Genomic DNA, 57,671 nt, shown 5'->3' on the forward strand with positions numbered 1-57,671 from the left:
TTTTGGGCCGCCAGCGGTAACTGCTGTTGTTCCGCCTGCGCCTGGGGAGCAAGCGTGAAAGAGAGGTGACGAATAACGGTGCGGATGGCGTGCTGATGCCAGTAATCCACGCTGAAGCTCGGGCGCCGTGACGCTTCCTGGAGCCGGATTAAATGATCAAAGCGTGTGGCATTGCCAAGAAAGAGGCTGCTGGCTGGCGATTCAGAGGACGCGTTGGGTTCGGCGCTTTGCGCACAGGCTGGCAGGCCAAAGCTGGCCGCTACCATCCCTAACAGGAGATGAGGCCAGAAATAGCGTCTACCTAATTGTCGCCAGCGCTGAAGAATCCCGATCACAACCTTTCCATCGCGCACGCTCTGTTGCGCTCTTGTTTTCGTGTACCCGCCGCGAGCCGCAACGGATTTCGGCCTGTAAAAGCGCCACAGATAGTAACATTAATGTGGGGCATCCACACCTGGGATTAAAGTGGCGGTGTGAGAAAACGCGTGTGATTGTTCAGCAATTCAGCAGAACAGACAATGTGTTGCGAGCGACGTCGCAATCGTCAGGAGTATGACAGAAAGCCATAAAAAAACGGCTGGCGCCGCTGACCGGAGAGGGTGTCAGCATAACCAGCCGTTTCACGTTCTGGGGTAGTTAAGCCAGAACCAGATTCGGTGCTTTGAATGCCACTGGCAGTTCAGCTTCGTCTTCGAAGGTTGCCCATTCCCAGGCTTCCTGCTTAGCCAGAACCGCTTGCAGCAACTTGTTATTCAGCGCGTGACCCGATTTAAACGCAGAGAATGCGCCAATGATGTTGTGACCACACATAAACAAGTCGCCAATCGCGTCCAGCATTTTGTGACGAACAAACTCGTCCTCAAAACGCAGACCTTCTTCATTCAGTACGCGGAAATCATCCAGACCTATCGCACAATCTAAGCTACCGCCCAGGCACAGGCCTTTAGACTGCAGATATTCGATTTCACGCATAAAGCCAAATGTACGCGCCCGGCTGATTTGACGAACAAAGGCGTCAGCAGAGAAGTTCATCGCATAGCGCTGTGAGCTGGAGTCGATAGCCGGGTGTTTGAAGTCGATGGTGAAATCAAGCGAGAAACCGTTGTACGGTTTGATCTCGGCCCATTTGTCACCCTCTTCCACACGCACGGTCTGCTTAACACGCACAAATTTCTTCGCGCTGTTGAGCTGCTCGATACCCGCATCCATCAGCAGATAGATAAACGGTGCTGCGCTGCCATCCATGATCGGGATTTCCGGCGCATCGACTTCAACAATAATGTTGTCGATACCCAGACCCGCCAGGGCGGCATTGAGGTGTTCAACCGTTGAAATACGCACGCCTTCATCATTCACCAGGCAGGTACTCAGCATGGTGTCGCGCACGTATTTTGCATCAGCCGGAAAATCTACCGGTGGATTCAAGTCGGTGCGACGATAGATGACCCCGGTATTAGCCGACGCAGGGCGTAATGTCAGTGTGACTTTTTTGCCGGTATGTAAACCGACACCCGTCGCCTGAACAATACGTTTTAATGTCCTTTGTTTGATCATCGCATTATCTCGCAGTATCACCTTTCCGACCGCCAGTATACTTTACCAGCGGACAGACACTTTAGCACAAAGAGCGGATAATCCCAATTATAGGGTTAATCCTAATCGGCCTGCTTACGCAAAAAGGCCGGAATATCAAGATAGTCAGGCTCTTTGTTCGACTGCGCAGCCTGGTCGTTAACGACTTTGGCAGCTGGTTTTTGCTCCTGCGGCAGCGGTGACATACCGTGCTGCTGATAGCGATGATCCATCACTGGCTGGCTGGCTGGCTTGTTGGTGACCAGCGTGATTTCCGGACGTTTGTCCATGCCGATACCGGTTGCCACGACAGTGACGCGCAGTTCGTCATTCATTTCCGGATCCAGAGAGGTACCGATTACAACGGTTGCGTTGTCAGAGGCGAAGGCGCGGATAGTGTTACCCACGGTCTCAAACTCATCCAGACGCAGGTCGAAGCCCGCCGTAATGTTGACCAGCACGCCACGGGCGCCTGACAGATCAATATCTTCCAGCAGTGGGCTGGAGATCGCCATTTCAGCCGCTTCTTCCGCACGATCTTCACCGCACGCAACGCCTGAACCCATCATGGCATAGCCCATTTCGGACATCACTGTACGCACGTCAGCAAAGTCGACGTTCATCAGGCCCGGACGGGTGATCAGCTCGGCAATACCCTGGACTGCGCCTTTCAGCACGTCGTTAGCAGCGCCAAATGCATCCAGCAGGGAAATACCACGGCCCAGCACTTTCAGCAGCTTGTCGTTGGGAATAGTGATCAGTGAATCGACGTGCTTAGAAAGTTCAGCGATCCCCTGCTCAGCAAACGCCATGCGCTTTTTGCCTTCGAAGTTGAACGGCTTGGTAACAACGGCCACCGTCAGGATACCGAGATCCTTAGCCACTTCAGCAACTACAGGGGCTGCACCGGTACCGGTACCGCCGCCCATGCCTGCTGCGATGAAGACCATGTCTGCCCCTTCCAGCGCAGCCCGCAGTGCTTCGCGATCTTCTTCTGCTGAGTTACGGCCTACTTCCGGATTCGCACCCGCACCCAGACCTTTGGTAATGTTATTACCGATCTGAATGGTCTGGCCGACAGCTGTTTTACGCAGCGCTTGCGCGTCGGTATTCACAGCAAAGAATTCCACACCTTCGATACGTTCGCGTACCATGTGCTCTACGGCGTTACCGCCGCCGCCACCGACGCCGATGACTTTAATCACCGCGTCGTTGGTTAATTCCATAGGTTCAAACATGATTTCTCTCCGTTATGTGCCTGTCGCCTGGAGATCACTAAAGAAAACAGCATGATCCCCTTTCACAAAAATTAAAACTCTTTTTTTAACCAACTGTTAATACGCTTGAACCAGTTACCTACTGAGACCCGTTTTTCGGTCTCTGCATCACCGTTCATGTGCGACTCTTTGCCGTAATGCAACAGTCCCACGGCAGTGGAGTAGTACGATTCCTGCGCATAGTCAGTCAGGCCGGTAATATTCAGCGGCTGTCCGATACGCACCTGCGTATGGAATACGCGTTGCGCACAGGCCGCCAGTCCTTCAATTTGCGCTGCACCACCGGTCAGGACAATGCCTGCGGCTAAGTGATGCTTTACGCCCTGCTGACGCAGTTGTTCCTGTAACTGCAGAATCTCGTCATTAACCAGATTCAAAAGTTCGGTATAACGCGGCTCAATCACTTCCGCCAGCGTCTGACGTTGCAGGCTACGTGGTGGACGTCCGCCCACGCTCGGTACCTCAACGTTCTCATCTTTGCCGACAATCGAGCCCAGCGCGCAACCATGACGCACTTTAATCGCTTCAGCATCCGTTGGCGGTGTGCCAAACGCATAGGCGATATCGCTGGTGACAACGTTGCCTGCATACGGAATAACCTTAGTGTGCCGTAAAGCGCCGCCGGTATATACGGCTATGTCCATTGTACCGCCACCAATATCGACAACACACACGCCCAGCTCACGTTCGTCTTCAGTCAAAACGGCAAAACTGGAGGCGAGACCGGCAAAAATCAGCTGATCTACTTTCAGTCCGCAACGCTCAACGGCTTTAACGATGTTCTTCGCCATGTCGTTGTGGCAGGTGATCAGGTGCACTTTCGCCTGCATACGCACGCCAGAAAGCCCAACCGGATTCTTGATCCCTTCCTGATAGTCGATCGCGTATTCCTGAGGAATAACGTGCAGGATGCGATGCTCGTCGCGCACTCTCACCGATTTAGCGGTATGTACGACATTCTCTACATCATCCTGAGTCACTTCCTCTTCTGAAATCGGAACCATCCCGATTTCGTTCTGACAACTGATATGTTTGCCCGATAAAGCAAGGTAGACGGAGGAGATCTGGCAATCCGCCATCAGCTCAGCCTGATCGATGGCGCGCTGAACGCATTTCACCACCGACTCAAGATCGTTTACGCCACCTTTATCCATACCACGGGAAGGACAGCTGCCCACCCCAATAATGTTGACCATACCATCGGGCAGAATTTCCCCAACCAGGGCGGCAACTTTCGCAGTGCCGATTTCGAGTCCAACTACCAGTTTTCTGTCCGTTGCCTTGATCATTGTTGTTTAGCCTGTGCCTGGTTCTGTTGCTGATTACTGTCCTGTGGCTCCATCACGACCGGTGTCCAGCCAACAGAAGCGCCCGAGTCATATCGCAAATCCACGTAGCTGATACGTTTGCTCTCGTTCTGACCTTGCTGTTGCAGTACCGGGTAGAGCTCAATAAAGCGATTCAGTCGTTTCATGGTGTCGCTGCGTCCCAGTTCGATGCGTACATCATCACTGGTGACCAGCTGCCATGAACGACGGGCCGTCATTGACGCCACCTTCAGAGTAAACTTCCGGGCTTTTAGCACATCATCCATGCTGTGATAGCCTGCCAGGACCTCTTTTTCACTCCCTTCTGGCCCATACAGCATCGGCAGTGTCTCTTTGCCGACATGACTGGCGGGTACGCTGAAGGCGTTACCTTCTGCATCCACCATATGCAAATCGTTCCAGCGCGCCACCGGCGTATACTCCACCAGGTGGATCTTCAGTTCGTCCGGCCACTGCTTACGCACACTGACCTGCTTAATCCACGGCAACCGCTCAATCTGCTGCTGCAGAATGTCCACATTCTGTGACATAAACGTGCCGGGCGGACCCAGCGACAAAATCGCCTGTCGAATATCGTCGTGCGTGGTGTAATGCGTCTGTCCTGTCACCACCAGTTTTGACAACGGCAGCCGGGACGCATCGTTCATCCACTTCAGCACCACCAGCCCGCCGGCAACCATAATCCCGATAACGATCAGCAGGAAAAAAATGCCGAACAGTCGGGCACCGTTACTGCGCCCGGTGCGAATACGCTCCTGCGGTTCACGGTTTCGAACTCTCATCGCCGCCTGTGACATATCAGTCGGCCAGCTCCAGAATATGAGCAACCAGCTGCGGGAAGCTCATGCCCGCCTGTTTCGCTGCCATAGGGACCAGGCTGTGGCTGGTCATGCCCGGCGAGGTATTGGCTTCCAGTAACTGAAAGCGCCCTTCCCCGTCGGTCATCACATCAACCCGTCCCCAGCCACGACAGCCCAGCGCACGCCAGGCCGCCAGCACCAGCTGCTGCAATTCAGCTTCACGTTCAGCACTTAACTCGGCCGGACAGACGTACTGAGTATCGTCAGAAATGTATTTAGCTTCATAGTCATAGAACTCGCTGGCGCTCTTTATTTCTATTGAGGGCAGGATACGATCGCCCACAATCGCGACGGTATACTCCGCGCCGCTGAGAAACGCCTCGACCAGTACGTCATTGTCGTACTTAAACGCCATCTCCAGTGCCGCTGGCAGCGCGTGCAGATCGTTAACACGGCTGATGCCCACGCTGGAGCCTTCACAGGCTGGCTTCACAAACAGTGGCAGGCCAAGCGCTGCAATCGCCGCGTTGCTCTCCTCATCCAGCCCGCCCTCAAACTGCTGACGCGTCAGCCAGACAAATTTTCCTGATGGTAAACCACGACCCTGCCACAGCAGTTTGGTGCGCAACTTATCCATCGTCACCGCCGATGCCATCACGCCGCTGCCGGTGTAAGGCAGTTGCAGGAATTCCAGCACCGCCTGCATCGTGCCATCTTCACCGCCGCGACCATGTAGCGCGATAAAGGCTTTGGTGAACCCCTGCTCTTTCAGCGTCAGCACGGAGACATGGCGGGTATCGATGCCATGTGCATTGATACCCATTTCCCGCAATCCGGCAATCACGGCCTGACCCGAGTTGAGCGAAACCTCGCGCTCTGCCGACGTGCCACCCATTAATACTGCAACTTTATCCGCCATGACGATCCTCCGCTTTGCGTTCCGGCTGGAGCTTCGTGTCCGCCAGCTTGCGGGCAACCTTGCCGACGTTCCCGGCACCCTGTACCAGAATCAGGTCATTGCCTGACAGCAGCGGTGCAAGCATCTCCGGCAGTGCGTCATGTTCCGGCACCAGAATCGGATCGACCTTGCCCCGGTTACGAATGGCACGGCAGAGCGAACGACTGTCAGCGCCTGGAATCGCGGTCTCACCAGCGGAGTACACATCCAGCATCAGCAACACATCGACATGCGACAGTACGTTGGCGAAATCATCAAACAGATCGCGGGTACGGCTATAACGGTGCGGCTGAAACACCATCACCAGCTTTTTATCTGGCCAGCCTGCGCGCGCGGCTTTAATCGTCGCGTCAACTTCGGTTGGGTGATGACCGTAATCATCCACCAGCATCGCGGTGCCCGGTTGTCCATTGACCGGCTCGGTCGGGAATTCACCCAGCAGATCAAAGCGACGACCTGTGCCCTGGAAGCTCTCCAGTGCGGCCAGAATCGCATTGTCTTCGATGCCTTCTTCACTGGCGACGGCGACAGCGGCGGCTGCGTTCAGGGCATTGTGGCGGCCCGGCGCGTTCAGCGTAATCTGCAGCGGCGCTTTATCCTGACGAATCAGAGTGAAATGCCCCTGCGCACCACTCTGCTCGTAGTTTTCAATGCGCAGATCCGCATCGTCACTGAAACCGTACGTGGTGATATGACGGCCCACGCGAGGAAGCAGGTCACGAATAACTGCATCATCCACGCACATCACCGCACGACCGTAAAACGGCAGGTTGTGCAGGAAGTTAATAAAGGTCTGCTTCAGGTTCTCAAAATCGCCCTGATAGGTGTCCATATGGTCAGCTTCAATGTTGGTCACAATCGCCACCATCGGCTGCAGATGCAGAAACGACGCATCGCTCTCATCCGCTTCAGCAATCAGATACCGGCTGTTACCCAGACGGGCATGGGTTCCAGCTGCTTTAACCAGTCCGCCGTTAACGAAGGTCGGATCGAGACCCGCTTCCGCATAAATGCTCGACACCATCGCCGTCGTCGTCGTTTTGCCATGGGTCCCTGCAACGGCAATGCCGTGACGGAAACGCATCAGTTCAGCCAGCATCTCCGCGCGACGGATCACCGGAATGCGCTGTTCACGTGCCGCTACCAGTTCAGGGTTATCCTGCGAAACGGCGCTGGAGACCACGACCACGCTGGCATCGGTCACGTTTTCAGGGCGATGGTTAAAATAAATAGTGGCACCCAGCGCAATCAGATTCTGCGTCACCGGGTTAGGGGCCAGATCTGAACCGCTGATATGGTAGCCTTCATTTGCTAACACTTCGGCAATACCGCCCATGCCAGCACCGCCGATGCCGACAAAGTGGATGTGCCGGACGCGACGCATCTCGGGCACGATAGAACGCAGTTTTGCCAATTGTTGTGTATTCATCGCTCTCTGTTACCTGCTATTTCAGTTTGTACCCAGTCCGGGTACAGGTCAGACGCGCTGACCGGAATGATTACTTTGCGGCGCGAGCCACTTCCTGAGCCACTCGTTCAGTCGCATCGGGGATAGCCACCTGACGGGCCTGTTCAGCCATCGTCAGCAGTGTTGCACGATCCCAGTGGCGTAGCAGATCCGCTACAGCCTCCGCAGTAAATTGCGGCTGCTCAAAAATTCTGGCGGCGCCCGCTTTTTCCAGCGGCAGCGCGTTCCAGTACTGCTGGCGATCTTTGTGCTGAAACGGCACAAAAATGGCCGGTAAACCAGCGGCAGCAACTTCGCTCACGGTTAACGCACCGGAGCGGCATACCACCACATCAGCCCAGGCATAGGCAGCAGCCATATCATCAATAAATTCGGTCACTTTATGCTGCGTCTGACCGACCTGCTGATACGCTTTCTCTGTTTCAGGCAACGCCCCTTTACCGGTCTGATGCCACAGGGTGATCTCATCACCCACCAGCGCCGCAATCTGCGGTAGCGTCTGGTTCAGTATCCGTGCGCCCTGACTTCCACCAATCACCAGCACCCGAATCGGGCCATGACGGTCTGCCAGACGTTGCGCAGGTAAAGGCAGTGCCAGAACGTCAGTGCGAACCGGATTTCCTACCACGTCGGCGGCAGGAAACGCGCCCGGAAACGCCTGCAAAACTTTGGTGGCGATTTTCGCCAGCCATTTATTGGTCAGACCGGCAATACCGTTCTGCTCATGCAGCACAACCGGAATACCGCAGCTCCAGGCCGCTAAGCCGCCCGGACCGGAAACGTAGCCGCCCATGCCCAGCACGACATCCGGCTTCCACGCTTTCATGATGCGACGCGCCTGACGCCATGCATTGAAGATGCGCAGCGGTGCCAGCAGCAACGCTTTCATGCCCTTACCGCGTAGTCCGCTGATGCGGATAAAGTCGATTTCGATGCCGTGCTTCGGCACCAGATCGGCTTCCATACGGTCGGCGGTGCCTAACCAGCGAACCTGCCAGCCCTGTTCCATCAGGTGATGGGCGACAGCCAGACCGGGAAAGACATGTCCGCCGGTTCCGCCTGCCATCACCATCAATCGCTTACCGCTCATCGACCACCTCGGGTAAACGCCTGCGCTTTCGCCAGGCGCGTTTCATAATCTATGCGTAATAAAAAAACGATGGCGGTCGACATAATGATCAGACTCGACCCACCGTAACTGATCAGCGGTAAGGTCAGACCTTTGGTCGGTAACATACCCGCGGCAGCCCCGACGTTAACCAGCGCCTGGAAGCTGAACCAGACACCAATCGAACAGGCTAAAAAGCCGGAAAAACGCTGATCCAGTTCCAGAGCACGACGGCCAATCGACATCGCACGAAAAGCGACGAAGAATACCATTAAAAGTGCCAATACCACACCGACGTAGCCGAGTTCTTCCCCGATGATGGCGAAAATAAAGTCGGTATGGGCTTCCGGCAGATATTCCAGCTTTTGCACAGAGTTACCGAGCCCCTGCCCCCAGAATTCACCGCGACCAAATGCCATCAGCGACTGAGTCAGCTGGTAGCCGCTACCAAAGGGATCTTCCCACGGATTCCAGAACGACGTCACACGGCGCATACGGTAGGGTTCTGCAATGATCAGCAGAATTACCGCAAAAATGCCGGAGCCGATAATTGCCATGAACTGCCACAGCTTGGCACCTGCCAGGAACAGCATCGCCAGCGTAGTCACAAACAACACAACCACCGTACCGAGGTCCGGCTGTGCCAGCAGTAACACGGCCAGCACGACCATCACGCCCATCGGCTTACAGAAGCCCCAAAAGTTGTTACGCACCTCTTCCACTTTGCGCACCAGATAACTGGCGAGATAACAGAACAGAGAGAGCTTCGACAACTCAGCCGGCTGGATACGCAGTGGACCCAGTGCAATCCAGCGCGATGCACCGTTTACCGAGCTACCAACTACCAGAACAATCAGCAGCATCGCCACCGTGACCATCAGCATCACGTTGCTGTAGCGCTGCCAGAAATCCATCGGCACCCGCAACGTGACCAGTGCCATACCTAATGCCAGCACGATGTAGAAAGCATCACGCTTGGCGAAGTAAAAGAGATCGTCATTCAGACGCTGACCCACCGGCATTGATGCCGACGTCACCATCACAAAACCAATCACCGCCAGGCCCAGCGTGAGCCATAGCAGTGTGCGGTCATAGAGCACCAGTGAAGAGTCATCACTTTCACGTGCGCTCATGACCCAATCTTTCAGGCGTCCTGAGAAATATCCCGCCAGCCCGGCACCAGGAATACGCATCAGCTCAACTCCTTCGCCAGTTGCGCGAACTGCTCACCGCGCTGCTCAAAGTTACGGAACTGGTCAAGGCTGGCGCAGGCCGGCGACAGCAGAACCATATCGCCTGCGTTAACCTGCGGCGCGATCTGCTCCATCGCCTGCCGCATGGTTTCTGTGCGCACGGCGATATCAGGACGCAGCGCGGCCAGCGCATCACCGTCGCGGCCAAAGCAGTAAAGACGCACGTTGTCGCCCTGCAGCCAGGGGATCAGCGGCGTAAAATCGGCTGACTTACCATCACCGCCCATCAGCAGCCACAGCGTTCCCTGAACCTGCAGGCCATTGAGCGCCGCTTCGGTGCTGCCGACATTGGTCGCTTTGGAGTCATTGATCCAGCGCACGCCCTGATGTTCATGGACCAGCTGGAAACGATGCGCCAGACCGTTAAAGTGCGTTAAGGCCGCCAGGCTTGAAGCGCGTGGCAGACCGACCGCATCGGCCAGCGCCAGTGCCGCCAGCGCGTTGGTATAGTTGTGCTGTCCCACCATCTTCATTTCAGCGGTGTTCAGGACTTTCTCGCCCTTCACCCGCAGCCAGATGCTGCCTTGCTGCTTATTCAGGTGATAGTCACCAAAATCGACACCAAAGCTGACACAGCGGGTATCTGCGCCGCGGACCGGCATTGTCAGTGCGTCATCGGCGTTAACGATGCAGATCTGTGCATTCTCATAAACCCGCAGCTTGGCGGCGCGATACTGCTGCATACCCAGCGGATAGCGATCCATATGATCTTCACTGACGTTGAGCACGGTTGCCGCAGCCGCTTTCAGACTGTATGTGGTCTCAAGCTGGAAGCTGGAAAGTTCCAGTACATAAAGTTGCGCGGGTGATTGCAGCAGACTCAGCGCGGGCAGACCGATATTGCCGCCAACGCCCACCTGCCAGCCCGCGGCTTTCGCCATCTCACCCACCAGCGTTGTAACAGTGCTTTTGCCGTTGGAACCGGTGATCGCCACGATAGGTGCCTGCGCCTCGCGGCAGAACAGCTCAATATCACCGACGATTTCGATTCCGGCTTCGACGGCTTCGCTAAGAATCGGATGCGCCAGCGCGACGCCAGGGCTGGCAACAATCAGATCGGCCGCCAGCAGCCAGTCACCGTTGATGCCGCCCAGGTGACGTTCAACCTGCCCGGGCAATTTATCCAGCCCCGGCGGCGAGACACGGGTGTCCATCACGCGGGGCGTTACGCCCTGCGCTAAAAAGAAATCAACACAGGAGAGCCCGGTAAGGCCCAGCCCGATAATGACAACTTTTCTACCCCGATAGTCAGCCATGATTAACGCACCTTCAGCGTGGCCAGGCCAATCAGCACCAGCATTAGCGAAATAATCCAGAAGCGCACAATGACGCGCGGTTCCGGCCAGCCCTTGAGTTCATAGTGGTGATGGATCGGCGCCATGCGGAAAATACGCTGGCCGCGCAACTTAAACGATCCCACCTGCAGGATTACCGACAGCGTTTCAACCACAAACACGCCACCCATAATCACCAGTAAAAATTCCTGACGCAGCAACACGGCGATGGTTCCCAGCGCGCCGCCCAGCGCCAGTGAGCCGACATCACCCATAAAGACCTGAGCCGGATAGGTGTTGAACCACAGGAAGCCCAGCCCTGCCCCGACGATGGCGGTACAGACAATCACCAGCTCACCGGCGTGACGCAGATAAGGAATATGAAGATATTCAGCAAACTTCACGTTACCGGTGGCCCAGGCAACCAGCGCAAAGCCTGCGGCGACAAAGACGGTGGGCATGATCGCCAGACCATCGAGACCATCGGTCAGATTGACCGCGTTACCCGTTCCGACAATCACAAAGTAGGCCAGCAGCACATAAAACAGGCCTAACTGCGGCATGATGTCTTTGAAAAAGGGCACCACAAGCTGGGTCGCCGGGGTGTCTTTACCTGCTGCATAAAGCCCGAACGCGACGCCCAGAGAAATCACCGACATCCAGAAATATTTCCAGCGGGCAATCAGACCCTTAGTATCTTTGCGCACCACTTTGCGGTAGTCATCGACAAAGCCGATGATGCCAAAGCCGATTAGCACGAACAGCACGCACCAGACATAGGGATTCGACGGATATGCCCACATCAGCACCGAAATGGTGATGGAGGTCAGAATCATAATCCCGCCCATTGTGGGCGTTCCGCGCTTACTGAAATGCGATTCCGGGCCATCGTTACGGACAACCTGACCAATCTGTAATTTCTGCAGCCACGCAATCAGGCGTGGCCCCATCCAGAGAGAGATAAAGAGTGCTGTCAGCAGGCTGACAATGGCGCGAAACGTCAGATAGGAAAAGACGTTGAAGCCCGAATAAAAAGCGACCAGATGCTCGGCCAGCCAAACTAACATGTTCCTTTCTCCTTTAAGCTCTGTACTACCTGCTCCATGGCGGCACTACGCGAGCCTTTTATCAGGACGGTAATTTCTGAGTGTTCGGACAACAATTGACGCAAACGTTCAGTCAGCGCTGTCTTATCGCTGAAATGTTCGCCAGCTTTGCTGTTTTCACTAATAAAATGGCTGAATTTTCCGCAGCTCAGTACGCGATCAATACCTGCATCACGTGCCGCATCCCCGATTTCGCGGTGGCATTTTTCGGTCTCATCACCCAGTTCCGCCATATCGCCGGCGACCAGCACCCGGTAGCCCGGCATCTCTGACAGGACCTGGACGGCGGCGGTCATCGATCCGACGTTCGCGTTATAACTGTCATCCAGCAGCAGCTGATGCGCAGAGAGGCGCACCGGGAACAGGCGACCTGGCACCGACTGCAGGTTTTTCAGCCCCTGCTGAACGGCGCTAAGCGGGGCATCCACTGACAGGGCCAGAGCTGCCGCAGCCAGTGCGTTGGCAATGTTATGCCGACCCGGCAACGGCAGCACAATCTCTGCCTCACCACGCGGTGTCTTCATCACAAAATGGGTGCCGTCCTGCGCAATGCGGATATCACGGGCAGAGAAATCACACGCTGCCGCCTGCGGCGAGAAGCGCCACACGGTTTTGTCCTGCAGCGTGGTCTGCCAGTTTGGCCAGTCGTTGCTCTCCTCGTTGAGAATCGCAATGCCATTAGCCGGTAAGCCCTGAAAAATCTCGCCCTTGGCTTTAGCGACACCCGCCAGCGAACCAAAGCCTTCCAGATGGGCCGCTGCCAGGTTATTCACCAGCGCGCTTTCCGGTTTAACCAGGTCGGTGGTGTAGGCGATTTCGCCCTGATGATTAGCGCCAAGCTCAATTACCGCATACTGATGCTCTGCGGTCAGACGCAGCAGCGTCATCGGCACGCCATAATCGTTGTTGAGATTGCCTGCGGTGTAGAGCGTCTCACCGCACTCACGCAGAATCGCTGCCGTCATCTCTTTAACCGACGTTTTGCCGGACGAGCCGGTCAGCGCCACGACGCGGGCAGTGGACTGCTGACGAACCCAGGCACTCAGTCGGCCAAAAGCAAGTCGGGTATCTTCCACGACGACCTGAGGCACAGAGACAGGTAAATGCTTACTGACCAGTAACGCCTGTGCGCCACTGTCAATGGCCTCTTCAGCGAAGTCATGGGCATCAAAACGTTCGCCCACCAGCGCGACAAACAGACTGCCTGCTGTCACTTTGCGGGTATCCGTCGTTACGTCATTCAGGGTTAAATCACTGCCGTGCAGCGTTCCGCCGGTGATCTCCGCAAGCGTTTTTAATGAAACCGGAATCATGCTGCGCCTCCCAGCAGTGCCGCAACCGTGGCACGATCGGAGTAGTCGAGACGGCGATTGCCGATGATCTGATAATCTTCGTGGCCTTTACCGGCCACCAGTACGATATCGTCAGGCTGAGCCTGCATGATGGTGTTAGTGACGGCCTGCGCGCGGCCAGACACCAGCCGGGCGCGGCCCGGATCCAGCAAACCGGTCAGAATATCGTTAACAATCGCCTGCGGATCTTCGCTGCGCGGATTGTCGTCGGTAATCACCACCACATCCGCATATTGCTCAGCAATGGCGCCCATTAATGGTCGTTTGCCTTTGTCACGATCGCCACCGCAGCCAAACAGACACCACAGTTTGCCTTTGCAGTGCAGGCGGGCTGCTTCCAGCGCTTTTTCCAGCGCATCCGGCGTATGGGCATAATCCACCACGACCGTCGGTTTTCCTGCGGCGCTGAACACTTCCATACGCCCGTTGACCGGCTGCAACTGCGGTGCAACGTTGATCAGCGTCGCCAGCGGATAATCCAGTGACAGCAGCGTCGCCAGCGCCAGCATCAGATTGCTGACGTTGAACGCGCCCATTAATGGACTGTTGATTTCTCCGTTGCCCCAGCTGGAGCTGAAACGGATGTGTGCGCCGTTATCGTGGTACTCCACCGCATCGGCTTTCAGCCAGCGGCCATGGCAGCCAGGCTGGAGGTTATTCTCCATGGTGACTGCCACCGCATCCGGTAAGCGCGCCAGCCAGCGACGACCGACTTCATCATCGGCGTTAAGAATCGCCTGCCCGACCTGATGCTCAGAAAACAACAGCCATTTGGCTGACTCGTAGCTCTGCATATCACCGTGATAATCGAGGTGATCGCGGCTGAGATTGGTAAAGACCGCTGCGGCAAACGGCAGCGCCGCGACGCGATGCTGAACCAGTCCGTGTGACGAGACTTCCATTGCGGTCAGGGTCGCCCCTTTTTCCGCCAGATCGTTCAGCAGATGCTGAACATCAACTGCTGAGCCGGTGGTATTTTCTGCCGCGGACAAGTGACCCACCAGCCCATTCCCGACGGTGCCCATGACCGCGCTGGTTTCACCCAGCAGCGTTGCCCACTGCGCCAGCAACTGGGTCGTGGTGGTTTTACCATTTGTACCCGTAACGCCAATCAGCGTCTGTTTCTCACCCGGCTGCTGATAAAAACGGCCTGCTAAGGCTGAAAGACGCTGAGGCAATTGGGCCAGATAGATAACCGGTACGCCGTGCATTTCACGGATTTCGCCGTCGGCGGCTTCGCCTTCAGCTTCGGCCACCACGGCGGCGACGCCCTGAGCAATCGCCTGCGGGATGAAACGGCGTCCATCGACCTGATGGCCTGCAACAGCGACAAACAGATCGCCAGAAGCCGCAATGCGGCTATCCAGTGTCATGTCGCGCAGTGGGCGCGCCGGCGCGCCTGGCACCCAGGGGCCGAGTAAGTCGCGCAGGTTACGATCTGTCACTTGTTTCCTCACTTCTGTTAGTCACCAACTCATTCTTGTCATTGGTCGGTAACGCGTCCGGCTCGATGTTCATGGTGCGCAGTACGCCGCCCATGATGGCACCAAACACCGGGGCAGAAACCGCACCACCGTAATACTTGCCGGCCTGGGGATCGTTGATCACCACCACCAGCGCGAATCGGGGATGACTGGCAGGCGCAACGCCTGCGGTATAGGCAATGTATTTGTTGACGTAGCGACCATCGGGCCCGACTTTTTTCGCTGTACCGGTTTTTATCGCAATCCGATAACCTTTGATGGCCGCTTTGACCCCACCGCCACCAGGCAGCGCCACGCTTTCCATCATATGCATCACGGTTTTCACCAGTGACTCATCGAAAACGCGTTGTCCCGCGACGGGCGGATCCACTTTGGTAATCGACAGCGGGCGATTAATGCCATAGCTGCCAATTGTTGCGTAGACTCGCGCTAACTGTAACGGCGTTACCATTAGCCCGTAGCCGAAAGAGAAGGTGGCCCTCTCTATGTCAGACCACCGTTGTTTTTTAGGGTATAAGCCACTGCTTTCCCCGACCAGCCCCAAATTGGTCGGTTTGCCCAGTCCAAAGCGCGCATAAGTTTCTACAAGCGCTGAGGAAGGCATCGCTAACGCCAGACGTGAAACACCGACGTTACTCGATTTCTGTAAAACCCCTGTCAGGGTCAATTCGTTGTAGCGCGCCACATCCTTGATCTCATGACCATTAACGCGATATGGCACGGTATTCAGGACACTGTTCTCTCTGACCACGCCGCGTTGCAGCGCCGCCATGACCACCATCGGCTTCACGGTCGAGCCAGGTTCGAAAATGTCGGTGATGGCGCGGTTACGCATCAGATCTTTCGGCGTGTTGCCAAGATTATTCGGGTTGTAAGCCGGGCTGTTGGCCATCGCCAGTACTTCGCCGGTATTCACATCCACCAGTACTGCCGTGCCCGATTCCGCTTTGTTAAAGGCCACGGCGTTATTCAGTTCACGGTAGACCAGCGCCTGTAAGCGCTCATCGATGCTGAGAGTCAGGTTATGCGCGGCCCGGCTGTCCACAGAGGAGATATCTTCGATGACGCGACCGTAGCGATCTTTACGCACCGTCCGCTCGCCCGGCGCACCGGTCAGCCATTTATCAAAACTCTTCTCAATGCCTTCAATGCCCTGCCCGTCGATGTTGGTAAAGCCAATCAGATGAGAGGTAACCTGCCCGGCAGGATAGTAACGGCGCGACTCTTCGCGCAGATGAATACCGGGAAGTTTGAGTTTTTTGACGTAGTCGCCGATGGCCGGATTGACCTGACGCGCCAGATAGACAAAGCGGCCTTTAGGATTGGCATTTACGCGCGCGGCCAACTGGTCAAGGGGGATAGAGAGCGCATCAGAGAGTGCCTTCCAGCGGCTGTCCAGCGTGACGCCACCACCGGCGTGCAGCTCTTTTGGATCCGCCCAGATGGCATTAACCGGGACACTCACTGCCAGCGGTCGTCCGGCACGATCGCTGATCATCCCGCGCGAGGTTGGCACCGCCTGAACGCGCAGCGAGCGCAGATCGCCCTCTTTGACCAGCTTGCCAGGATTGATCACCTGCAGCCAGGCAACACGTGACAGCAATCCACCCAGCGCCAGTAAAATACAGCCGCACAGCAACGCAAAACGCCAGCTTACAAAGCTGGCTTTATCTTCCGGTTTCTTCAATTTCAGCGTTCTGCCTGTGCCGCTCATTCGCTAACTTAAGTCCTTATTTCTGCACCACGATATTTTCTTGTGAAGGATCAACGTGCTGCAGCTGCAGCTTCTCGGTGGCGATGCGTTCAACACGGCTGTGATCGCCCAGCGCATTCTCTTCCAGAATCAGGTTGCGCCACTCGATATCCAGCGCGTCACGCTCCAGCACCAGCTGTTCACGCTGTGCCGTTAACAGTCGTGTTTTATGCGTGGTGGTGACCACCAGCACGGCAGAAACCACGACAGCGATCAGCAACAGCACTGGAATCTTGCCCTTTCGCAGCAGATCCCCGCCGATAACGGCAGGCAGACTGTGACGCTCGTTACCGATCATGCGTCGGTTTTCTCCGCGATACGTAAAACCGAGCTGCGCGCGCGTGGGTTCTCAGAGACTTCAGCGTCACCCGGCGACATTTTGCCGAGCAACTTCAGTTCACGGCCACCCAGGGCTCGCAGCTGATGTTCAGTCATCGGTATTCCGGCCGGCACCTGTGGTCCACGACTCTGATCGCGCATAAAGCGCTTAACCAGCCGATCTTCCAGTGAATGGAAGCTGATCACAGAGAGACGGCCCTGCGGTGCGAGTACCTGAACCGCGCCTTTCAGTGCGATATCGATCTCTTCCAGTTCACTGTTAATCCAGATGCGAATGGCCTGGAAGCTACGTGTAGCCGGATGTTTAAACTTATCTTTCACTGGCATAGCGATGGAGATGACTTCAGCCAGTTCACGGGTGCGGGTCATCGGCTGCTCGCGATTGCGCTCGACAATGGCCCGGGCAATACGTTTAGCGAATCGCTCTTCACCGTAAGTCTTCAGGACGAAAGCGATATCTGCCTCTTCCGCGTGCAGCAACCATTCTGCGGCTGAGTGACCACGCGACGGGTCCATTCGCATGTCCAGCGGTCCGTCACGCATAAAGGAGAAGCCGCGTTCAGCGTCATCCAGTTGCGGCGATGAAACCCCCAGGTCCAGCAAAATCCCGTCAATTTTTCCGACCAGATCCCGTTCAGAAACATACTCTGCCAGCGCAGAAAAAGGGCCATGAATAATTGAAAAACGCGGGTCGGTAATCTCAGCAGCAGCGGCGATAGCTTGCGGATCACGATCGATGGCGATCAGTTTTCCCTTCTCTCCCAGTTGCGAAAGAATCAGGCGTGAGTGGCCACCACGACCAAATGTGCCGTCGATGTAAATACCGTCTTCCCTGATATTGAGGCCGTTAACCGCCTCATCCAACAGCACGGTGGTATGTTTGAAATTTTCCTGCATAGCTATAGCGACAAGTCCTGCAACCGCTCAGATAAAGGTTCCTGAGCCGACTGTTCTGCGTCAATATCGTCCCTGACTTGTTGATACCAGGTCTGTTCATCCCACAGCTCAAACTTATTGAACTGTCCAACCAGCATCACTTCTTTGGTTAATTTTGCGTGCTGCCGAAGCGTATTCGCCAGCAGCAGGCGGCCTGCATTGTCCATCTGACATTCACTGGCATGTCCCAGCAGCAAACGCTGCACGCGGCGCTCAAGTGGATTCATACTGGAAAGGCGTGCCAGCTTTTTTTCAATGATTTCCCATTCGGGCAGGGTGTAAAGCAACAGGCATGGCTGGTGGAGGTCGATGGTACAGACCATCTGCCCCTGAGACTCCCCAATCAGCAATTCGCGATATCGCGTGGGTACGGCGAGCCGCCCTTTGCTGTCGAGATTGACTAACGTTGCTCCGCGGAACATGCCAGTCTCTTCTCCTCATCACCCATTTACGCCACTTTATCCCACTTTTTACCACGAAACGAGTTTAAGGATCCCATGAAATCCTTGTCAAGCCGGAGCGGCAGTTGAATATCACTCTTTACAAGGCGCAAAATTAAAGTCTGGCGACGATATAATCGAATAAAAGGAGAAACTAAAAATTAAGCCAATGAATAACTGAATAAAAAAAATGGCTCGGGGAAAAAAGACTAAAAATGAAACAATGTAAAGGGTTAAATATTTATCCTGATTTCTGAGACAGCGGCGGCATTTTAGGGGATTTCTGAATGGAAGCCCAGCGGCTTCAGGGCAGACGGGAAAGAAGGTTTGTTGAAGTTGTAAGCAAATAATAGGTATCGGGCTTTCTGCTTTGTTAGATTTGATGAGCAGAATTTACCCTTTTTTACGTCGACCTGTTTATTTAATCAGTAAATCGCGAAATAAAAGGGGCAGTATAATACTGCCCGTTACTCATTTAACTCTTCGGCTTAATTGTCCGCGCCGGTATAAATTACGCCGGATACGGGTTAAGCCTGGTTTTGGTTTTCGGGGTTCGTCCAGTGAGGCTAAAACTAATTCCAGCACGCGCTCTGCCACGTCACGATGACGCTGACCAACGGCCAGGACCGGACACTCAAGAAAGTCCAGTAATTCGTGGTCGCCAAAGGTGGCAATCGCCAGCTCCGTCGGCAGGCGGCCGTTTCGTTTCAGCGTCACATCCATCACACCCTGCAGCAGCCCAAAAGAGGTGGTGAAAAGCGCCTCTGGCATCGGATGATCTTCAAGGTATTTCTCAAACAGTGCAGCAGCAGCAGTGCGTTCGAAGCTGTTGCAGTAGATATAATCAATCGGACGGGGATCGTCTTTCCAGGCATCGCGGAAACCCATTTCGCGCAGGAAGCTCACTGACAGTTCGGGTAACGCACCGAGGAACAGCACATTTTTAACGTCGAGCTGACGCAGTTCAGCAGCCAGTGTCTGGGCATCGTCCTGATCGGCCCCGACGACACTGGTAAAATGTTCACGATCCAGCGCACGGTCCAGCGCAATTATTGGCAGAGAATCGTTGATCCAGCGCTGATAAAAGGGATGCTCTGGCGGTAATGAGGTGGAAACGATAATTGCATCGACCTGGCGCTGCAGCAGATGTTCAATGCAGCGCATCTCGTTTTCAGGCTGATCTTCAGAACAGGCGATCAGAAGCTGATAGCCGCGCTGACGTGCCTGTCGCTCAAGATAGTTTGCAATACGCGTATAACTGGTATTTTCCAGATCAGGGATCACTAACCCAATGGATCGCGTACGCCCGGCGCGCAGCCCCGCAGCCACCGCATTAGGGTGATAATTATGTTCACGTACCACTGCCATGACTTTTTCAACGGTCTTGTCGCTGACACGATACTGCCGCGCTTTGCCGTTGATCACATAACTGGCCGTGGTGCGCGACACGCCTGCCAAACGCGCAATTTCATCCAGTTTCACAATAACCCCACCATCAAATCCGCTTTTACGGCAGAAATAGCCGCAGTTAAGCTATGGATAACTCATGTCTATCATCTAACAGCAGAAAAGTGCGCGGAGCAACCGCTTTTCTGAATGTAATCCGCCTGGCGCATAAAAAATAAAAAAACCCGGCATTTCGCCGGGTTAGGTGAGGATTGATGATGACGCAGCGTGATTAACGCATGATGCGATCGCCGCGTGAAACGCCGACGATACCGGAGCGCGCCACTTCAACAATTTCAGCGACATCGCGGACGGTGCTCAGGAAGGCGTCCAGTTTGTCGCTGGTGCCTGCCAGCTGAACCGTGTACAGCGTCGGCGTTACATCGATGATCTGACCACGGAAGATCTCGGCGTTACGCTTCACCTCTTCGCGACCATAACCACTGGCCTGAATCTTCACCAGCATGATTTCGCGCTCAACATAGGCGCCCTGCCCCAGCTCGGTGACGCGCAGGACATCCACCAGCTTGTGCAGTTGCTTTTCAATCTGCTCCAGTACCTTCTGATCGCCCACCGTCTGAATGGTCATCCGCGACAGTGTGGGATCGTCGGTTGGCGCCACGGTCAGGCTTTCAATGTTATAGCCGCGCTGTGAGAACAGGCCGACGACACGGGATAATGCGCCGGATTCGTTCTCCAGCAGAACTGATAAAATACGACGCATAATTATGTCCTCTCCGTTTTGCTCAACCACATCTCATCCATGCTGCCACCGCGAATCTGCATTGGGTAGACATGTTCGCTACCGTCAACGGTGACATCCACAAAGACCAGACGCCCCTTCGCCAGGGTTTCCAGCGCCAGCGTCAGCTTCTCTTCCAGCTCAGCCGGATGCTCAATCGCGATCCCGACGTGACCGTAGGCTTCCGCCAGACGCACGAAGTCAGGCAGCGATTCCATATAAGACTGGGAGTGGCGACCCGAGTAGATCATATCCTGCCACTGTTTCACCATGCCCAGCACCCGGTTATTCAGGTTCAGTACCAGCACCGGCAGATCGTACTGCAATGCTGTTGAAAGCTCCTGAATATTCATCTGGATACTGCCATCGCCCGTTACGCAGATGACGGTCTCTTCCGGCAGCGCCATTTTCACACCCAGCGCCGCGGGCAGGCCAAAGCCCATGGTGCCCAGACCGCCAGAGTTGATCCAGCGGCGCGGTTTATCGAAAGGATAATAGAGCGCAGCAAACATCTGGTGCTGACCTACATCTGACGTGACATAGGCATCGCCTTTGGTCAGCCGGCTGATGGTTTCAATCACGGCCTGCGGCTTAATTTTGTCGCTGGTGCGATCAAATTCCAGACAGTGACGACTGCGCCAGCCTTCAATCTCCTGCCACCAGTCGTGCAGGCTTTCAGCACGTGATGGCGTGTCGCTTTGCGTCAGTAACTCCAGCATCTGCTGCAGCACCTGTTTTGCATCGCCGACAATCGGGATATCCGCCGACACCGTTTTGGAAATAGAGGTCGGGTCGATATCGATGTGCATCACCGTGGCATTGGGGCAATATTTCGCCAGATTGTTGGTGGTGCGATCATCAAAGCGAACACCGATCCCAAAAATCAGGTCGGTGTTGTGCATCGTCATATTAGCTTCATAGGTGCCGTGCATACCCAGCATGCCGACACACTGACGATGGGTGCCAGGAAACGCGCCCAGGCCCATCAGCGAGGTCGTCACCGGAATATTCAGGCTTTCTGCCAGCTGTAACAGCTCCGCTTCACAGCCTGCGGTAATGGCACCGCCACCCGCATAGATCACCGGCTTCTTCGCCGCCAGCAATGTTGTCAGCGCGCGCTTAATCTGCCCTTTATGACCCTGAATAGTGGGATTGTAAGAGCGCATGCTCACTGACTCCGGCCAGTGATAAGGCAATTTGTTCGCCGGGTTCAGGATATCTTTTGGCAGGTCAATCACCACGGGTCCCGGACGGCCGCTGGAGGCCAGCCAGAATGCCTTTTTCAGCACGCCTGGGATCTCTTCGGTGTTTTTCACCAGGAAGCTGTGCTTCACCACCGGACGAGAGATGCCGACCATGTCGCATTCCTGAAAGGCGTCATAGCCAATCAGCGACGACGGAACCTGACCCGACAGAATCACCAGCGGAATCGAGTCCATATAGGCGGTGGCGATACCGGTAATCGCATTGGTTGCACCAGGTCCGGAGGTGACCAGCACCACGCCGACTTCACCCGTCGCGCGCGCCAGGCCATCAGCCATATGCACCGCACCCTGCTCATGGCGCACCAGAATGTGATCGATACCTCCGACGGTTTGCAGCGCATCATAGATATCTAAGACTGCGCCACCCGGATAACCGAATACCTGTTTCACGCCCTGATCGATTAACGAACGGACGACCATTTCGGCTCCTGACAACATCTCCATCTTCTGCCTCCAGGCTTGCGGACCCGGCTCTGTGAATGCGCCCGTTTATGCGTATCACGTTGCCCCGGTGCCTGCTTTGCCAATCAAAATCTTATGTTTATGCACGACAGCGGAAACGTCAGCCGCTGTCCGGTTACAGAGAAATCTGTTGCGTTTATTTTTCTGAGAGTAGGTCGATTACCATAACCGCAGTTACACGGGCAGGCAAACCGCAAACCCGCGTAAATTAAAAGGCAGGGATGTAAAGCCTCTGGCCGATAAGAATTGGCTACGCGGATTAAACTAATTACGCGGCAGAACCGCAGAGGAAAATGCTGGGTATGAAATTATTTTCAGCGTGATCTAAGAAATAACGAAAACTTATTACCGGCTGCAATAGCCCACTATCGTCTGACATTTTTCTTTTCTGGCGTAATTAACCAGGAAATCACTAAAGCACATTGGATTATGCTAACCAGCAGGTGATAAATGCTGTGTTCCCGCATAACACCATGCAAACAAAATACTTATAATTCAATTAAATAGGATTTAAATCGCGCCCCAGAGCCCCGCATTCCCGCGCTGATTGCGTCCACAGTGAGGGTCGCGCTGTTCATTACGCTGCCTGACCGATAAATAACAGAATATCTTCCTCTGGCGCCCAGGAGAATACCCCTGCATTGAAGGTTGACATCCCTGAATGATTCCAGTACCAATATGTACAGCACAACATTTTATAAGGTTTGAATCCATGTTTCGTTCTGTTCGCCTTCTCGGTCTACTACTAAACGCACTCAGCTTGCGCGGTAGACTTGTGGGCGGAATCAAACACTGATTCAAACCTGCTGAAAGTTAAAAACCCGCGCCTGTCGCGGGTTTTTTTATGCTCGTTGCCAGGCCAGAAAAAGCATAAGGATGAATACGATGAGCCAGCAAGTCATTATTTTCGATACCACTCTGCGCGACGGTGAGCAGGCATTACAGGCCAGCCTGAGTGTGAAAGAAAAATTGCAGATTGCGTTAGCGCTGGAGCGCATGGGCGTGGATGTAATGGAAGTCGGTTTCCCGGTCTCCTCACCGGGCGACTTTGAGTCTGTTCAGACCATTGCGCGTACCATCAAAAACAGCCGCGTCTGCGGACTGGCGCGCTGTGTAGAAAAAGATATCGACGCAGCTTATGAGTCACTGCGTGTTGCCGAAGCCTTCCGTATTCATACCTTCATCGCCACTTCCCCAATGCACATCGCAACCAAACTGCGCAGCACGCTGCCAGAAGTGATTGAGCGTGCGGTACATATGGTGAAGCGTGCACGTAACTACACCAGTGACGTTGAGTTCTCCTGTGAAGATGGCGGCCGTACCCCGATTGATGACCTGTGCCGTATGGTGGAAGCCACGATTAACGCCGGTGCGACCACCATCAACATCCCGGATACCGTTGGTTACACCCTGCCAGGCGAATATGCGCACATTATCAGTGAACTGATGAACCGCGTTCCTAACATCGATAAAGCGATTATCTCTGTGCATACCCACGATGACCTGGGTATGGCATCCGGTAATGCCCTGGCTGCCGTCCAGGCAGGCGCGCGTCAGGTTGAAGGCACGATGAATGGTCTGGGTGAACGTGCCGGTAACTGTGCGCTGGAAGAGGTGATCATGGCGATTAAAACCCGCCAGCAGATCATGAACGTACACACCAATATCAATCATCAGGAAATTTACCGTACCAGCCAGATGGTCAGCCAGATCTGCAACATGCCGATCCCAGCGAATAAAGCCGTGGTCGGCTCCAATGCTTTCGCCCACTCTTCCGGTATTCATCAGGATGGCGTGCTGAAGAATCGCGAGAACTACGAAATCCTGACACCGGAATCGATCGGCTTACATAAAATTCAGCTCAATCTGACTTCTCGTTCCGGCCGTGCGGCGGTAAAACATCGTATGGAAGAGATGGGCTATGCCGAGCAGGATTACAATCTGGATACGCTGTATGACGCTTTCCTGAAGCTGGCCGACAAAAAGGGGCAGGTTTTCGATTACGACCTGGAAGCGCTGGCCTTCATCAACAAACAGAATGAAGAGCCGGAGCATTTCCAGCTGCACGAATTTAACGTCCAGACCGGTTCCAGCATGACTGCCACAGCCTCGGTTAATCTGGGTTGCGGCGATGTTGCTAAATCTGATGCGGCTACCGGTAACGGCCCGGTTGACGCGGTTTACCAGGCGATTAACCGCATTACCCAGTTTGACGCTGAGTTGGTTAACTACAAACTGACCGCTAAAGGCCACGGCGAGAATGCGCTGGGCCAGGTCGATATCGTCGTAAGCTACAACGGCCGCAAATTCCACGGAATTGGTCTGGCGACCGATATTGTGGAGTCCTCCGCTAAAGCGATGGTCAACGCCCTGAACAATATCTGGCGTGCCCGTCAGGTTGAACAAGAATTGCAGCGCAAATTTAAAGACCAGAAGGAAACCGTATAACCATGTCCAGTTCATCTCATATCGCAGTTTTACCCGGTGATGGTATCGGCCCGGAAGTGATGGCGCAGGCGATGAAGGTGCTTGATGCCATTCGTCAGCGCTTTGATATGCAGATCACTACTCAGGAATATGCGGTCGGCGGCATCGCTATCGATCAGCATGGAGAGCCTCTGCCACCGGCAACGGTTGCAGGCTGCGAGCAGGCCGACGCGATCCTGTTTGGTTCCGTTGGCGGTCCGAAGTGGGAGCACTTACCGCCCGCATCACAGCCGGAGCGCGGTGCGCTACTGCCGCTGCGCAAACATTTTAAGCTGTTCAGTAACCTGCGTCCGGCTGCGCTCTACAGCGGTCTGGAAGCATTTTGCCCGTTGCGCGCCGACATCGCGGCTAAAGGCTTCGACATTCTGTGCGTGCGTGAACTGACTGGCGGCATCTATTTTGGCCAGCCGAAAGGACGCGAAGGCAGCGGCCCGGAAGAGCGTGCTTTTGATACCGAGGTCTATCACCGTTTCGAAATCGAGCGCATTGCCCGTATCGCGTTTGAATCGGCGCGCAAACGTCGCAACAAAGTCACCTCGGTTGATAAAGCTAACGTGCTGCAGACCTCGGTGATGTGGCGCGAAATCGTCAACGAAGTGGCTAAAGAATACCCGGACGTGCAACTGAGCCACATCTACATCGACAACGCGACCATGCAGTTGATCAAAGACCCGTCGCAGTTTGACGTGCTGCTCTGCTCCAACCTGTTTGGTGACATTCTGTCTGATGAGTGCGCCATGATCACCGGCTCGATGGGTATGCTGCCGTCAGCCAGCCTGAATGAAGCGGGCTTTGGCCTGTTCGAACCGGCGGGGGGATCAGCGCCGGATATCGCCGGACAGAATATTGCCAACCCGGTCGCCCAGATTCTGTCGCTGTCATTGCTGCTGCGTTACAGCCTGAATGCCGATGCGGCAGCCGACAGTATCGAACGCGCCATCAGTCGTGCACTGGAACAGGGCTACCGCACCAAAGATTTAGCCGGTGATGGCCCAGCGGTCAGCACAGATGAGATGGGCAGCATCATTGCCCGCTTTATCGCCGAGGAAAAATAAAAAAATGAAAACCTTATACCAGAAGTTATTTGATGCACATGTCGTCCACGAAGCGCCAAACGAAACGCCGTTACTCTACATCGATCGTCACCTGATCCATGAAGTGACCTCGCCCCAGGCCTTTGATGGCCTGCGCGCACACGGACGTAAAGTCCGTCAGCCGGGCAAAACCTTTGCCACGATGGATCACAACGTCTCTACCCAGACCAAAGATATCAATGCGTCGGGCGAGATGGCGCGTATTCAGATGCAGGAGCTGATGAAGAACTGCGAAGAATTTGGCGTACAGCTGTATGACCTGAATCACCCATTCCAGGGCATCGTCCACGTTATCGGCCCTGAGCAGGGTATGACGCTGCCGGGAATGACCATTGTCTGCGGCGACTCGCACACGGCGACGCACGGTGCCTTTGGCTCGCTGGCCTTTGGTATCGGCACCTCCGAAGTGGAACATGTGTTTGCCACTCAGACCCTGAAACAGGGTCGGGCGAAAACCATGAAGATTGAAGTGCTGGGCCAGGCATCCACCGGCATTACAGCAAAAGATATCGTGCTGGCGATCATCGGTAAAACCGGCAGCGCAGGCGGCACCGGCTATGTCGTTGAGTTCTGCGGCCCTGCGATTCAGGCGCTGAGCATGGAGGGTCGTATGACGCTGTGCAATATGGCGATTGAGATGGGGGCAAAAGCGGGCCTGGTGGCACCGGACGAGACCACCTTCAACTATCTGAAAGGTCGTCAGTTTTCGCCTCAGGGTGAGAAATGGGAACAGGCAGTGGATTACTGGCGCACCCTGAAATCTGACGAAGGCGCGAAGTATGATGCGGTGGTCACGCTGCATGCTGAAGATATCGCACCGCAGGTCACCTGGGGCACCAACCCGGGTCAGGTCATTGCCGTTGATCAGGTGATCCCGAATCCGGCCTCGTTCGCCGATCCGGTTGAGCGCGCCTCAGCGGAAAAAGCGCTGGCCTACATGAACCTGCAGCCGGGCATCAGACTGACCGATGTCGCAATTGATAAAGTGTTTATCGGCTCCTGCACCAACTCACGCATTGAAGATCTGCGTGCCGCCGCCGCCATCGCTAAAGGCCGCAAAGTGGCGCCTGGCGTGGTTGCCATGGTGGTGCCAGGTTCCGGCCCGGTAAAAGCGCAGGCTGAAGCGGAAGGTCTGGATAAAATCTTCCTGGAAGCGGGCTTTGAATGGCGTCTGCCAGGCTGCTCAATGTGTCTGGCGATGAACAATGACCGTCTGAATCCGGGCGAGCGTTGCGCATCGACCAGTAACCGTAACTTTGAAGGTCGCCAGGGCCGCGGTGGACGTACCCATCTGGTCAGCCCGGCGATGGCCGCGGCGGCTGCCGTGACTGGCCACTTTGCCGACATCCGTGAACTGACGACAGGAGCTTAAGTCATGGCGAATAAATTTACTCAGCATACTGGTATTGTTGCGCCGCTGGATGCCGCGAACGTTGATACGGACGCAATCATTCCCAAGCAGTTTTTGCAGAAGGTGACCCGCACCGGTTTCGGTCAGCACCTGTTCCACGACTGGCGCTTTGAAGATGATGCCGGTACGGTGCCGACGCCCGGTTTTGTGCTGAACAAGCCGGAGTTCAAAGGCACCAGCATTCTGCTGGCACGCGAGAACTTTGGCTGCGGCTCCTCACGTGAGCATGCCCCCTGGGCATTGACCGATTTCGGTTTTCACGTGGTGATTGCGCCGAGCTTCGCGGATATCTTTTATGGCAACAGCTTCAATAACCAGCTGCTGCCGGTGAAATTAAGCGAAGAGGAAGTGGATGAGCTGTTCAGACTGGTTGCAGCCCAGCCAGGCATCAGCTTCACAGTCGATCTGGAAGCACAGACGGTGACGGCAGGCGACAAAGTCTATTCGTTTGAACTCGATAGCTTCCGTCGCCACTGCATGATTAATGGCCTCGACAGCATCGGCCTGACGCTGCAGCATGAAGCGTCGATTTCGCAGTATGAGCAGAATCAGCCCGCCTTCCTGCGCTGATTGCGTTAAAGCAGGGCGACATCCGGTCGCCCTGCTTCTTTATACGTCGCGCACCCGCGCCGACATCACCAGCGCCACTATCCCCAGCCCGAATGCCAGCCAGTAAACCGCCTCATGTCCCAGCCGCTCACTCAGCGTCCCCTGAATAACACCCGCCAGAATCATGCCGGTCGAAATCGAATTGGTGAACATCGTGGTCGCCGCACCCGGCCGTCCTGGCATCAGATCCTGGAACCACAACATCCCTATGCCAGCAATAATCCCGACAAACACCGCATTAAACAGCTGTAACACCATCAGCGAGGTGCGGGAATTGAAGAGCACCAGCCCCAGATAAAACAGGACGCCCGCCGCCACCGCGATCAGCATTAACCGCCGCTTGCCGATGCGACGCGCGTAATGGCCCGCCAGCAGCATCACCGGGATTTCCAGCCCGGCCGCCGTTCCCATCAGCAGACCGGCCAGTTTCTCCGGCAGACCCAGCGTGGTGCTGATATAGAGCGGCATATCAATGATATACATCGTGTTGCAGGTCCACATCGCCACCGAGGCGAGGAACAGCAAACGCACATCGCGATCGCGCCAGCCGCTCAACGGCAGCCCGCCGCTTTGCATCAGTGGTTGCGAACGTGGCACCGACGGCAGGGTAAACCAGACCAGCAGAATGCAGAGCAGAAACAGCACCGCGGCCACCATAAACAGCGTCACAAAGCCGTAGTTCAGCGCCAGCGCGAACGATAACGGCGGCCCGATCACCCACGCCAGCGACAGTTGCGCACGCATCACAGAACTGAACATCACTGCTTCACGCGCCGACTGATCGGCATACTCTCGTGCCAGCGCAAACAGCTGCGGCATAGAAACACTGGCCAGCGCTGACAGCAGTACACCCAGTGTCAGCAGAGTCAGATAGTCGCGGGTAAAGGCAAACAGTAGCGCATTCACCAGCGCCATCAGGCAGCAGAAAAGAATGATATGACGACGATCGCCGACGCTGTCTGAGCGCTTTGCCACCAGCATACTCACTACGATACCGGCCACCGCATTAATGGTGAAAAACAGCCCGACCCAGAAGGGCCGCGCCTGTACCTCGCGCGTCAGAAACAGGCTGAGCGTCGGTGCCTGCAGAGCACCCGCGATGCCCAGCATGAACGAGGCGACCATAAAAGCGAGGTAAACCGGGTTGATGCGGCGCTGCCGCGTTAACAGCGATTTCATTCGAAATCCCTTACAGAACAAACAGAGGGGAAAAAAGAAGGGTAGACGATACCGCGCAACATGAAAAAAGCCAGCAGAGATCATCTGCTGGCGGTGTAAATGCACCCTACTCAGAAAAGCACTCCGCTGAACAGCGAAGTGAGGGTCGAACGCCATTCACTGCTGAATGCCTCCCGCTCTTCCCATAGCGTAAAGTTTGCTCTTAAAATGGGGCAGGAAAAACAGAGCGCTTTTCACAGGGAGTTCCCCTTTTATGTCCTCATCACGTCTGAAGCAGCAGTTCATCCGCCTGTGGCAGAGTTGTCAGGGCCAGACGCAGGAGATTACGCTCAGCGAACTGGCTGATCTGCTGCACTGCTCGCGCCGCCATATGCGCAATCTGATCAACCGGATGCAGGCCGCAGGCTGGCTGACCTGGCAGGCTGAAGCCGGACGCGGCAAGCGATCGCAGCTTATCTTCTGCTACACGGGCCTGGCCCTGCAGCAGCAGCGTGCCGAGGATTTGCTGGAACAGGATCGCATCGATCAGCTGGTCCAGCTGGTAGGCGATAAAAACCAGGTGCGGCAGATGATCAGCGCGCACCTGGGGCGCAGTTTCCGGCAGGGCAAGCATATCCTGCGGGTGCTCTACTATCGTCCGCTGCTCAACCTTTTGCCCGGCTCGCCGCTGCGGCGCTCGGAAACCCACATTGCCCGACAGATTTTCAACGGTCTGACGCGGATAAATGAGGAAAACGGGGAAATCGAACCCGATATTGCGCACCACTGGCAGCAGACGTCTCCACTTCACTGGCGCTTCTTCCTGCGTCCGGCGATTCGCTTCCATCACGGCAGAGAACTGGAGATGGAGGATGTGCTCGCCACGCTGGAGCGTCAGCGCCCCCATCCGCTCTTTTCCCATATTGCGCAAATCGACTCACCTGCCCCCTGGACGCTGGATATCCGTTTAAGCCAGCCCGACGAGGGCTTGCCCTGGCTGCTGGGCAGCGTCAGTGCGATGATCCTGCCGCGCGAATGGCCGACGCTGCACGACTTTGCTCGCCAGCCAGTTGGCACCGGTCCTTACCGGGTGATCCGCAATCAGGAGAGCCAGCTGAAGATCGAAGCGTTTGATGACTACTTCGGTTTTCGCGCGCTGATTGATGATGTCTCTATCTGGGTACTGCCCGACATCAGCGATGAGCTGGTCTATGCGGGTGTCCGTCTGCAGGGCGACAGCACCGATGAAGTTCAGGAGGAGAGCCGCCTTGAAGAGGGCTGCTACTATCTTTTGTTCGACCAGCGTTCAGAGCAGGGTCGAAACGAAGCGGTCCGGCGCTGGGTCAGCTACCTGTTTAACCCCATCGCCCTGCTCAATCACGCTGGTGTCGGCTATCAGCGCTACTGGTTTCCGGCGTATGGTCTGCTGCCACGCTGGCATCATCGCCGTGACCTGACGCCAGTAGAAAAACCGCCCGACTTAACCCATCTGACGCTGACCTGGTACAGCCAGCACGTGGAGCATGAAGGCATCGCGAATGCGCTACGTCCGCTGCTGGCAGAGCATGGCGTCACGCTGGAGACCCGTGAGATCAGCTACGAAAGCTGGTATCAGGGCGAAACGGAGAGTGATATCTGGTTGGGAAGCGTGAACTTTACCCTGCCGCTGAATTATTCGCTGTTCGCACAGCTTTATGAGATCCCGCTGCTGCATCACTGCCTTGCTATCGACTGGCACGGCGATGCGGCCCGCTGGCGCGAGAAAGCGCTGCCGCTGGCCGAATGGAGCAAACAGCTGGTCGACGAAGCCGGCCTGCATCCGCTGTTTCATCACTGGCTGTTGCTTGAAGGGCAGCGCAGTATGCGCGGCGTCCGGATGAATACGCTGGGCTGGTTTGATTTTAAATCGGCCTGGTTCGCCCCACCCGCGCTGTGACGCTTTCGCCCCGGCGCTGAAATGACTAGAATGTGACGTTCTCAACGGGGTGCGGCCTGCCACAAGCAAGCCGCTGAGAGAGACCCGTCGAACCTGATTCGGTTAATACCGACGTAGGGATTTGAGAGGCCTCTGTGCTCAGATCCTTTGCGACTCATCCCCTATTCTCCTGAAGGAGCGCAAAGTGTTAAACAAAGTTCTGCCGGTGCTGCTGTTACTCTCCGCCCCCGTTCTGGCGGCTAAGCCGGTTCTCACGGTCTACACCTACGATTCCTTCTCCGCCGACTGGGGCCCTGGTCCGGCGGTAAAAAAAGCCTTTGAAGCACAGTGCAACTGCGAGCTGAAATTCGTCACGCTGGAAGATGGCGTGTCGCTGCTGAACCGCGTGCGGATGGAAGGCAAAAACAGTAAAGCCGATGTGGTGCTGGGGCTGGATAACAATCTGGTGCAGGCCGCGCAGAAAACCGGTCTGTTTGCCGAAAGTCAGGTCGACACATCGACATTAAAACTGCCCGATGGCTGGCACAACACCACCTTCGTGCCGTTCGATTATGGCTACTTCGCGTTTGTCTATGACAAAACCCGGCTGAAAAATCCGCCAAAAAGCCTGAAAGAGCTGGTCGACAGCCCGGAGAAGTGGCGGGTGATCTACGAAGATCCCCGCACCAGCACGCCCGGCTTAGGGCTGCTGCTCTGGATGCAGAAAGTCTATGGCGATCAGGCGCCGCAGGCGTGGCAAAAGCTGGCGCAGAAAACCGTGACGGTGACCAAAGGCTGGAGTGAAGCCTATGGCCTGTTCCTCAAGGGCGAAGGCGATCTGGTGCTGAGCTACACCACCTCTCCGGCTTACCACATCATCGAAGAGAAGAAAGAGAATTACGCCGCTGCACCCTTTGCAGAGGGTCATTATCTGCAGGTCGAAGTTGCCGCGCAGCTAGCCAGCAGCAAACAGCCGGCACTGGCACAGCAGTTCATGAAATTTATGGTTTCGCCTGACTTCCAGCGCACTATCCCCACCGGCAACTGGATGTACCCGGTGATCGACACGCCGCTGCCTGCCGGTTTCGCGGCGCTCAACGTGCCTTCCACTGCTCTGCAGTTCTCGCCAGAAGAGGTTGCCAGCCAGCGTTCGGGCTGGATTAGCCAGTGGCAACGCGCCGTCAGTCGCTGATGCCGCGCTGGCTGATTCCCGGTTCCCTCGCCACGATATTACTGACCATCGTGGCATTTATGGCGTTCGGTGCACTCTGGAGCGCCGCGCCGGATACGGACTTACGCGGCGTGCTGCAGGATGATTACCTGCATCACGTTATCGCGTTTTCTTTCGGTCAGGCTCTGCTCTCCGCCCTGCTGTCACTGCTGCCTGCGGTGCCGCTGGCGCGGGCGCTCTATCGACGCCGTTTTCCGGGTCGTCTGTTGCTGCTGCGCCTGTGCGCCATGACGCTGGTGCTGCCGGTGCTGGTCGCGGTGTTCGGTCTGCTGACCGTCTATGGTCGCAATGGCTGGCTGGCGCAGTTGTGCCAGCTGGCAGGGATGGGTTATCACTTCTCCCCGTATGGTCTGCCAGGCATCTTGCTGGCGCACGTCTTCTTTAACCTGCCGCTGGCGACCCGCCTGATGCTGCAGGCGCTGGAGAGTATTCCGGCGGAACAGCGTCAGCTGGCGGCACAGCTCGACCTGCGCGGCTGGCATCATTTTCGTCTGCTGGAGTGGCCATGGCTGCGGCGTCAGCTGTTGCCGACCGGTGCGCTGATCTTCATGCTCTGTTTCGCCAGCTTTGCCACCGTACTGTCACTCGGCGGCGGTCCGCAGGCCACCACCATTGAGCTGGCGATCTTCCAGGCGCTGAGTTATGACTACGATCCCGGACGCGCAGCGCTACTGGCGCTCATCCAGCTCGGCTGCTGTCTGACGCTTGTGCTGCTCAGCCAGCGTTTCAGCAAGGCGATTCCCGCCGGAACCAGTCAGCTGAACGGCTGGCGTGATCCGCAGGATTCGCGTGGAGCACAGCTGATGGATGCGCTGCTGATTCTGCTGGCGCTGATGCTGCTGCTGCCCCCGCTGGCGGCGGTCATCGTCGATGGTCTGCACGGCGGACTGCGTGGCGCGCTGGCGCAGCCTGCACTGTGGCAGGCCACCTTGACGTCATTGCGTATCGCCATCGGTGCCGGTCTGATCTGTGTGGTGCTGACCATGATGCTGCTGTGGAGCAGTCGGGAACTGCGTCTGCGCCAGCGTCCGGCGGCGGCACAGTTGATCGACACCAGCGGCATGCTGATTCTGGCGATGCCAGGCATTGTGCTCGCCACCGGCTTTTTCCTGCTGTTCAATGCCACTATTGGCCTGCCTGATTCGGCAGAAGGGCTGGTGATCTTTACCAATGCGCTGATCGCCATTCCCTATGCGCTGAAAGTACTGGAAAACCCGATGCGGGATGTCGCAGAGCGTTACGGCAGGCTCTGCGATTCGCTGGATATCCACGGCTGGAACCGGCTGCGGCTGATCGAGCTGCGGGCGCTGAAACGTCCGCTTGCCCAGGCGCTGGCCTTTGCCTGCGTACTGTCGATTGGTGATTTCGGCGTGGTGGCACTGTTTGGCAACGCTGACTTCCGCACACTGCCGTTCTACCTTTATCAGCAGATTGGTGCCTATCGCGGCGCAGATGGCGCGGTCACCGCCCTGCTATTACTGCTGCTCTGCTTATTGCTGTTCACGCTAATGGAAAAATTACCAGGCCGCCATGCTGACTCTTGATAACCTCACTTACCTTTATCAGCATCTGCCGATGCGCTTCAGCCTCAAGGCCACACGTGGCGAGCGCATCGCCATTCTCGGCCCCAGCGGAGCCGGGAAGAGTACCCTGCTGAGCCTGATTGCCGGTTTCCTGCCGGTGAAACAGGGCACCCTGATGATTGACGGGCAGGATCACACCCACAGCGTGCCAGCCAGACGACCGGTTTCGATGCTGTTTCAGGAGAACAACCTGTTTCCGCACCTCAGCGTGCAGCAGAACATGGCGCTGGGGCTGCATCCGGGATTAAAACTCAGCGCTGAGCAGCGCCAGCAACTGGCTGCACTGGCCGATCAGGTGGGATTAGGCGATCTGCTGGCCCGCCTGCCGGGCGAGCTGTCGGGCGGACAGCGACAGCGTGCGGCGCTGGCGCGCTGTCTGCTGCGTGATCGTCCGGTGCTGCTGCTGGATGAGCCTTTTTCTGCACTGGATCCCGCGTTGCGCGGCGAGATGCTGCAACTGGTGCGTTCAGTGTGCGAAGCGCGCAGCATTACACTGCTGATGGTGTCGCACAGTCTCGAAGATGCCCGGCAGATTGCGCCGCGCAGCGTTGTGATTGTGGATGGACGGGTTTACTGGGATGGCGAGACCCGACAGCTGCTGTCGGGTGACACGCGGGAGGCCGAGGTCCTTGGCATCCCGCGCCGTTAAGCGTTACGCGAAGAAAACCTGCCACAGCAGATGACGGAAAATCGGCATCATCGGATGGAACTGAATGCCGACAAACGCTGCGACGGCGATCACCAGCCCCAGCGGACCTGCCCAGCGCAAACGCTCCGGCGGCAGCCAGGCAGTCGCCCAGTCACGACTCTTGCCACTGCGCCACCAGCGCCAGCATAACCAGCCCCCGAGCCATATCAGCAGTGCTGCGCCAAGTAACAGCCATTTAAAGCTGCCGCCCTGCGCGGCTTTCGGCACATCGATCGCCACGCCTGCCAGAATACCAGGCAGCAGATAAAGCGGTGGCCAGAGGATGCAGCCGATAAGGTTCGGCGGCAGAAATTTACGCACCGGCAGCTCCAGCATACCGGCCGCCAGCGGGATCAGCGGACGCGTAGGTCCCACAAAGCGCCCGACCAGAATCGTAAACATGCTGTGCTGATGCAGGGCGTGCTCGGTTTTATCCAGCAGGCCTTTGTACTTTTGCAGATACTTCCAGCGGTGCAGCGGCCCCTGGAATTTCCAGCCGATACCGTAAGAAACCCAGTCACCAATCAGGCAGCCCGCAAAACCCGCGGCCCAGGCCGGGTAAAGGCCCAGCTCGCCACTGCCGATCAGCGCGCCCAGGCTGGCCATCATCACTGTGCCTGGCAGCAACAGCCCGACCAGCGCCAGCGACTCCAGAAACGTCACCAGCGCAACGGCAAACAGCGCCCATTCCAGAGACTGCGTAATCAGTTGTTGAATCCAGGCTTCCATAATCATCCTAAGTAAAAGCAGAAGGCTGGATTGTCCAGAGCCAGCCACACAGCGTCAAGGCAAGAATTGTAGGACAATGTTGACAAAACCGGTGACGAGAACTGTATAAATATCCATGGTATACTTAAGCCGTTTTCTCACCCCTGAAATACTGAGTCCGGAGAACATCTGAATATGCCCCGCGCAGGTTTTCTGCTCACCCGCCACTGGCGCGACAGCCCGCATGGCACCGAAATTATCCTCTGGCTCGCCACTGATGCCGGTGCGCAGCGCGTGGTGCTGCCCGTGCAGGAGTCTGTCGCGTTTATTCCCGAAGAATTTCAGGCGCAGGTCAGCGAGCTCCTCAAAGATGAACGTCAGTTTCGGATTCAGTCGCTGGCGCTGAAAGATTTCCGCCGCCGCCCGGTTTTTGGCCTCTACTGCCCGCAGCATCGTCAGCTGCAGCGCATTGAAAAACGGCTGCGTGAACAGGGCATTCCGGTGTATGAAGCGGATATTCGCCCGCCGGAGCGCTACCTGATGGAGCGTTTTATTACCGCGCCGGTCTGGTTTGAGGGCGAGCAGCGCGGTGATAGCGTGGTCAATGCGCGGCTCAAACCCCATCCCGACTATCGCCCGCCACTGAAGTGGGTCTCGCTGGATATTGAAACCACACAGCATGGCGAGCTCTACTGCATCGGGCTGGAGGGCTGCGGTCAGCGTCAGGTTTATATGCTCGGCCCGGCCAACGGTGATGCCAGCACGCTGGATTTCGAGCTGATCTATCTCGACAGCCGACCACAGCTGCTTGAAGCGCTGAACCAGTGGTTTGCAGATCACGATCCGGATGTGTTGATTGGCTGGAACGTGGTGCAGTTTGACCTGCGGGTGTTGCAAAAGCATGCCGATCGTTACGGCATTCCACTTCGTCTTGGTCGCCAGCAGGCCGCGCTGGAGTGGCGTGAACATGGCTTTAAGCCCGGCGTTTATTTTGCGCAGGCCAGCGGGCGGTTGATTATTGATGGCATTGACGCGCTGAAATCAGCGTTCTGGGATTTTCCCTCATTCAGCCTGGAGTCGGTGTCGCAACAATTGCTGGGTGAAGGTAAAGCAATCGATAATCCCTGGCAGCGCATGGAGGAGATCAACTGGCGTTTTGCCAACGATAAACCGGCGCTGGCACGCTACAACCTCAAAGACTGCGAGCTGGTGACGCGCATTTTTCATAAAACGGCGATAATGCCGTTTCTGCTGGAACGCGCGGCGGTGAATGGCCTGGCAGTCGATCGCCACGGCGGCTCGGTGGCGGCCTTTGGTCATCTTTATATTCCGCGGATGCATCGCGCGGGATTTGTTGCCCCGAACCTGGGTGATGTGGCGCCGGAAGCCAGTCCGGGTGGCTATGTGATGGATTCGCGCCCTGGTCTGTATGACTCGGTGCTGGTGCTGGATTATAAAAGTCTCTATCCGTCGATTATCCGCACCTTCCTGATCGACCCGGTGGGTCTGGTAGAAGGACTGGCCCATCCTGATGATGCCGATTCGGTCGAAGGTTTTCGCGAAGCGCGTTTCTCCCGGCACACTCACTGCCTGCCTGCGATCGTCGAGCAGATCTGGCTGGGTCGTGAAGCGGCGAAAAAGCAGAAAAACCAGCCGCTGTCGCAGGCGCTAAAGATTATCATGAACGCCTTTTACGGTGTGCTGGGCACCAGCGCCTGCCGCTTCTTTGATCCGCGCCTCGCCTCCTCAATTACCCTGCGCGGTCACGCCATCATGCAGCAGACACGCGCGCTGATCGAGGCGGAAGGCTATGACGTGATCTATGGCGACACCGACTCCACTTTTGTCTGGCTGAAGTCCGCCCACAGTGAAGAGCAGGCCGCCGCGATTGGTCAGCAACTGGTGCAGAAAGTGAATGCCTGGTGGCGCGACCACCTGCAGCAGACCCACGGGCTGACCAGCGCACTCGAGCTGGAGTATGAAAATCATTTTTGTCGTTTTCTGATGCCGACCATTCGCGGCGCGGAACAGGGCAGCAAGAAACGCTATGCCGGACTGATTCGTGACGCCGCCGGTGAACGCATGGTTTTCAAGGGGCTGGAGTCGGTGCGAACGGACTGGACGCCACTGGCAAAAGCATTTCAGCAGCAGCTCTACCACCGTATCTTCCACCGTGAGCCGTGGCAGGATTACATTCGCACCACCGTCGCGCAGCTGCTGGCGGGTGAACTCGACGATCAGCTGATCTACAAAAAGCGTCTGCGACGTCCGTTAAAAGAATATGAACGAAACGTGCCCCCGCACGTGCGTGCCGCCAGGCTGGCGGATGAGCAGAATCGTAAATTAAACCGGCCTTTGCAGTATCAGAATGGAGGCCGGATTCGTTACGTGATTGCCACGGCAGGCCCCGAGCCACTGGAGGCACGCAGCACGCCGCTGGATTACGACCACTACGTTACGAAGCAACTTCAACCGGTCGCGGAGGGGATTCTGCCCTTTGTCGAAGGTGACTTTGCTACACTTATTACCGGGCAGCTGGGGCTTTTTTGACAGGTGACGAATGCCCTGCCATCCAGTACCATAGCGCCCTTCCTGAAACTCACCGCTCTTAAAGCCCGCTCCAGACCTTGTTGTCTGGTGGTAGCGCTATTGCCTGAGCTTTGGGAACACCTTTAAAAACGTTAAAATTCGAGCAAACAATATATGGTTTTTACATTAGGTCAGCGCTGGATTAGTGATACGGAAAGTGAACTGGGACTGGGCACCGTGGTGGCGATCGATACACGTATGATCACCCTGCTGTTCCCCGCTACGGGAGAAAACCGCCTTTACGCCCGCAACGATTCGCCGGTTACCCGCGTCATCTTTAATCCGGGTGATACCATCACCAGCCACGAAGGCTGGCAGATGCGCGTTGATGAAGTACGCAACGAAAATGACCTGATGACCTATATCGGTACCCGTCTGGATACCGAAGAAAGCGACGTGATGCTGCGCGAAGTGATGCTCGACAGCAAGCTGGTATTCAGTAAGCCGCAGGATCGTCTGTTTGCCGGCCAGCTCGACCGGATGGACCGTTTTGCCCTGCGCTTCCGCGCCCGTAAATACCAGAGTGAGCAATACCGCCTGCCGATTAGCGGCTTACGCGGTATGCGTACTAACCTGATCCCTCACCAGTTGCACATCGCCCATGATGTGGGCCGCCGCCATGCGCCGCGCGTGCTGCTGGCCGATGAAGTTGGCCTGGGTAAAACCATTGAAGCCGGGATGATCATCCAGCAGCAACTGCTGGCTGGCCGTGCCGAGCGCGTACTTATCGTGGTGCCTGAAACCCTGCAGCATCAATGGCTTGTTGAGATGCTGCGCCGCTTCAACCTGCGCTTTGCGCTGTTTGACGACGACCGCTACACCGAAGCGCAACACGACAGCGACAATCCGTTTGAAACTGAGCAGCTGATTATCTGCTCACTCGACTTCGTGCGTCGCAACAAACAGCGTCTTGAAATGCTGGCCGATGCCGAATGGGATCTGCTGGTGGTCGATGAAGCGCACCATCTGGCCTGGTCAGAAGGCGAGCCAAGCCGTGAATATCAGGTTATTGAACAGCTGGCTGAAAAAACTGCCGGGGTTCTGCTGCTGACCGCGACGCCAGAGCAGCTGGGCATGGAGAGTCACTTCGCCCGTCTGCGCCTGCTCGACCCGGACCGTTTCCATGACTTTGCCGCCTTTGTTGAAGAGCAGCAGCATTTCCGCCCCATCGCCGATGCCGTTACCGCGCTGCTGGCGGATAAAGCGATCTCCCAGGCGGAGATGAACCGGATCAACGATCTGGTCGGCGAGCAGGACATCGAGCCGCTGCTGCAGGTTGCCAACAGCGACCGCGAAGGCAAGCTGGAAGCGCGTCAGGAACTGATCTCCATGCTGATGGATCGCCACGGCACCAGCCGCGTGCTGTTCCGTAACACCCGTAATGGGGTTAAAGGCTTCCCGAAACGCGAACTGCATCAGATCCGCCTGCCGCTGCCTGCGCAGTATCAGACGGCAATTAAAGTCTCCGGCATTATGGGCGCGCGCAAAAGCGCAGAAGAGCGGGCGCGCGACCTGCTCTATCCGGAGCAGATTTATCAGGAATTTGAAGGCGACAGCGGCACCTGGTGGAACTTCGATCCGCGCGTGGAATGGCTGATGGGCTATCTCACCACTAACCGTAAAGAGAAAGTGCTGGTGATCTGCGCCAAAGCGGCCACCGCGCTGCAGCTGGAGCAGGTACTGCGCGAGCGCGAAGGTATTCGTGCAGCGGTGTTCCACGAAGGTCTGTCGATCATTGAACGTGACCGTGCTGCCGCCTGGTTCGCCTCAGAAGAGAATGGCGCGCAGGTGCTGTTGTGCTCTGAGATTGGTTCAGAAGGCCGTAATTTCCAGTTTGCCAGCCGTCTGGTGATGTTCGATCTGCCGTTTAACCCGGACCTGCTGGAGCAGCGTATCGGTCGTCTGGATCGTATCGGTCAGGCGCACGATATTCAGATTCTGGTGCCGTGGCTGGAGCAGACCGCACAGGCCGTGCTGCTGCGCTGGTATCACGAAGGACTGGATGCGTTTGAACACACCTGTCCGACCGGCCGGACAATCTATGACAGCGTCCATTCGCAGCTCATCGGCTATCTGGCCGCACCGGAAAACAGCGAAGGCTTTGATGCCTTTATCACCGACTGCCGCAAACAGCATGACGCGCTGAAACTGCAGCTGGAACAGGGTCGCGATCGCCTGCTGGAGCTGAATTCAAACGGCGGTGAATCGGCTCAGTTGCTGGCTAACGCTATCAGCGAGCAGGATAACGACACCGGCCTGGTGAACTTCGCGCTTAACCTGTTTGATATTGTCGGTATCAATCAGGAAGATCGCAGCGATAACCTCATTGTGCTGACCCCTTCCGATCACATGCTGGTGCCCGATTTCCCTGGCCTGCCGGAAGATGGCTGCACCATCACCTTTAACCGCGATCAGGCGCTGTCACGTGAAGATACTCAGTTCATTACCTGGGAGCATCCGCTGATTCGCAACGGACTGGATCTGATTCTGTCGGGCGACACCGGCAGCAGCGCCCTGTCACTGCTGAAGAACAAGGCGCTGCCGGTGGGGACGCTGCTGGTCGAGCTGATCTATGTGGTTGAAGCCCAGGCACCGAAGCATCTGCAACTGACCCGCTTCCTGCCGCCAACGCCAATCCGTCTGCTGATGGATACGAAAGGCACTAACCTGGCAGGCAAAGTGGAGTTCGAAAGCTTTAACCGTCAGTTGAATGCCGTTAACCGTCACACCGCCAGTAAACTGGTGAATGCGGTGCAGCAGGATGTCCATGCGATTCTGACTCAGGCCGAAGAGAGCGTCGTCAGCGAAGCGCGTGCCGTGATTGAGGCGGCACGGACCGAGGCGAATGAGAAGCTGGGTGCCGAGCTTTCGCGTCTTAACGCGCTGAAAGCCGTCAACCCGAACATCCGCGACGACGAAGTTGAGGCGCTGGAAAGCAATCGTGAACAGGTGCTGCAAAGTCTGGATGAGGCCAACTGGCGTCTTGACGCGCTGCGCCTGATTGTGGTGACACACCAGTAAGCTCAGGGGCCGCATGGCCCCTTATTTTTGGAAAGCCCCATGGAACCTTACAACCCACCGCGTGAACCCTGGCTGCACATCCTTTATCAGGATGCGCATATCATGGTGGTGAACAAACCCAGCGGTCTGCTCTCGGTACCCGGTCGTCTGGATGAGCACAAAGATAGCGTGATGACGCGGATACAGCGGGATTTCCCGCAGGCGGAATCTGTGCACCGACTTGACATGGCGACCAGTGGCGTGATGGTCGTGGCGCTGACCAAGGCGGCGGAGCGTGAGCTGAAACGACAATTCCGCGAGCGGGAGCCTTCCAAAACGTATGTGGCCTGCATCTGGGGTCATCCCGAGAAGGAAGAGGGGCTGGTTGATCTGCCGCTGATCTGCGACTGGCCAAATCGTCCAAAGCAGATGGTCTGCTTCGAGAACGGCAAAGCCGCACAGACAGAATATCAGGTGCTGGAGTATCGGGCGGACAACAGTACGCGGATTTCGCTTAAGCCGATTACTGGCCGCTCACACCAGCTAAGGGTGCATATGCTGGCGCTGGGCCACCCGATTCTGGGGGACAACTTCTATGCACATCCGGAGGCCAAAGCGATGGCGCCCCGTTTACTGCTGCACGCGGAGTCACTCACCATTACCCATCCGGCATTTGGTAATGCCATGACGTTTCGTCAGCCCGCCGACTTTTAAGGTTTACGGCAGGACTGTCGCCGTGGCCTCCTCTGTTGCAGAAGAGGCCACAGGAGCGACGCATTACTTGAAGCCTTTCTCTTTGCGAATCAGATCGTAAGCCGCCTGAATTTCCTGCGCTTTCTGCTTCGCCATCTCCATCATCTCTGGCGGTAACCCTTTCGCCACCAGCTTATCAGGATGATGCTCACTCATGAGCTTGCGGTAAGCACGTTTAATCGTGGTGGCGTCATCACTGCTCTTCACGCCCAAAACGCTACAGGCATCTTCCAGCGTTGGACCACGTTGCGCCTGCTGAAAGCCGCCTGAACTGCGCTGCCCGCCGCCAAACTGCTGGCCGCCCTCCATCATGCGCAGGAACTGATCGAACTGACCACGCGAAATGCCCAGCTCTTCGGCAATCACGTAGAGTACCTGTCGCTCATTGGGGTGCAGTGAGCCGTCGGCAAAGGCGGCCTGGATCTGAATCTCCAGGAACATCCGAATCAGATCGAACCGGCCAAAACAGGCGCTGCGCAGTTCTCGCAGCTTGCTGCGCAACGGGTAATCCGCCTGCTTACCTTCGCGGAACGCGCGCTGAGCAGCCGTGCGTGAGTCACCGTGCAGCTGCATCCGCTCCATGAGCAGTGAAGCAATCTGGATATCCGCTTCCGTAACCCGCCCTTTTGACTTGGTCAGATGGCCCATCACCTGAAAGGTGGTGCTGAAAAACAGCGTCTGCCGGGTCTGATTATTTGAAAAGTAAGCCTTGCCTTGTGCGCCACGTACTTTGTCAATCATATGGCCAATGATCAAACCGATCACAATACCCCAAAAGCCTGCGCCGGAAAGTAATCCCACCGCCAGACCCATAACTTTTCCCCAGTAGCGCATAAACTCCTCAATTCGCCATGCTTGCGGCTGAAAATTGCATTATCATACCTGTCATTTATCTCAGCGCCTAACGGCAACGCTGACAGACCAGGATTAACACTGGCGCAACGCCGGGCAGTAAGTTAGTCTCTGACCCGATTGTCGGCATGATGCCAGTTTTCATGGAATTCTCGATACCGCGTATGAAAAAACATATACCTACCCTGCTGGCCACACTGATCGGCGCAGCCATTAGCCAGCAAGCCTTTGCCGACGATTTGATGTCGCAGTGTATGTTAGGCGTGCCGAGTTATAACCGCCCGCTGGTCAACGGTGATACCAACCAGCTGCCTGTCACTATTCACTCCGACGCCGCCAAAGGGAACTATCCCAATGATGCGGTCTTTACCGGCAATGTGAATATTGAGCAGGGCAACAGCCGTATGCAGGCGGATGAAGTTCAGCTTCATCAGCGTCAGCAGGAAGGCCAGACGGCGCCAGTGCGTACCGTCGATGCCCTGGGTAATGTGCACTACGATGACAACCAGGTCATCCTGAAAGGTCCGAAAGCCTGGTCAAACCTCAACAGCAAAGATACCAACGTCTGGAACGGTGATTATCAGATGGTGGATCGTCAGGGACGCGGCACCGCCGACCAGATGAAGCTGCGCGGCGATAACCGCTACACCATTCTGGAGAACGGCACCTTTACGTCCTGTCTGCCCGGTTCCAACAGCTGGAGCGTGGTCGGTTCACAAGTCATCCAGGATCGCGAAGAGGAAGTGGCGGAGATCTGGAACGCCCGCTTTAAGCTGGGTCCGGTTCCGGTGTTCTACAGTCCCTATCTGCAGTTACCGATTGGCGATCGTCGTCGATCCGGTTTCCTGATCCCGAATGCAAAATTTGGCAGCAACAACGGCTTTGAGTTCGTGCTGCCTTATTACTGGAACATTGCGCCGCAGGCCGATGCGACCATCACGCCGCACTACATCAGTAAGCGCGGCATGAAATTTGAAAACGAATTCCGTTATCTGACGACGCTGGGTGCCGGCCTGGTCGAATTCGACTACCTTGGCTCCGATAAACAGTACGATAACGACAAAGCACTTCGTGGCATCGCCGAGGATTCCAGCTCCGACCGCTGGTTGTTCTACTGGCAGCATGCCGGTGTCTATGAACAGCACTGGCGTTTCAACGCCAACTACACCAAAGTCAGCGATCAGTATTACTTCAACGATCTCGACTCGAAGTACTACAGCTCCACCGACAACTACGCCACGCAGAAATTCAGCGTTGGTTATGCGGACACCAACTGGGACGCCACACTCTCAGCCAAAGATTTCCAGGTGTTTGGCAGTACTACCAGCAATAACGTCTACCGCGCGATGCCGCAGCTGGATGTTAACCTCTATCAGAATGATATCGGCCCGTTTGATGGCCGGGTTTATGCTCAGGCGGTGAAATTCACCAACGTCAACAGTCGTCTTCCTGAAGCGACCCGTTTACACGTTGAGCCAACCCTGAACCTGCCGCTCTCCAACGGCTGGGCCAGCCTGGATACCGAAGCGAAGTTCCTGGCGACCCACTATCAGCAGACTGACGTTGATTATTATAACAATACGGCCAATGGCTTCAGAGGAAGCAATAGCGGCGAACTGGATGAATCGGTAAACCGCACCCTGCCGCAGTTTAAAGTGGATGGCCGGCTGGTGTTTGACCGCGATATGGACTCCGCAGTGGGTTATACCCAGACGCTGGAACCACGCGTGCAGTATCTTTATATCCCGTACCGCGACCAAAGCAATATCTATCCGTACGACTCTACGCTGCTGCAAACCGACTACACCGGTCTGTTCCGCGATCGTACCTATAGCGGCCTGGATCGCATCGCTTCAGCCAATGAAGTGGCAACCGGTGTTACCTCGCGTATTTATGATAACGATCTGGTTGAACGTTTTAACGTTTCTGTGGGTCAAATCTACTCGTTTACCCCTTCTCGTACTGGTGTGAATCAAACCAATAAAGAAGATGATACCGGCAGTCTGATTTGGGCTGGCGATACATACTGGAAAATCAGCGATCGCTGGGGTGTTCGGGGCGGGCTGCAATATGACACCAAACTCGACAACGTCTCCCAGGGCAATACTGTTCTGGAGTACCGTCGTGATGCCGACCGTATGGTGCAGTTGAGCTACCGCTACAGCAGCCCGGAATATATCGCGGCAGCGTTAAATGACAGCAACCTGGTGACCAATCCTATCTACAAAAATGGGATTTCACAGGTGGGCACCACGGCCAGCTGGCCGATTGCCGATGCATGGTCTGTGGTAGGTGCTTACTACTACGATACCCGCAACAAGCGTCCGGCGTCGCAGCTGGTTGGCCTGCAATACAGCTCATGCTGTTACGCTCTCCGGGTCGGTTACGAGCGCAAAATTAACGGTTGGGAAAACGACGACAGTAAGTACGACAACCAAATCTCATTCAACATTGAGCTGCGTGGTCTGAGTCCTAACTATGGCTTAGGCACCAACGATATGCTGCGTCAGGGCATTATCCCTTACCAGCCTGCTTTCTGATGTTGTGATGTTTGACAGGCAATCCCGCAGTGCGGAACCAACAATGGATAAAGTATGAAGAACTGGAGAATGCTGATTCTTGGTGTGGCAATCAGTGCTAACACCGCGTTCGCAGCACCACAAGTCGTTGATAAAGTTGCAGCCGTGGTCAATAACGGCGTGGTTCTTGAGAGTGACGTGGATGGCATGATGAGCACCGTTAAATCTCAGGCCCAGCAGGCTGGTCAGCAGTTGCCGGATGATAAAACGTTGCGCCATCAGATTCTGGAACGTCAGATCATGGATAACATCATTCTGCAGATGGGTGATAAAGCCGGGGTTCAGATCAGCGATGAGCAGCTGGACCAGGCGATTCAGAACATCGCGGCGCAGAATAAGATGAGCCTTGATCAGCTGCGCAGCCGTCTGGCTTATGACGGCATGAACTACAGCGTTTATCGTTCTCAGATTCGTAAAGAGATGACCATTGCTGAAGTGCGCAACAACGAAGTGCGTCGTCGCATCACGATTCTGCCGCAGGAAGTCGATACGCTGGCGAAACAGATTGGCTCTCAGAACAGTCAGGGCACCGAACTGAACGTCAGCCATATTCTGCTGCCACTGCCGGAAAACCCGACACAACAGCAGGTTGATGAGCAGGAAACGCTGGCGAAACAGCTGGTTGGCGAACTGAAAAATGGCGCTGACTTCGGCAAAATGGCCGTGACCTACTCTGCCGATTCGCAGGCGCTGAAAGGCGGCAACATGGGCTGGGGTAAAATCGAAGAGTTACCGACCCTGTTTGCTCAGGCCCTGTCGAGCGCCAAAAAAGGCGATATCGTCGGTCCGATTCGCTCGGGTGTGGGCTTCCACATCCTGAAAGTGAACGATCTGCGTGGCGAGAACAAAAATGTCTCAGTCACTGAAGTTCATTCACGTCACATTCTGCTGAAGCCATCGCCAATCCTGACAGATGAGCAGGCACGCGCACAGCTGGAGCAGATTGCTAACGATATCCGCAGTGGTAAAACCACCTTTGCGGCGGCGGCTAAGCAGTACTCTGATGATCCGGGTTCAGCGAACCAGGGCGGCGATCTTGGCTGGACCTCTCCGGAAGTCTTTGATCCGGCCTTCCGTGACGCGCTGCTGCGCCTGAAAAAAGGCCAGACCAGCCAGCCGGTTCACTCCTCTTTCGGCTGGCATCTGATTCAGTTGCTGGATACCCGTCAGGTGGACAAAACCGATGCGGCCCAGAAAGAGCGTGCTTACCGTATGCTGTTTAACCGTAAGTTTGCGGAAGAAGCACAGACCTGGATGCAGGAACAACGTGCCAGCGCCTACGTGAAGATTCTGGATGGCAATGCGCAGTAATCACCGTGTGGTGATCACGCCCGGCGAACCTGCCGGGATTGGTCCCGATCTCACCGTTCAGCTGGCCCAGCACTCCTGGCCGGTTGAACTGGTCGTCTGCGCCTCGCCTGCCCTGTTGCAGCAGCGTGCGGCGCAACTCGGTCTGCCGCTGACCCTGCGTCCCTATCAGCCTGGCGTGGCCGCTGAGCCACAGCAGGCGGGAACACTGACTATCCTGCCAGTCGAAACGGCCGCGACGGTCACGCCCGGCGAGCTTTGCGTCGCCAACAGTGACTACGTGCTGGCCACGCTGGCGCGCGCCTGTGACGGTTGTCTCGACGGTGAATTTGCGGCCCTGATTACCGGCCCGGTGCACAAAGGCGTCATTAATGATGCCGGCATCGCCTTTACTGGCCATACCGAATTCTTCGCCGATCGCGCAGGCGGCCATCGGGTCGTCATGATGCTGGCGACAGAGCAGCTACGCGTCGCGCTGGCTACTACCCATCTGCCGCTGAAAGATGTCCCCGCTGCGGTGACCCGCGACTGTCTGCATGAAGTGATCACGATTCTTCATCGTGATCTGCAGCAGAAGTTTGCCATTGCCGAGCCGCATATCTACGTCTGTGGTCTTAACCCTCATGCGGGCGAAAGCGGCCACATGGGTCGGGAAGAGATTGAGACCATTACGCCAGCCCTTAATGAACTGCGTCAGCAGGGCATTAAACTGACCGGCCCGCTGCCTGCGGATACCCTTTTCCAGCCTAAATATCTGCAACATGCCGATGCAGTGCTGGCGATGTATCATGACCAGGGTCTGCCGGTACTCAAATTTCAGGGGTTTGGCCGGGCGGTAAATATCACCCTGGGCCTGCCCTTTATCCGGACTTCAGTTGACCACGGCACCGCGCTTGAACTCGCCGGTCTGGGTCAGGCTGAACCGGGCAGCTTCATCACGGCGCTTAACCTCGCCATCACTATGATCAAGAGCAGTAATGAATAATCGCGTCCATCAGGGGCACTACGCCCGTAAACGTTTCGGGCAGAACTTCCTGAACGATCAGTACATTATCGACAGCATTGTCTCCGCCATCCATCCACAGCGCGATGAAGCGCTGGTAGAGATCGGCCCAGGCCTGGGTGCCTTGACCGAGCCGGTAGGCGAACGCCTCGATAAATTAACGGTGATAGAACTGGACCGCGATCTCGCTGCGCGTCTGGAAACGCATCCGTTCCTTGGCCCGAAACTGACTATCTTCCAGCAGGATGCCATGACGTTCGACTTCGCCGCACTGGCGCAGGAGAGAGGCCAGCCGCTACGGGTATTTGGTAACCTGCCATACAATATTTCGACCCCGCTGATGTTCCACCTTTTCAGCTATACTGGTTCGATCAAAGATATGCACTTCATGCTGCAGAAAGAGGTGGTTAATCGTCTGGTCGCCGGTCCGGGTAATAAAACCTACGGTCGTCTGACGGTAATGGCGCAGTACTACTGCCAGATCATTCCGGTGCTGGAAGTGCCTCCGCACTCCTTTACGCCGCCACCGAAAGTGGACTCTGCCGTGGTGCGTCTGGTGCCGTATGCCGAGCCGCCGTATCCGGTCAGCGATGTGCGTATTTTGAGCCGTATTACCACTGAAGCGTTCGGCCAGCGTCGTAAAACGCTGCGCAACAGCCTGAGCCACATGGTGGCTGCCGGCGCGCTGGAGGAGTTATCCATAGATCCAACCCTGCGTGCCGAGAACGTCTCCGTCGCGCAATATTGTCAGCTGGCGAACTGGCTGGCGAATCATCAGGGAAAATCGCAGGAGTAAGTCATGAGTGAAACGGCCCGCGTCTCCGTCCATGTGCAAAGCCAGTACGTTGCCTCACAATCCTCACCGGATGATGATCGTTACGTCTTCGCCTATACCATTACGATTCGCAATCTGGGCCGTTCCTCAGTGCAACTGCTGGGACGTTACTGGCTGATTACCAACGGTAACGGCCGCGAAACGGAAGTTCAGGGCGAAGGCGTGGTGGGTGAACAACCGCTTATCGCGCCAGGCAATGAGTTTCAGTACACCAGCGGAGCCGTGATCGAAACACCGATGGGCACCATGCAGGGACACTATGTGATGGTCGACGAACAGGGTGACACCTTCCATGTCGAGATCCCGGTGTTCCGCCTCGCCATTCAGACCCACATTCATTAATTCATACGCTTTTTGCCCGTTTAGTCGGGCAGCTTCCTGATGGATAAAACCTTATGAGCACATACCTGATTGGCGACGTTCACGGTTGCTACGACGAATTACGTGCCTTGCTGCAACAGGTTGATTTCAATCCTGAGCAGGATACCCTGTGGCTGACCGGCGACTTAGTGGCGCGGGGTCCGGGCTCACTTGAGGTTCTGCGCTACGTAAAATCGCTGGGCGACGCAGTGCGTCTGGTGCTGGGCAATCACGATTTACATCTGCTGGCGGTCTACGCTGGAATCAGCCGTAATAAGCCCAAAGATCGCCTGACACCGTTGCTGGAAGCGGACGATGCGGATGAGCTGATCAACTGGCTGCGTCGTCAGCCGCTGTTACAGGTTGATGAAGAGAAAAAGCTGGTGATGGGACACGCCGGTATCACGCCGCAATGGGATATCGAGACCGCGAAAAAGTGTGCGCGTGAAGTTGAAGCGGTACTTGCCAGTGACAGTTATCCGCTGTTTCTGGATGCGATGTATGGCGACATGCCGAATAACTGGAGTGAAGATCTGACTGGTCTGGCACGTCTGCGCTTCAGCACTAACGCTTTGACCCGCATGCGTTACTGCTTTCCCAATGGTCAGCTGGATATGATCTGCAAAGATGCCCCTGAATCTGCCCTTCCCCCGCTAAAACCCTGGTTTAACATTGCGGGGCCGGTCGCACGTGACTACACCATTGTGTTCGGTCACTGGGCCTCGCTGGAAGGCAAAGGGACGCCTGAAGGAATCATCGGTCTGGATACCGGTTGCTGCTGGGGCGGAACGCTGACGCTGCTGCACTGGGAAACGCAACGCTATGTGGTACAGCCCTCCAATCGCGAAAAAGCGCTGGCCTCCAGCGAAAGTCTGGCACCGCCCGCGCTATAACGGCGATGCTGGCCGGCAAGGCCAGCATCCTCTCTTATGCGCCGATAATGCCGCCATCTTCGCGGGTGATCATGATCACTGACGACCGGGGACGCGGACTGTTATCGGGAAAGTGCGAGTCACCCTCTTCGCCGGGATGCTGCACATTGACGAACAGCGTTTTGTAATCTGGCGTGAAGGTGATGCCCGTCAGCTCGCATGATTTGGGGCCAACCATGAACCGGCGGATCTCCCCACTATCCGGATCCCCTACCAGCATCTGATTGTTCCCCTGCCCCTGATAATCCTCTTTATTACTGTACTTGCCATCGGTCAGGATCCATAACCGCCCGTGCGCATCAAACCCCAGACCATCGGGACTGTTAAAGGTGTTTTCAGCGGTGATGTTAGGTGTACCGCGATAGATCCCTTCAGGATGCGCGATCGGATTGCCGCACAACGCATAGATATCCCACTCAAACGCCTGCGCCGTGGCATCGCCCTTTTCATCCCAGCGGATAATCTGGCCGTAGATATTTTTAGGACGCGGATTCGCCGCATTAACCGGCATGCCTTCATTGCCGCGTTTGTTATTGTTAGTCAGCGTGCAGTAAGCACGACCATCATGCGGGTTAACAGCAATCCACTCTGGCCGGTCCATCCGCGTGGCGTTAACCACATCAGCCGCCGCACGCGCATTAATCAGAATATCGGCCTGACTGTTAAACCCCTTTTCAGCGGTGAGTCCATTTTCACCCCACTTCAGCGCCAGCCAGCGGCCGGTACCTTTCAGCGGCGTGCCCTGCGCATCGCCATTGAACTGCGCCACATAGAGCGTGCCTTTATCCAGCAATCCGTGATTGGCTTTGGCATCATCCGGGATGACTTTGTCGTCTGAGACATATTTATAGATATACTCGCCGCGCTCATCGTCGCCCATGTAAACCACCAGCTGACCGGTTTTAGCGACCGTAACGGCGGCATTTTCGTGCTTGAAGCGCCCCAGTGCAGTGCGTTTTACCGGCACGGAGTGAGGATCAAAGGGATCGATTTCGACAATCCAGCCGTGGCGGTTAAATTCATTGGGGTTTTTGGCGATGTCGAAACGGGGATCAAAGTCGGCCCAGTTACGCTCTGGCTCGGCGGCATTCAGGGTATAGCGCTTTTGCTGCGGCGTTGGCGTAAAGTCCGCCTGATGGGTACCAAAGTAGGTGTCGTAGTTCTCTTCACAGGTGAGATAAGTCCCCCACGGCGTTTTACCGTTGGCGCAGTTACCAAAGGTGCCAAGGACATGCATTCCCTGTGGATCGGCGGCGGTCTGCAGCGCTTTATCGCCCGCTGCCGGACCGGAAAAGCGCATCGGAGTATTGGCGGTAATACGGCGGTTGAACTCAGAAGGACGCACCACCTGCCAGCGATTGTCCTCATCCCGTTTGACTTCAACGATGGAGATGCCGTGCGCCGCCTGCGACTTTTTCACATCTTCCAGGCTGGTCGCTTTGCTGCCGCCGTGGGCGAACAGCGTCGGCTCATTCACATATTCATTGTTGATCGCCATGACGCCACGCTGGTCATTAATGGCGAAGAAGCTCATACCGTCGTTGTTGTCACCGAACTGCTTTTCCTGATCTTCCGCGCTGTTATTGCCGTGCGGATCAAATGCGACGGCGCCATTCACCAGCGGATCTCCCCAGGAGATCAGCACGTCTGCGCGATAGCCGGGGGCCACCACAACCTTATCGGCGGTGGATGCGGCAATCCCCTGAAAGCCCAGCAATGGGCTTCCCGCTGGCTTCTCCTGCGCCAGTGCGCTTCCTGAGAGTGTGAGGCCGCCGCTGAGAAAGCCGGTCAGCCCGAGAGCGCCGGAACCGGCAATGAATTTACGACGCAGAGGATCACGCAGACGGTCAGTGCTTAATGCGGAGAGTTCGATTTTCATTATTAATTGCTTCCTTCATGAAGATCCCAGAAAAGAAGCAATGCTAATGAACAGAGATGACAGCCAGGTTACAGTCTGGCAAAGGGAGGATCAGCGACGACGGTCGAGGATCTCAAAGCAGTAGCTGTGGGAGTTCTGCTCGTCAGCATCGTGAAACTCGCTGAACGTAGACTGCCACTCATCCGGCTCGTAATCCGGGAACTGTGTATCACCTTCAACTTCTGCATCAATGTGCGTCAGATAGAGACGATCGGCGCGCTTCAGCATCTGCTCATAGACGCGTCCACCGCCAATCACCATGATCTCTTCAGCATCACCGGCTGCCTGTATCGCCTCATCCAGTGAGGTGACCCAGGTGACGCCTTCCGTGGTGCCCGGCTGACTGCTGACCACGATGTTCAGCCGGCCAGGTAACGGACGACCAATAGATTCAAAGGTCAGTCGACCCATAATGACCGGTTTCTTCAGCGTATTGCGCTTGAACCACGCCAGATCTGCAGGCAGGTCCCACGGCATGGCGTTCTCCATTCCAATAATGCGATCTGCTGCTAATGCCGCGATAAGACTAATCATGTTAACCACTCACTGAAAAAATTGGCGCCATGATACGTAAAGGTGAAACTTTCGTCGATAGGGGAAAAGGTCTATTTGCGTAAAGCTTTTCATGATGCCGCTTTTCATGCCCTGTGCAGCGTTTTTCACCGCGTAATCGCGTCAGTTTGCCGCAGCTCGCCAGCGACAGGCCTCAGGCTGGCACAAAAAGCGTGCGCAAAAGGAAACGGCTCCCGGAGGAGCCGTAAAGCCTGGTCTGGCTAGCGGTAAGATCGGTGCAGCACAGGGAACACAGTCAGATCGGAAAGACGCAAAAGCTGTTATCCATGACCGCTCGGCCCGCGCGATTACGCACCTCATCCCTGAGGTGCGCCCGTATACGGGCCAACGCTTTGCGTTGTTCAAAAACGCTCCCGGCGTTTTTTTCCATGGCGCGGGACGCTTTCCTCCTCTGCCTGTGCTCCCTGCCCGTTAAGATCGTTTATCGCTGCAAGCCTGATTAAGGCTCGTCAGGATGATCAGAAGTCGTAGCGCAGACGCACCAGATTCATATCACCCAGGTTATCGGTGCTGGAGGTGAAGACATGTTCGTAGTCAACACGGAAACCGTAGTCGAGGAACAGCACCACACCCAGACCGTTGTCGATGCGCTGGTAATCACGACCGGTCATGACCTCAATGCGATCACCCATAACATAAGGCTGAACCGCTTTCAGACCATACTGCCCCACCGGGATTTTGTAACCGGCGAAATATTCAACGCCCCACGCATCGCCAGCAAAGTAGTTACGCGCGTCTTTGCGTTTGGTCGTCATGAAGTTCTGATACCAGCCACCACCGGCTGACAGCGTCCAGTTGCCTGGTGTCCAGCTTAATGCAGAGCCGTAAATGTTCTGATCGTAATCGCGGCTGTCGCCATTGTTCGGGTTACGCATCGCCGCGCGGGTGTAGTTCCACGCCGTGCCCCAGCTCAGTTCATCAGAGATATGGTAATCCACGCCCAGCGAGCCGCCGCCTTTGCGCTTATAGCGCAGGCCATTGCCTGGCAGATATTCGTTATCGTCGAACAGATAAGAGGCGTAAATATCTGCATCGCCGAAGGTGTTTTTATATTTCAGCTGCTTGCGTGAACGGTAAGATCCGTCGTAGTCACCGTTGATTCCGTTGCCCGGTGCCTGGCCGATCATGTCGTAATCCCAGATATCGGTCTTGGCGCCCACAGTGTCATAATACACGCTGTTCTGCTGACCAAAGGTAAGCTGACCCCAGGTTTTGCTTTTCAGACCGGTGTAGAGCTGGCGACGCGTGGTGTTATTGGCACCGTCAGCATAGTGGCGATCCCAGCCGAAAACTGCCGGGACGTTAACGCCCAGCTCGTAATAGCTGATCCAGCTCACGTCATCAAACAGGTAATAGTCAGCACCGAAACGGAAACGGGTGCCGCCATCAAAACCGTCACGCTTGTAAGATTTGTCATCCACGCCGGTCTGATGATTGAACTGAGCACGAATGCTGCCGCCAACCTTAAAATTAAGACGGCTAAGCGGATCGCCCGCCTGCGGATCCTGCTTTAACAACGTCACTTCCGCCTGGCTGGCGAAAGGAAGAATAGCCATCAGTGCAGCCACTGCACTCAGAGAAAAAGTACGCATTTTCATTTTTTAATTATGTCCTGATACGCTCCAGTGATGAGCGGCAGGCATAGTACTGGCGAAAAATCCGTACAGGAAGTGTTTATATTATAAATTTGTGCGAACCAGCCCCATTCGCACCTAAAGCTAAAAAATTAAGCCAAATCAGTCACTTTAACACAAATCCCAACCCCTTCCTGGACCTGACTTTCAGATTATCGCCAGTGAAAGGGCCAAAAAAAACGGCTCCCGGAGGAGCCGTTTTTCACATTACATCGCCTTTATCTGGGCATGCATTTCCTGAACGGAGATAACCTGTTCCGTCGGATCTGCATTCAGCGCCATCGCAGTCGCGAAACCGCCGTTCAGCGTAGTGTCGTAGTGCACTTTATACTGCAGTGCGCTACGGCGAATCAGCTTCGAATCTTCAATCGCCTGACGACCCGCCGTGGTATTCACGATGTAGCTATACTCGCCATTCTTCAGACGGTCCTGAATATGCGGACGACCTTCATGCACCTTGTTAACCAGGCGCGGATTAATGCCCGCCTCGCCCAGTACCACCGCCGTGCCGTGAGTCGCATCCAGTTCAAAACCGAACTTCTGCAGCTTAGCCGCCAGGTCAACGATACGTTTCTTGTCGCCTTCACGCACCGACAACAGCGCACGGCCCGACTTCTTCATATTGCTCTGTGCGCCCAGCATCGCTTTCGAGAACGCCTCAGCGAACGTGCGGCCCACACCCATGACTTCACCGGTAGAGCGCATTTCTGGTCCCAGAATCGGGTCAACGCCCTGGAACTTGTTGAACGGCAGCACCACTTCTTTAACGGAGTAGTAAGGCGGAATCACCTCTTCAGTGACGCCCTGCTCTGCCAGCGTTTTACCTGCCATCACGCGCGCGGCCACTTTCGCCAGCGGTACACCCGTCGCTTTAGAGACGAACGGAACGGTACGCGCCGCACGTGGGTTGACTTCAATCAGGTAGACTTCGTTGTCTTTCACCGCGAACTGGACGTTCATCAGGCCGCGAACATTCAGCTCGAATGCCAGCTTCTCAACCTGCTGGCGCATCACATTCTGAATCTCCTGACTCAGCGTATAGGCCGGCAGTGAACAGGCGGAGTCACCGGAGTGAACACCAGCCTGCTCGATGTGTTCCATGATGCCACCAATCAGCACCCGCTCGCCGTCGCAGATCGCATCCACATCCACTTCGACCGCATCATCCAGGAAGCGATCCAGCAGCACCGGCGCATCGTTGGAAACCGAAACCGCCGTCTGGAAGTAGCGCTTCAGGTCGATTTCATCGTAGACGATCTCCATGGCACGGCCGCCCAGCACATAAGAAGGACGGACCACCAGCGGATAACCCAGGCCAGCAGCTTTCTCCACCGCCTGCTCCAGCGTCGCGACGGTGGCGTTAGCCGGTTGCTTCAGATTCAGGCGATCAACCGCCTGCTGGAAACGTTCACGGTCTTCAGCACGGTCAATGGAATCCGGGCTGGTGCCGATAACCGGTACGCCTGCGGCTTCCAGCGCACGCGCCAGTTTCAGCGGAGTCTGACCGCCATACTGCACGATCACGCCTTTTGGCTGCTCAATGCGCACAATCTCCAGCACATCTTCCAGCGTAACCGGCTCGAAGTAGAGGCGATCGGAGGTGTCGTAGTCGGTCGAAACGGTTTCCGGGTTACAGTTAACCATAATGGTCTGGTAGCCATCTTCACGCAGCGCCAGTGCGGCGTGAACGCAGCAGTAGTCGAATTCAATACCCTGGCCGATACGGTTGGGTCCACCACCCAGAATCATGATTTTTTCACGATCCGGACTCGGATTGGCTTCGCACTCTTCTTCATAGGTGGAGTACATGTAGGCCGTGTCCGTCGCGAACTCTGCGGCACAGGTATCTACGCGCTTGTAAACCGGGTGCAGATTAAACTGCTGACGCAGCTTGCGGATTTCGCTCTCCGCCACACCCGCCAGCGTCGCCAGCCGTGCATCGGCAAAGCCTTTACGCTTCAGCGTGCGCAGGAAATTCGCATCCAGGCTATTAACGCCTTCGCGGGCGACCTGATCTTCCAGTTTAACCAGCTCTTCAATCTGCACCAGGAACCAGCGGTCAATGTTGGTCAGATTGAACACGCCATCGACGGACATGCCTGCACGGAAAGCATCTGCGATATACCAGATACGGTCTGAACCGGCATCTTTCAGCTCACGACGGATGCGGGTTAACGCTTCCGGGTCATCGAGGTGCACTTTCGGGTCGAAGCCGTTAGCGCCTACTTCCAGGCCGCGCAGCGCTTTCTGCATGGACTCCTGGAAGGTACGGCCAATCGCCATCACTTCGCCGACCGACTTCATCTGCGTGGTCAGGCGATCGTTGGCACCGGCAAATTTTTCGAAGTTGAAACGTGGGATCTTGGTAACAACGTAGTCGATTGAAGGCTCGAACGAGGCAGGCGTTAAACCGCCAGTGATATCGTTCATCAGCTCGTCGAGGGTATAGCCAACCGCCAGTTTGGCCGCCACTTTAGCAATCGGGAAGCCGGTCGCTTTTGACGCCAGCGCTGAGGAGCGTGACACGCGCGGGTTCATCTCGATGACAATCAGTCGGCCATCTTTCGGGTTAACGGAGAACTGCACGTTGGAGCCGCCAGTTTCAACACCGATCTCACGCAGTACCGCCAGCGAGGCGTTACGCATGATTTGATACTCTTTGTCAGTCAGCGTCTGGGCAGGCGCTACCGTGATGGAGTCACCGGTGTGAATCCCCATTGCGTCGAAGTTTTCGATTGAGCAGACGATGATGCAGTTATCGTTTTTATCGCGCACCACTTCCATCTCATACTCTTTCCAGCCAATCAGCGACTCATCAATCAGCAACTCATTGGTGGGAGAGAGGTCGAGACCGCGTTCACAAATCTCTTCAAACTCTTCGCGGTTGTAAGCGATGCCGCCACCGGTGCCGCCCATGGTAAAGGAAGGACGGATAATGCACGGGAAGCCAACATCTTCTGCCACGGCCAGCGCTTCTTCCATAGTGTGTGCGATGCCGGAGCGCGCCGTATCCAGACCAATGCTTTTCATCGCCACGTCGAAACGACGACGATCTTCTGCTTTGTCGATCGCATCAGCAGTCGCACCAATCATGGTGACGCCAAACTCTTCCAGCACGCCATGACGTTCCAGCTCCAGCGCACAGTTCAGCGCCGTCTGTCCGCCCATGGTGGGCAGTACTGCATCCGGGCGCTCTTTTTCGATGATTTTGCGCACCACTTCCCAGTGAATCGGCTCAATGTAGGTCGCATCAGCCATTTCCGGGTCAGTCATGATCGTCGCCGGGTTGGAGTTCACCAGAATGACGCGGTAACCCTCTTCACGCAGCGCTTTACACGCCTGCGCACCGGAATAGTCAAATTCGCAGGCCTGGCCGATCACAATCGGACCGGCACCAAGAATCAGGATGGATTTTAGGTCTGTACGTTTTGGCATGAATTAGCTCCTGATTACTTCGCTTTCAGACGGAATGCGTCAATCAATTCAATAAAGTGGTCAAACAGCGGCGCAGCATCACCCGGACCCGGGCTGGCTTCCGGGTGACCCTGGAAGCTGAATGCTGGCTTGTCAGTGCGATGGATGCCCTGCACGGTTTTATCGAACAACGAAATGTGGGTCACACGCAGGTTTGCTGGCAGATTGTTCTCGTCGACCGCAAAACCGTGGTTCTGCGCGGTGATCATCACGCGGTTATTTTCGAGATCTTTCACCGGATGGTTACCACCATGGTGGCCGAGTTTCATCTTCACGGTTTTAGCACCGCTGGCCAGCGCCAGCAGCTGATGACCCAGGCAGATACCGAACACCGGAATCTCTGTCTTCAGGAAGTCCTGAATCGCGCTGATCGCGTAGTCGCACGGCTCCGGGTCACCAGGACCGTTGGAGAGGAAAATGCCATCCGGATTCAGCTTCAGAACCTCTTCAGCTGGCGTCTGTGCCGGAACCACAGTCAGACGGCAGCCGCGATCGACCAGCATACGCAGAATGTTGCGCTTGGCGCCGTAGTCATAAGCCACCACGTGATATGGCAGCGACTCCGCAGCAGCCTGCTCTGGCAGACCTGCGTCCAGTGTCCAGCTGCCCTGCTG

At 56.0% G+C, this 57,671-nt stretch carries 46 protein-coding genes and 1 riboswitch (2 of these 47 cut by a window edge); of the genes, 18 read left to right on the forward strand and 28 right to left on the reverse strand.

Annotated features, from left to right (window positions below; translation table 11 throughout):
• The 20 genes from secM to ilvI form a co-directional block, all read right to left on the reverse strand.
• Nucleotides 1-335 carry the 5' portion of a secA translation cis-regulator SecM gene (gene secM, locus NP77_RS01575; protein ID WP_003854732.1) on the reverse strand. The gene continues 172 nt to the left of window position 1, outside the view, so 335 of the gene's 507 nt are visible here — the first part of the coding sequence; it begins with the start codon at nt 333-335; its stop codon lies off the left edge, out of view.
• A 301-nt stretch (nt 336-636) separates the two neighbouring features.
• Nucleotides 637-1,554 (reverse strand): UDP-3-O-acyl-N-acetylglucosamine deacetylase, encoded by a 918-nt coding sequence (gene lpxC / locus NP77_RS01580; RefSeq protein WP_008925578.1) that lies wholly within the window; start codon nt 1,552-1,554, stop codon nt 637-639.
• 101 nt (nt 1,555-1,655) lie between these two features.
• Nucleotides 1,656-2,810: a cell division protein FtsZ gene (ftsZ, locus tag NP77_RS01585; protein WP_003854738.1), complete on the reverse strand. Its 1,155-nt coding sequence runs from the start codon at nt 2,808-2,810 to the stop codon at nt 1,656-1,658.
• A gap of 71 nt (nt 2,811-2,881) precedes the next feature.
• Nucleotides 2,882-4,138 (reverse strand): cell division protein FtsA, encoded by a 1,257-nt coding sequence (gene ftsA / locus NP77_RS01590; RefSeq protein WP_003854739.1) that lies wholly within the window; start codon nt 4,136-4,138, stop codon nt 2,882-2,884.
• Complete coding sequence (ftsQ, locus tag NP77_RS01595; RefSeq protein WP_003854740.1) at nt 4,135-4,974, reverse strand: cell division protein FtsQ; 840 nt, start codon at nt 4,972-4,974, stop codon at nt 4,135-4,137. Before ftsQ ends, ftsA begins: the two co-directional genes overlap by 4 nt.
• A gap of 1 nt (nt 4,975) precedes the next feature.
• Complete coding sequence (locus tag NP77_RS01600; protein ID WP_008925576.1) at nt 4,976-5,896, reverse strand: D-alanine--D-alanine ligase; 921 nt, start codon at nt 5,894-5,896, stop codon at nt 4,976-4,978.
• A complete protein-coding gene (gene murC, locus NP77_RS01605) occupies nt 5,886-7,364 on the reverse strand; it encodes a UDP-N-acetylmuramate--L-alanine ligase (protein WP_008925575.1) in 1,479 nt (492 codons plus the stop codon). Before murC ends, NP77_RS01600 begins: the two co-directional genes overlap by 11 nt.
• Nucleotides 7,365-7,434: 70 nt before the next feature.
• Entirely contained in the window at nt 7,435-8,493 is a 1,059-nt protein-coding gene (gene murG / locus NP77_RS01610; RefSeq protein WP_003854746.1) for an undecaprenyldiphospho-muramoylpentapeptide beta-N-acetylglucosaminyltransferase, read from the reverse strand.
• Nucleotides 8,490-9,704, reverse strand: coding sequence for a cell division protein FtsW (gene ftsW, locus NP77_RS01615; protein ID WP_039658782.1), 1,215 nt, complete (start codon nt 9,702-9,704; stop codon nt 8,490-8,492). The genes murG and ftsW overlap by 4 nt, the downstream gene beginning before the upstream one ends.
• A complete protein-coding gene (gene murD, locus NP77_RS01620) occupies nt 9,704-11,020 on the reverse strand; it encodes a UDP-N-acetylmuramoyl-L-alanine--D-glutamate ligase (protein ID WP_003854752.1) in 1,317 nt (438 codons plus the stop codon). Before murD ends, ftsW begins: the two co-directional genes overlap by 1 nt.
• Before the next feature lie 2 nt (nt 11,021-11,022).
• Complete coding sequence (gene mraY, locus NP77_RS01625) at nt 11,023-12,105, reverse strand: phospho-N-acetylmuramoyl-pentapeptide-transferase (protein WP_003854755.1); 1,083 nt, start codon at nt 12,103-12,105, stop codon at nt 11,023-11,025.
• On the reverse strand, nt 12,099-13,457 hold the full coding sequence (murF, locus tag NP77_RS01630; protein ID WP_008925574.1) for a UDP-N-acetylmuramoyl-tripeptide--D-alanyl-D-alanine ligase: 1,359 nt from the start codon (nt 13,455-13,457) through the stop codon (nt 12,099-12,101). The genes mraY and murF overlap by 7 nt, the downstream gene beginning before the upstream one ends.
• Nucleotides 13,454-14,941: a UDP-N-acetylmuramoyl-L-alanyl-D-glutamate--2,6-diaminopimelate ligase gene (murE, locus tag NP77_RS01635; RefSeq protein ID WP_039658783.1), complete on the reverse strand. Its 1,488-nt coding sequence runs from the start codon at nt 14,939-14,941 to the stop codon at nt 13,454-13,456. Before murE ends, murF begins: the two co-directional genes overlap by 4 nt.
• Entirely contained in the window at nt 14,928-16,694 is a 1,767-nt protein-coding gene (locus NP77_RS01640) for a peptidoglycan glycosyltransferase FtsI (protein WP_003854762.1), read from the reverse strand. The genes murE and NP77_RS01640 overlap by 14 nt, the downstream gene beginning before the upstream one ends.
• 16 nt (nt 16,695-16,710) lie before the next feature.
• A complete protein-coding gene (gene ftsL, locus NP77_RS01645) occupies nt 16,711-17,031 on the reverse strand; it encodes a cell division protein FtsL (protein ID WP_003854764.1) in 321 nt (106 codons plus the stop codon).
• Nucleotides 17,028-17,969: a 16S rRNA (cytosine(1402)-N(4))-methyltransferase RsmH gene (rsmH, locus tag NP77_RS01650; protein WP_003854766.1), complete on the reverse strand. Its 942-nt coding sequence runs from the start codon at nt 17,967-17,969 to the stop codon at nt 17,028-17,030. The genes ftsL and rsmH overlap by 4 nt, the downstream gene beginning before the upstream one ends.
• A 2-nt stretch (nt 17,970-17,971) precedes the next feature.
• On the reverse strand, nt 17,972-18,430 hold the full coding sequence (gene mraZ / locus NP77_RS01655; RefSeq protein ID WP_003854767.1) for a division/cell wall cluster transcriptional repressor MraZ: 459 nt from the start codon (nt 18,428-18,430) through the stop codon (nt 17,972-17,974).
• Between the two features lie 489 nt (nt 18,431-18,919).
• The gene (gene cra, locus NP77_RS01660) at nt 18,920-19,930 is read right to left on the reverse strand and encodes a catabolite repressor/activator (protein WP_003854769.1); all 1,011 of its coding nucleotides are present in this window, start codon (nt 19,928-19,930) and stop codon (nt 18,920-18,922) included.
• A 196-nt stretch (nt 19,931-20,126) separates the two neighbouring features.
• On the reverse strand, nt 20,127-20,618 hold the full coding sequence (gene ilvN, locus NP77_RS01665; RefSeq protein WP_003854770.1) for an acetolactate synthase small subunit: 492 nt from the start codon (nt 20,616-20,618) through the stop codon (nt 20,127-20,129).
• A 2-nt stretch (nt 20,619-20,620) separates the two neighbouring features.
• A complete protein-coding gene (gene ilvI / locus NP77_RS01670; protein WP_003854771.1) occupies nt 20,621-22,345 on the reverse strand; it encodes an acetolactate synthase 3 large subunit in 1,725 nt (574 codons plus the stop codon).
• A 730-nt stretch (nt 22,346-23,075) separates the two neighbouring features.
• Here ilvI and leuL point away from each other — a divergent pair.
• From leuL to leuD, 5 genes are all read left to right on the forward strand, one after another.
• The gene (gene leuL, locus NP77_RS24030; protein WP_099257765.1) at nt 23,076-23,159 is read left to right on the forward strand and encodes a leu operon leader peptide; all 84 of its coding nucleotides are present in this window, start codon (nt 23,076-23,078) and stop codon (nt 23,157-23,159) included.
• Nucleotides 23,160-23,248: 89 nt separating this feature from the next.
• On the forward strand, nt 23,249-24,811 hold the full coding sequence (gene leuA / locus NP77_RS01675) for a 2-isopropylmalate synthase (protein ID WP_003854773.1): 1,563 nt from the start codon (nt 23,249-23,251) through the stop codon (nt 24,809-24,811).
• A gap of 2 nt (nt 24,812-24,813) precedes the next feature.
• Nucleotides 24,814-25,905, forward strand: a complete 1,092-nt coding sequence (gene leuB, locus NP77_RS01680) for a 3-isopropylmalate dehydrogenase (protein WP_003854775.1) — start codon at nt 24,814-24,816, stop codon at nt 25,903-25,905.
• A gap of 4 nt (nt 25,906-25,909) precedes the next feature.
• A complete protein-coding gene (gene leuC, locus NP77_RS01685) occupies nt 25,910-27,316 on the forward strand; it encodes a 3-isopropylmalate dehydratase large subunit (protein WP_039658785.1) in 1,407 nt (468 codons plus the stop codon).
• A 3-nt stretch (nt 27,317-27,319) separates the two neighbouring features.
• Nucleotides 27,320-27,925 carry a 3-isopropylmalate dehydratase small subunit gene (leuD, locus tag NP77_RS01690; RefSeq protein ID WP_008925570.1) on the forward strand — a complete coding sequence of 202 codons (606 nt, stop codon included), beginning with the start codon at nt 27,320-27,322 and terminating at the stop codon, nt 27,923-27,925.
• Between the two features lie 39 nt (nt 27,926-27,964).
• On the opposite strand, the gene NP77_RS01695 is transcribed toward leuD, so the two are convergent.
• The gene (locus NP77_RS01695; protein ID WP_039658787.1) at nt 27,965-29,143 is read right to left on the reverse strand and encodes an MFS transporter; all 1,179 of its coding nucleotides are present in this window, start codon (nt 29,141-29,143) and stop codon (nt 27,965-27,967) included.
• 253 nt (nt 29,144-29,396) lie between these two features.
• Between NP77_RS01695 and sgrR the strand changes: the two genes are divergently transcribed.
• The 4 genes from sgrR (at nt 29,397) to thiQ (ending at nt 34,500) form a co-directional block, all read left to right on the forward strand.
• Nucleotides 29,397-31,058 (forward strand): HTH-type transcriptional regulator SgrR, encoded by a 1,662-nt coding sequence (gene sgrR / locus NP77_RS01700; RefSeq protein WP_039658789.1) that lies wholly within the window; start codon nt 29,397-29,399, stop codon nt 31,056-31,058.
• Nucleotides 31,059-31,093: 35 nt separating this feature from the next.
• Nucleotides 31,094-31,196: riboswitch (TPP riboswitch) on the forward strand.
• 46 nt (nt 31,197-31,242) lie between these two features.
• On the forward strand, nt 31,243-32,229 hold the full coding sequence (gene thiB, locus NP77_RS01705) for a thiamine ABC transporter substrate binding subunit (RefSeq protein ID WP_003854783.1): 987 nt from the start codon (nt 31,243-31,245) through the stop codon (nt 32,227-32,229).
• Nucleotides 32,205-33,812, forward strand: coding sequence for a thiamine/thiamine pyrophosphate ABC transporter permease ThiP (thiP, locus tag NP77_RS01710; RefSeq protein WP_039658791.1), 1,608 nt, complete (start codon nt 32,205-32,207; stop codon nt 33,810-33,812). Before thiB ends, thiP begins: the two co-directional genes overlap by 25 nt.
• Nucleotides 33,799-34,500, forward strand: a complete 702-nt coding sequence (thiQ, locus tag NP77_RS01715; RefSeq protein ID WP_039658793.1) for a thiamine ABC transporter ATP-binding protein ThiQ — start codon at nt 33,799-33,801, stop codon at nt 34,498-34,500. Before thiP ends, thiQ begins: the two co-directional genes overlap by 14 nt.
• A gap of 3 nt (nt 34,501-34,503) precedes the next feature.
• On the opposite strand, the gene NP77_RS01720 is transcribed toward thiQ, so the two are convergent.
• Nucleotides 34,504-35,268: a DedA family protein gene (locus NP77_RS01720; protein ID WP_003854790.1), complete on the reverse strand. Its 765-nt coding sequence runs from the start codon at nt 35,266-35,268 to the stop codon at nt 34,504-34,506.
• A 168-nt stretch (nt 35,269-35,436) separates the two neighbouring features.
• On the opposite strand from NP77_RS01720, the gene polB reads away from it, so the two are divergent.
• From polB to rluA, 3 genes are all read left to right on the forward strand, one after another.
• On the forward strand, nt 35,437-37,797 hold the full coding sequence (gene polB / locus NP77_RS01725; RefSeq protein WP_105099549.1) for a DNA polymerase II: 2,361 nt from the start codon (nt 35,437-35,439) through the stop codon (nt 37,795-37,797).
• Nucleotides 37,798-37,950: 153 nt separating this feature from the next.
• Nucleotides 37,951-40,857, forward strand: a complete 2,907-nt coding sequence (rapA, locus tag NP77_RS01730; RefSeq protein ID WP_003854794.1) for an RNA polymerase-associated protein RapA — start codon at nt 37,951-37,953, stop codon at nt 40,855-40,857.
• 39 nt (nt 40,858-40,896) lie between these two features.
• Nucleotides 40,897-41,550, forward strand: coding sequence for a bifunctional tRNA pseudouridine(32) synthase/23S rRNA pseudouridine(746) synthase RluA (gene rluA / locus NP77_RS01735; protein WP_003854796.1), 654 nt, complete (start codon nt 40,897-40,899; stop codon nt 41,548-41,550).
• A gap of 63 nt (nt 41,551-41,613) precedes the next feature.
• Here the strand turns inward: rluA and djlA are convergent, their stop codons facing one another.
• On the reverse strand, nt 41,614-42,423 hold the full coding sequence (djlA, locus tag NP77_RS01740) for a co-chaperone DjlA (RefSeq protein WP_003854797.1): 810 nt from the start codon (nt 42,421-42,423) through the stop codon (nt 41,614-41,616).
• Nucleotides 42,424-42,605: 182 nt separating this feature from the next.
• Between djlA and lptD the strand changes: the two genes are divergently transcribed.
• From lptD to apaH, 6 genes are read left to right on the forward strand one after another with little or no spacing between them, the layout of a single operon-like run.
• The gene (gene lptD, locus NP77_RS01745; RefSeq protein ID WP_050540837.1) at nt 42,606-44,981 is read left to right on the forward strand and encodes an LPS assembly protein LptD; all 2,376 of its coding nucleotides are present in this window, start codon (nt 42,606-42,608) and stop codon (nt 44,979-44,981) included.
• A 54-nt stretch (nt 44,982-45,035) separates the two neighbouring features.
• Nucleotides 45,036-46,331 (forward strand): peptidylprolyl isomerase SurA, encoded by a 1,296-nt coding sequence (gene surA, locus NP77_RS01750; protein ID WP_003854801.1) that lies wholly within the window; start codon nt 45,036-45,038, stop codon nt 46,329-46,331.
• A complete protein-coding gene (gene pdxA / locus NP77_RS01755; protein ID WP_008925562.1) occupies nt 46,321-47,313 on the forward strand; it encodes a 4-hydroxythreonine-4-phosphate dehydrogenase PdxA in 993 nt (330 codons plus the stop codon). The genes surA and pdxA overlap by 11 nt, the downstream gene beginning before the upstream one ends.
• Nucleotides 47,306-48,127: a 16S rRNA (adenine(1518)-N(6)/adenine(1519)-N(6))-dimethyltransferase RsmA gene (rsmA, locus tag NP77_RS01760; RefSeq protein WP_003854805.1), complete on the forward strand. Its 822-nt coding sequence runs from the start codon at nt 47,306-47,308 to the stop codon at nt 48,125-48,127. The genes pdxA and rsmA overlap by 8 nt, the downstream gene beginning before the upstream one ends.
• A 3-nt stretch (nt 48,128-48,130) precedes the next feature.
• On the forward strand, nt 48,131-48,508 hold the full coding sequence (apaG, locus tag NP77_RS01765) for a Co2+/Mg2+ efflux protein ApaG (RefSeq protein WP_003854807.1): 378 nt from the start codon (nt 48,131-48,133) through the stop codon (nt 48,506-48,508).
• 53 nt (nt 48,509-48,561) lie between these two features.
• Nucleotides 48,562-49,419, forward strand: a complete 858-nt coding sequence (gene apaH / locus NP77_RS01770; RefSeq protein ID WP_003854809.1) for a bis(5'-nucleosyl)-tetraphosphatase (symmetrical) ApaH — start codon at nt 48,562-48,564, stop codon at nt 49,417-49,419.
• Between the two features lie 34 nt (nt 49,420-49,453).
• Here the strand turns inward: apaH and NP77_RS01775 are convergent, their stop codons facing one another.
• The 5 genes from NP77_RS01775 to carA form a co-directional block, all read right to left on the reverse strand.
• Nucleotides 49,454-51,337, reverse strand: a complete 1,884-nt coding sequence (locus tag NP77_RS01775; RefSeq protein WP_039658798.1) for a PhoX family phosphatase — start codon at nt 51,335-51,337, stop codon at nt 49,454-49,456.
• Between the two features lie 90 nt (nt 51,338-51,427).
• Nucleotides 51,428-51,910 carry a type 3 dihydrofolate reductase gene (gene folA / locus NP77_RS01780; protein WP_033763249.1) on the reverse strand — a complete coding sequence of 161 codons (483 nt, stop codon included), beginning with the start codon at nt 51,908-51,910 and terminating at the stop codon, nt 51,428-51,430.
• Nucleotides 51,911-52,407: 497 nt separating this feature from the next.
• Entirely contained in the window at nt 52,408-53,547 is a 1,140-nt protein-coding gene (locus NP77_RS01785; protein ID WP_039658801.1) for a porin, read from the reverse strand.
• A 243-nt stretch (nt 53,548-53,790) separates the two neighbouring features.
• Entirely contained in the window at nt 53,791-57,018 is a 3,228-nt protein-coding gene (gene carB, locus NP77_RS01790; protein ID WP_003854816.1) for a carbamoyl-phosphate synthase large subunit, read from the reverse strand.
• A gap of 14 nt (nt 57,019-57,032) precedes the next feature.
• Nucleotides 57,033-57,671, reverse strand: partial view of a glutamine-hydrolyzing carbamoyl-phosphate synthase small subunit gene (gene carA, locus NP77_RS01795; RefSeq protein ID WP_039658803.1) — the 3' portion only. Its footprint extends 510 nt past the window's final position; only the last 639 of its 1,149 coding nucleotides appear in the window; the start codon falls outside the window, past its right edge; the stop codon is at nt 57,033-57,035.

It is taken from the genome of Pantoea sp. MBLJ3 (assembly GCF_000816655.1).
Lineage (GTDB): Bacteria > Pseudomonadota > Gammaproteobacteria > Enterobacterales > Enterobacteriaceae > Pantoea > Pantoea eucalypti.

What these genes read in the sequence shown, in the direction of transcription:
- lpxC (WP_008925578.1), bottom strand. Translation starts at nt 1,554, where the DNA reads ATGATCAAACAAAGGACATTAAAACGTATTGTTCAGGCGACGGGTGTC.
- ftsZ (WP_003854738.1), bottom strand. Translation starts at nt 2,810, where the DNA reads ATGTTTGAACCTATGGAATTAACCAACGACGCGGTGATTAAAGTCATC.
- ftsA (WP_003854739.1), bottom strand. Translation starts at nt 4,138, where the DNA reads ATGATCAAGGCAACGGACAGAAAACTGGTAGTTGGACTCGAAATCGGC.
- ftsQ (WP_003854740.1), bottom strand. Translation starts at nt 4,974, where the DNA reads ATGTCACAGGCGGCGATGAGAGTTCGAAACCGTGAACCGCAGGAGCGT.
- NP77_RS01600 (WP_008925576.1), bottom strand. Translation starts at nt 5,896, where the DNA reads ATGGCGGATAAAGTTGCAGTATTAATGGGTGGCACGTCGGCAGAGCGC.
- murC (WP_008925575.1), bottom strand. Translation starts at nt 7,364, where the DNA reads ATGAATACACAACAATTGGCAAAACTGCGTTCTATCGTGCCCGAGATG.
- murG (WP_003854746.1), bottom strand. Translation starts at nt 8,493, where the DNA reads ATGAGCGGTAAGCGATTGATGGTGATGGCAGGCGGAACCGGCGGACAT.
- ftsW (WP_039658782.1), bottom strand. Translation starts at nt 9,704, where the DNA reads ATGCGTATTCCTGGTGCCGGGCTGGCGGGATATTTCTCAGGACGCCTG.
- murD (WP_003854752.1), bottom strand. Translation starts at nt 11,020, where the DNA reads ATGGCTGACTATCGGGGTAGAAAAGTTGTCATTATCGGGCTGGGCCTT.
- mraY (WP_003854755.1), bottom strand. Translation starts at nt 12,105, where the DNA reads ATGTTAGTTTGGCTGGCCGAGCATCTGGTCGCTTTTTATTCGGGCTTC.
- murF (WP_008925574.1), bottom strand. Translation starts at nt 13,457, where the DNA reads ATGATTCCGGTTTCATTAAAAACGCTTGCGGAGATCACCGGCGGAACG.
- NP77_RS01640 (WP_003854762.1), bottom strand. Translation starts at nt 16,694, where the DNA reads ATGAGCGGCACAGGCAGAACGCTGAAATTGAAGAAACCGGAAGATAAA.
- ftsL (WP_003854764.1), bottom strand. Translation starts at nt 17,031, where the DNA reads ATGATCGGTAACGAGCGTCACAGTCTGCCTGCCGTTATCGGCGGGGAT.
- rsmH (WP_003854766.1), bottom strand. Translation starts at nt 17,969, where the DNA reads ATGCAGGAAAATTTCAAACATACCACCGTGCTGTTGGATGAGGCGGTT.
- mraZ (WP_003854767.1), bottom strand. Translation starts at nt 18,430, where the DNA reads ATGTTCCGCGGAGCAACGTTAGTCAATCTCGACAGCAAAGGGCGGCTC.
- ilvN (WP_003854770.1), bottom strand. Translation starts at nt 20,618, where the DNA reads ATGCGTCGTATTTTATCAGTTCTGCTGGAGAACGAATCCGGCGCATTA.
- ilvI (WP_003854771.1), bottom strand. Translation starts at nt 22,345, where the DNA reads ATGGAGATGTTGTCAGGAGCCGAAATGGTCGTCCGTTCGTTAATCGAT.
- leuL (WP_099257765.1), top strand. Translation starts at nt 23,076, where the DNA reads ATGTTTCGTTCTGTTCGCCTTCTCGGTCTACTACTAAACGCACTCAGC.
- leuA (WP_003854773.1), top strand. Translation starts at nt 23,249, where the DNA reads ATGAGCCAGCAAGTCATTATTTTCGATACCACTCTGCGCGACGGTGAG.
- leuB (WP_003854775.1), top strand. Translation starts at nt 24,814, where the DNA reads ATGTCCAGTTCATCTCATATCGCAGTTTTACCCGGTGATGGTATCGGC.
- leuC (WP_039658785.1), top strand. Translation starts at nt 25,910, where the DNA reads ATGAAAACCTTATACCAGAAGTTATTTGATGCACATGTCGTCCACGAA.
- leuD (WP_008925570.1), top strand. Translation starts at nt 27,320, where the DNA reads ATGGCGAATAAATTTACTCAGCATACTGGTATTGTTGCGCCGCTGGAT.
- NP77_RS01695 (WP_039658787.1), bottom strand. Translation starts at nt 29,143, where the DNA reads ATGAAATCGCTGTTAACGCGGCAGCGCCGCATCAACCCGGTTTACCTC.
- sgrR (WP_039658789.1), top strand. Translation starts at nt 29,397, where the DNA reads ATGTCCTCATCACGTCTGAAGCAGCAGTTCATCCGCCTGTGGCAGAGT.
- thiQ (WP_039658793.1), top strand. Translation starts at nt 33,799, where the DNA reads ATGCTGACTCTTGATAACCTCACTTACCTTTATCAGCATCTGCCGATG.
- NP77_RS01720 (WP_003854790.1), bottom strand. Translation starts at nt 35,268, where the DNA reads ATGGAAGCCTGGATTCAACAACTGATTACGCAGTCTCTGGAATGGGCG.
- rapA (WP_003854794.1), top strand. Translation starts at nt 37,951, where the DNA reads ATGGTTTTTACATTAGGTCAGCGCTGGATTAGTGATACGGAAAGTGAA.
- rluA (WP_003854796.1), top strand. Translation starts at nt 40,897, where the DNA reads ATGGAACCTTACAACCCACCGCGTGAACCCTGGCTGCACATCCTTTAT.
- djlA (WP_003854797.1), bottom strand. Translation starts at nt 42,423, where the DNA reads ATGCGCTACTGGGGAAAAGTTATGGGTCTGGCGGTGGGATTACTTTCC.
- lptD (WP_050540837.1), top strand. Translation starts at nt 42,606, where the DNA reads ATGAAAAAACATATACCTACCCTGCTGGCCACACTGATCGGCGCAGCC.
- surA (WP_003854801.1), top strand. Translation starts at nt 45,036, where the DNA reads ATGAAGAACTGGAGAATGCTGATTCTTGGTGTGGCAATCAGTGCTAAC.
- pdxA (WP_008925562.1), top strand. Translation starts at nt 46,321, where the DNA reads ATGCGCAGTAATCACCGTGTGGTGATCACGCCCGGCGAACCTGCCGGG.
- rsmA (WP_003854805.1), top strand. Translation starts at nt 47,306, where the DNA reads ATGAATAATCGCGTCCATCAGGGGCACTACGCCCGTAAACGTTTCGGG.
- apaG (WP_003854807.1), top strand. Translation starts at nt 48,131, where the DNA reads ATGAGTGAAACGGCCCGCGTCTCCGTCCATGTGCAAAGCCAGTACGTT.
- apaH (WP_003854809.1), top strand. Translation starts at nt 48,562, where the DNA reads ATGAGCACATACCTGATTGGCGACGTTCACGGTTGCTACGACGAATTA.
- NP77_RS01775 (WP_039658798.1), bottom strand. Translation starts at nt 51,337, where the DNA reads ATGAAAATCGAACTCTCCGCATTAAGCACTGACCGTCTGCGTGATCCT.
- folA (WP_033763249.1), bottom strand. Translation starts at nt 51,910, where the DNA reads ATGATTAGTCTTATCGCGGCATTAGCAGCAGATCGCATTATTGGAATG.
- NP77_RS01785 (WP_039658801.1), bottom strand. Translation starts at nt 53,547, where the DNA reads ATGAAAATGCGTACTTTTTCTCTGAGTGCAGTGGCTGCACTGATGGCT.
- carB (WP_003854816.1), bottom strand. Translation starts at nt 57,018, where the DNA reads ATGCCAAAACGTACAGACCTAAAATCCATCCTGATTCTTGGTGCCGGT.